General features: G+C 45.4%; 37 protein-coding genes (1 of these 37 only partly in view). 1 reads left to right on the top strand and 36 read right to left on the bottom strand.

What is annotated here, in order from left to right; genetic code table 11:
- Positions 1–294: 294 nt before the first annotated feature.
- From CSX02_RS10775 to CSX02_RS10735, 9 genes are all read right to left on the bottom strand, one after another.
- Positions 295–1167 (bottom strand): carbohydrate ABC transporter permease, encoded by an 873-nt coding sequence (locus CSX02_RS10775; RefSeq protein ID WP_081826674.1) that lies wholly within the window; start codon positions 1165–1167, stop codon positions 295–297.
- Positions 1168–1171: 4 nt separating this feature from the next.
- The gene (locus CSX02_RS10770) at positions 1172–2101 is read right to left on the bottom strand and encodes a carbohydrate ABC transporter permease (protein ID WP_031543441.1); all 930 of its coding nucleotides are present in this window, start codon (positions 2099–2101) and stop codon (positions 1172–1174) included.
- 71 nt (positions 2102–2172) lie between these two features.
- Positions 2173–3573 (bottom strand): ABC transporter substrate-binding protein, encoded by a 1401-nt coding sequence (locus CSX02_RS10765; RefSeq protein WP_099386678.1) that lies wholly within the window; start codon positions 3571–3573, stop codon positions 2173–2175.
- A 124-nt stretch (positions 3574–3697) separates the two neighbouring features.
- Positions 3698–6790: a hypothetical protein gene (locus CSX02_RS10760; RefSeq protein ID WP_099386677.1), complete on the bottom strand. Its 3093-nt coding sequence runs from the start codon at positions 6788–6790 to the stop codon at positions 3698–3700.
- 17 nt (positions 6791–6807) lie between these two features.
- A complete protein-coding gene (locus CSX02_RS10755; protein ID WP_099386676.1) occupies positions 6808–9498 on the bottom strand; it encodes a GH36-type glycosyl hydrolase domain-containing protein in 2691 nt (896 codons plus the stop codon).
- The gene (locus CSX02_RS10750) at positions 9495–11267 is read right to left on the bottom strand and encodes a coagulation factor 5/8 type domain-containing protein (protein WP_099386675.1); all 1773 of its coding nucleotides are present in this window, start codon (positions 11265–11267) and stop codon (positions 9495–9497) included. The genes CSX02_RS10755 and CSX02_RS10750 overlap by 4 nt, the downstream gene beginning before the upstream one ends.
- Before the next feature lie 84 nt (positions 11268–11351).
- Positions 11352–12758 carry a TIGR01212 family radical SAM protein gene (locus CSX02_RS10745; RefSeq protein WP_189281527.1) on the bottom strand — a complete coding sequence of 469 codons (1407 nt, stop codon included), beginning with the start codon at positions 12756–12758 and terminating at the stop codon, positions 11352–11354.
- Entirely contained in the window at positions 12724–13950 is a 1227-nt protein-coding gene (locus CSX02_RS10740) for a glycosyltransferase (protein WP_099386673.1), read from the bottom strand. The genes CSX02_RS10745 and CSX02_RS10740 overlap by 35 nt, the downstream gene beginning before the upstream one ends.
- Positions 13951–13963: 13 nt before the next feature.
- Complete coding sequence (locus CSX02_RS10735; protein WP_099386672.1) at positions 13964–14512, bottom strand: histidine phosphatase family protein; 549 nt, start codon at positions 14510–14512, stop codon at positions 13964–13966.
- Positions 14513–14592: 80 nt separating this feature from the next.
- Between CSX02_RS10735 and ybaK the strand changes: the two genes are divergently transcribed.
- A complete protein-coding gene (gene ybaK, locus CSX02_RS10730) occupies positions 14593–15084 on the top strand; it encodes a Cys-tRNA(Pro) deacylase (protein ID WP_099386671.1) in 492 nt (163 codons plus the stop codon).
- Here ybaK and CSX02_RS10725 read toward each other — a convergent pair.
- The 27 genes from CSX02_RS10725 to pepF all read right to left on the bottom strand — a co-directional run.
- On the bottom strand, positions 15068–15835 hold the full coding sequence (locus CSX02_RS10725) for a putative ABC transporter permease (protein WP_099386670.1): 768 nt from the start codon (positions 15833–15835) through the stop codon (positions 15068–15070). The genes ybaK and CSX02_RS10725 overlap by 17 nt on opposite strands.
- A 564-nt stretch (positions 15836–16399) precedes the next feature.
- Positions 16400–16561 carry a hypothetical protein gene (locus CSX02_RS13645; protein WP_189281525.1) on the bottom strand — a complete coding sequence of 54 codons (162 nt, stop codon included), beginning with the start codon at positions 16559–16561 and terminating at the stop codon, positions 16400–16402.
- Entirely contained in the window at positions 16545–17894 is a 1350-nt protein-coding gene (locus CSX02_RS10720; RefSeq protein WP_189281523.1) for a GGDEF domain-containing protein, read from the bottom strand. The genes CSX02_RS13645 and CSX02_RS10720 overlap by 17 nt, the downstream gene beginning before the upstream one ends.
- Positions 17895–17966: 72 nt before the next feature.
- Positions 17967–18446, bottom strand: a complete 480-nt coding sequence (locus tag CSX02_RS10715; protein ID WP_207653779.1) for a phosphate-starvation-inducible PsiE family protein — start codon at positions 18444–18446, stop codon at positions 17967–17969.
- 21 nt (positions 18447–18467) lie between these two features.
- On the bottom strand, positions 18468–19118 hold the full coding sequence (locus CSX02_RS10710; protein WP_099386667.1) for a thiamine diphosphokinase: 651 nt from the start codon (positions 19116–19118) through the stop codon (positions 18468–18470).
- Between the two features lie 21 nt (positions 19119–19139).
- Positions 19140–19793: a ribulose-phosphate 3-epimerase gene (gene rpe, locus CSX02_RS10705; protein ID WP_031543454.1), complete on the bottom strand. Its 654-nt coding sequence runs from the start codon at positions 19791–19793 to the stop codon at positions 19140–19142.
- A 14-nt stretch (positions 19794–19807) separates the two neighbouring features.
- A complete protein-coding gene (gene rsgA / locus CSX02_RS10700; protein ID WP_099386666.1) occupies positions 19808–20686 on the bottom strand; it encodes a ribosome small subunit-dependent GTPase A in 879 nt (292 codons plus the stop codon).
- Between the two features lie 3 nt (positions 20687–20689).
- Entirely contained in the window at positions 20690–22741 is a 2052-nt protein-coding gene (gene pknB / locus CSX02_RS10695) for a Stk1 family PASTA domain-containing Ser/Thr kinase (protein WP_099386665.1), read from the bottom strand.
- A 15-nt stretch (positions 22742–22756) separates the two neighbouring features.
- The gene (locus tag CSX02_RS10690; protein WP_031543457.1) at positions 22757–23476 is read right to left on the bottom strand and encodes a Stp1/IreP family PP2C-type Ser/Thr phosphatase; all 720 of its coding nucleotides are present in this window, start codon (positions 23474–23476) and stop codon (positions 22757–22759) included.
- 58 nt (positions 23477–23534) lie between these two features.
- Complete coding sequence (gene rlmN / locus CSX02_RS10685) at positions 23535–24575, bottom strand: 23S rRNA (adenine(2503)-C(2))-methyltransferase RlmN (RefSeq protein ID WP_031543458.1); 1041 nt, start codon at positions 24573–24575, stop codon at positions 23535–23537.
- A gap of 10 nt (positions 24576–24585) precedes the next feature.
- Positions 24586–25875 (bottom strand): 16S rRNA (cytosine(967)-C(5))-methyltransferase RsmB, encoded by a 1290-nt coding sequence (gene rsmB / locus CSX02_RS10680; protein WP_031543459.1) that lies wholly within the window; start codon positions 25873–25875, stop codon positions 24586–24588.
- Entirely contained in the window at positions 25872–26798 is a 927-nt protein-coding gene (fmt, locus tag CSX02_RS10675) for a methionyl-tRNA formyltransferase (protein WP_099386664.1), read from the bottom strand. Before fmt ends, rsmB begins: the two co-directional genes overlap by 4 nt.
- 3 nt (positions 26799–26801) lie before the next feature.
- Complete coding sequence (def, locus tag CSX02_RS10670) at positions 26802–27293, bottom strand: peptide deformylase (protein ID WP_099386663.1); 492 nt, start codon at positions 27291–27293, stop codon at positions 26802–26804.
- Between the two features lie 15 nt (positions 27294–27308).
- The gene (gene priA / locus CSX02_RS10665) at positions 27309–29525 is read right to left on the bottom strand and encodes a replication restart helicase PriA (protein ID WP_242970474.1); all 2217 of its coding nucleotides are present in this window, start codon (positions 29523–29525) and stop codon (positions 27309–27311) included.
- Positions 29526–29536: 11 nt separating this feature from the next.
- Positions 29537–30772: an L-lactate MFS transporter gene (locus CSX02_RS10660; protein ID WP_099386662.1), complete on the bottom strand. Its 1236-nt coding sequence runs from the start codon at positions 30770–30772 to the stop codon at positions 29537–29539.
- Positions 30773–30865: 93 nt separating this feature from the next.
- Positions 30866–31963, bottom strand: coding sequence for an acryloyl-CoA reductase electron transfer subunit beta (acrA, locus tag CSX02_RS10655; RefSeq protein ID WP_031543464.1), 1098 nt, complete (start codon positions 31961–31963; stop codon positions 30866–30868).
- A gap of 21 nt (positions 31964–31984) precedes the next feature.
- A complete protein-coding gene (gene acrB, locus CSX02_RS10650) occupies positions 31985–32785 on the bottom strand; it encodes an acryloyl-CoA reductase electron transfer subunit gamma (RefSeq protein ID WP_099386661.1) in 801 nt (266 codons plus the stop codon).
- A 14-nt stretch (positions 32786–32799) separates the two neighbouring features.
- Positions 32800–33942 (bottom strand): acyl-CoA dehydrogenase family protein, encoded by a 1143-nt coding sequence (locus CSX02_RS10645; RefSeq protein ID WP_031543466.1) that lies wholly within the window; start codon positions 33940–33942, stop codon positions 32800–32802.
- Complete coding sequence (locus CSX02_RS10640) at positions 33939–35609, bottom strand: class I adenylate-forming enzyme family protein (protein ID WP_099386660.1); 1671 nt, start codon at positions 35607–35609, stop codon at positions 33939–33941. The genes CSX02_RS10645 and CSX02_RS10640 overlap by 4 nt, the downstream gene beginning before the upstream one ends.
- A 121-nt stretch (positions 35610–35730) precedes the next feature.
- Positions 35731–37110 (bottom strand): MFS transporter, encoded by a 1380-nt coding sequence (locus tag CSX02_RS10635; protein ID WP_099386659.1) that lies wholly within the window; start codon positions 37108–37110, stop codon positions 35731–35733.
- Positions 37111–37363: 253 nt separating this feature from the next.
- Positions 37364–38137 carry an acyl-CoA dehydratase activase gene (locus CSX02_RS10630; RefSeq protein ID WP_099386658.1) on the bottom strand — a complete coding sequence of 258 codons (774 nt, stop codon included), beginning with the start codon at positions 38135–38137 and terminating at the stop codon, positions 37364–37366.
- Positions 38138–38145: 8 nt separating this feature from the next.
- On the bottom strand, positions 38146–39384 hold the full coding sequence (locus tag CSX02_RS10625; protein WP_031543470.1) for a CaiB/BaiF CoA transferase family protein: 1239 nt from the start codon (positions 39382–39384) through the stop codon (positions 38146–38148).
- A 23-nt stretch (positions 39385–39407) separates the two neighbouring features.
- Complete coding sequence (locus tag CSX02_RS10620; RefSeq protein ID WP_099386657.1) at positions 39408–40535, bottom strand: 2-hydroxyacyl-CoA dehydratase subunit D; 1128 nt, start codon at positions 40533–40535, stop codon at positions 39408–39410.
- Positions 40532–41773, bottom strand: a complete 1242-nt coding sequence (locus tag CSX02_RS10615) for a 2-hydroxyacyl-CoA dehydratase subunit D (protein ID WP_031543472.1) — start codon at positions 41771–41773, stop codon at positions 40532–40534. The genes CSX02_RS10620 and CSX02_RS10615 overlap by 4 nt, the downstream gene beginning before the upstream one ends.
- Before the next feature lie 167 nt (positions 41774–41940).
- Positions 41941–43695, bottom strand: coding sequence for a M3 family oligoendopeptidase (locus CSX02_RS10610; RefSeq protein ID WP_099386656.1), 1755 nt, complete (start codon positions 43693–43695; stop codon positions 41941–41943).
- 14 nt (positions 43696–43709) lie between these two features.
- Positions 43710–44117 carry a PaaI family thioesterase gene (locus CSX02_RS10605; RefSeq protein WP_099386655.1) on the bottom strand — a complete coding sequence of 136 codons (408 nt, stop codon included), beginning with the start codon at positions 44115–44117 and terminating at the stop codon, positions 43710–43712.
- Positions 44118–44651 carry the 3' end of an oligoendopeptidase F gene (gene pepF / locus CSX02_RS10600; RefSeq protein WP_099386654.1) on the bottom strand. 1275 nt of this gene lie beyond the right edge of the window, so the window shows 534 of its 1809 coding nt (coding positions 1276–1809); the start codon falls outside the window, past its right edge — the gene reads right to left on this strand; it ends in the stop codon at positions 44118–44120.

Here is a 44651-nt window from a genome sequence, read left to right as displayed (position 1 = left end):
GAAAAGACAGTTTGTCGAAGTGCAAAATCGGTGAAAGGACAACCTCTTAAAGCGGCGCGTGCGGCTTTGAAGAATCTAAGCTTTCACGCCTATCATGTCCTGACCGGCCGGCAGGGGGCGACAGACCGGAGGCCCGGGCATGAGGAAGGGGTACGAGGTGGGCGCTGGGGCTGGGGGCTTCGTGGGGCTTGACATGGGACGGCGGAAACATGGCATACAAAAAAATGGAGGGCTGCATGACACAGCCCCCCGGGGAACAAAAAAAGTATTTGAAAAAGAAAATTAGTAAACTTTTTATTCTTTGACAGCACCTGCAGATACACTGCTGATGATGTATTTTGAGAATGAGAAGAATACCAGCAGAATCGGAACAACCGAAATTGCGACACACAGATAGGTAGCTCCCTGATTTTTCGTAATATCGATGGACGCATTCAATGTCGTCATCATTACGGTAAGTGGCATTTTCTCATTGGTATTGATCAGGATCATTGGAAGCAGGTAAGAATTCCAGTTTCCGATGAATCCCATGATTCCCATGGTTGCAATTGCCGGAAGAACAATCGGGAATACAATACGGTGAAAGCTGAACAGCTCCGATGCACCGTCAATACGTGCGGCTTCCAGCAATGAAGGCGGCATGGAAGCCAGGATGTATTGTCTAAGGAAAAATACGGTTCCCGGTGAAGCGACGGCCGGAATAATTAAAGGGAGGTAACTGTCAATCAGGTGCAGTTTTGCACACAACTGATAGAATCCGATCAACGACAACTGTCCGGGAATCATCATAAAGATCAATATTGTCATGAAAATGACTTTGTTTCCTTTGAATTTATAGAAAGCAAGTGCAAATGCAGTCAATGTCGAAAAGTAAATCGACAATACGGTTGCAGGCACTGCAATCATAACGGAGTTTAACATACCGCGGAACAGGTTGAAGTGTCCGAATACGGTTTTCCAGTTATGTACAATCTGGTCACTTGGAATCAGTGTAAATCCTTTAATAATCTCATCACCGCTTCTGGTCGCATTTACAAGCATCATCAAAAACGGAATGACGCAGATAACGGCCAGTGCCACCAAAAGGAAATATATGATAGCGGACCATACATAAAAGCTTACAGGCTTACGTATCTTTTTTAATTTGAAAGATTGTGTTGCGTCCATCTGCCTAATTCTCCTTTCTCTTAAATAACTTCAGCTGAATCAATGATACCGACAGGATAATCAGGAACAGCATGTAAGCCACTGATGAGGCATACCCGGTCTGGATGGTTCCCTGATGGAATCCGAACCGATACAGATACATCATTGCGGTCTGAACAGAATCATAAGATGAGCTTGATGCCTGTACCATCAGATAAGGCAGATCGAACATCTGCAGACCACCAATCAATGAAGTAATTGCAACATACATCATAATCGGGCGAATCAACGGCAGTGTAATCTTGCCAAATACGGTCCATCTTCCGGCTCCGTCAATGGCAGCTGCCTCATAATAATCACGATTGATTCCCTGCACACCGGCCATCAGCATCAAAAATGAGTTACCAAACCATACCCAGGCCTGAATCACAGCAATGGTATGACCGGCGTAATTCGGGTCTCCAAGCCAGTTCACGTAGGTATAGTTCTGACCGAATAATTTGTAGATCAATGAAATCAATTGGTTAAAGGAACCGAATTTCCAATCCAGAAGTGTCTGGAACAAAAATGCGATTGATGTAGCTGCAATCAGGTTCGGAAGATAATAAACCAATCTGAAAACGCGCAATCCTTTGAATTTGTATTTCACATCGGAGAATACCATCATTAACAGGAAAGCGAGACCTAACTGCAATACAATATTTACAATCCAGATGCGAACCGTATTCCAGACAGCTCTCCAGAAAAATTTATCGGTTGCAACGCGGACATAATTTGCTAATCCAATGAATTTAGATGAGCCCATTACCTTCAAATCGGTAAAGCTCAGCCACAAGGTTCTAAGAACCGGATAAATACTGAAAATACAAAAAACTACAACAAATGGAATTACAAATACATATCCCCAGTTGTTATAAGCCGTTATTTTGGAATGTTTTTTTGTTGTCTTTGCCATAACAAATCCTCAATTTGAAAGTGATAAAAATATAGAAACACGGGCCCGCCCTCAGACGGGCCCATATTTAATTAGCGCTCTACCTGGATTTCTCCTGCGTAGGTTGATTCTACCTGATCGTAGAAGTCGTTGATTGCTTCTTCTTTTGTCATTGCTCCTGTCTTGATGTTTGAGATAGCCTTGCCCCAAAGATCACCGATTGTCTGATCGTAACGGGTAACCTTAGAGTAGTCAATCTTCTTAGCAAGCTCTAAGAACAATTCATACATATGCTGGTTTCCATAAGTTGGATTCTCATCAGATGCATGTGCTTCCAATACAGAGATCAAAGAAACTGCATCACCCTGAGACTTCTCAATCCACCAGTTAGCTGTATCTTCGTTCAATGTGCACCACTGAAGGAATTTCCAAGCAGCATCCTTCTTGTTTGAGGTATCAGCAATACCAATGTAAGTACCGCCACCGAATCCGGCTGCAGGTCCTGCACAGAAGCCCCATGAACCAGCGGTATCACCTACGTGATCTCTCATGGTAAGTACGCCCCATGAAGGAAGTCCGAATGCGAATACCTGAGTGGTGTCAAGATCTTTGGTTGCTTCAGCAAACTGATCAGCATCCCAAACGTTTACGGAATCGTCCTGATAGTTCTGGATATCAGCTGTCAGAATCGGAACCTCTCCTGCCATTGCCTGATACCAAGGTGTTGACCACTGGTTCGCATAAGCAGTTAAATCCTTCTGATAAAGATCTACTACAAGATCCATATATTCTGTACGGCAATCAGCTACGTTTAACTTTCCGTCTACAACCCATGCTTCGTTTCCTGAGAAGTAGCTTACTTCTGAGTCAGAAGCAAAGATACGATATCCCTTTGCCTTTAATTCTTCACCGGCCTTTACGATTTCATCGTAGTTGCTGAAGATCTTTCCGATTTCTGTAGGATCTTCTGTTCCAAATACTTCCTTTGCGATATCACGGCGATAGAAGAATCCTGCCGGAGTAATCTGATAAGAGATTGCTCTCTGAACACCTTCTGAATCTTTACCACGAGCCCAAACGTAATCTACGATCTTTCCGTCATAGTCCTTTGCTCCAAGATCATCAAGGTTTGCAAAGAATCCGTTATCAAAGAAATCATCCAACATCTGTGGCTCACCTACGATGATATCAGCATCGCAAGATCCACCGAGCATAGCAGTTGTAAGCTTTGTAGGATAATCAGCGGTTGGGATAATATTTACAACTACCTCAACACCGGTATCCTCTGTATACTTCTCAGCCATGGTCTTTAAGTCTTCGGTAAATGTCCAGATGGTAATTCCATCCTCGCCTGCACTTACCATTTCCTGCTCTGTGCTGCTGCTGTCTGTTTTTGCAGCACTTTCCGTTCCTTTTTCATTGCTGCCGCAGGCACCAAGTGTTGCTAACATTGTACCCACCAACAATACAGAAACTAACTTCTTTAACTTCATAAAGTCTTTCCTCCTTTTGTGTTTCAACAGCTTTATGTGTTTTGTTGATAATCTCATTATAGAGAGAATCAAGATTGAATAACATGTACCAAATTTTAGTTAGGTGTCATTTTTTTAGTCGACCCTATTTTATTTTTTGGCAAATTTGACAAACATCTCCATTTCTCAGAGCTTTCGCGCCTTTTTCAGGGATCTGTCCACCTGAAATTGTCTCGCTGGTACCGTCCTGATAGTTCAAAACAGTCTCAACAATTTCATATTTGCCCGGAATATAATCCTTTCGCTCCGCAAATTGATAAGTCACTTTGGTCTTTCCGAGGAATGTCGCCGAAACGGTATTGTCATCGCCGATCAAATATGCCGGAATTGCCGGAGTCAGCAAAGCGGTCAGCTGTCCATCCTTCAGCACAAACGGTTTCTCACCAAACATCATGCGCTTCCACATACTGATAAATTCGACCGTGGATCCGGAAAGACGAGCCACAAATCCTTTTCCGTGAATCCTTTGATTTGGATTTTTGCTGCTTGCAAGGAACGAACTGTTCTCCAAAGTGCTTCTTCCATACATATCCGGATCCAGGAACGGAATTGCCATGCGGTGGAAATCATCAAAGAATTCTTCGTACAGACCGCTCTTTAAGGTTTCCAGCAAATATTTGTATTCCATATGAAGGAATACGGATTCGTTTTCAAGCCATCCCGGAGTAAATGCGCGGGTTCGTCCGAGCTCATATGATGCAGATTCCAAAGATGCATTGACTTTATACATATGAAGTTTCCGATCAAAGACATCGGATGCTTTCACATTGCGATAAAGGATCTTCTTCGGGAGAATGGTTTCGTCTTCTTTTAATTTCAGGAAGCGAACCGGTCCCTCAAGGAAATAAGGCACTGTCTGTACCGCAAATCCCATTGGGAAGATGCCATCTTCATTCTGCTCATAATCTGTCACATCATATGTGAAATAAGTCGGGCAGATTCCGTCACCGTAGCCGATTGCTTTTCGGATACCATAGTCAACGGTATTTCTAAAGCCCTCGAGTGCATCGAGCACTTCTTTGGAATCCACCTGGCTGACATCTCCGGAAATGCCTTCATAGGTCTGATTGCGATAAGCTTCCTTCGCATCATTGATTTTATTCCAGAATGCGAGCAGCTCCTGCTTTGTCTCAATTTGCGGACGCTCCATATCATTGATAATATTCAGCTCCGATACAAAATCAGCCACTTCTTTTAACAGAGTGATTTTGCGCGGGAATTTTTTCAATGCCGAAATGGTATAATCCAGCATGCGCGCAAGTTCATAGGTTTCTGCCATCGATGAGCCAAGCATTCCCGGTGCACCGTTTAAGGCATCATACCAGCCCGGCTTGCCGCCTTCCATTTCGATTCCCATTCCGTAGGCATCCAGAGTTGCAAATTTGGTTGCACAAAGAAGTATGAGTTTTTCGAGCAGGGTGGTATAAATCAAATCTCCCTTGCCGAATGCGGCATGCAGTCGTTTGTCCTCAGTATTGCGCAGGCTCTTTTGATTTAAGCTGTAATATTGACGAATGCCCTTTGGTGTAACAGCATAACGCTTGCTGCGATCGTTGATATTCGCCTGTGAGAGGAAGAATGTATATGCCTTTTCAAATAACATTTCTTCTTCCTTTTCCGGGAAGAGATTCAGATACTCTTCTACCAAATCCAGATTATAGGTCCAGTGGTCACACCAATATCCTTCTCCGAATACCGCACGGCTCTTCTCTGTCGCAAAATCCATCAGCGCATAGAACAATTCTTCCACGCGATCCGGTGCCACATATTTCTGCAATGCGCGATACAGCTTACCCGGTGTAAATCCTTCCGTTACAAGTTTGATCAGTTCAGAAGCCTGATCCACAGACCCAAGCAGATTCTTTGCCTGTTCTTCATTTAATTCATAAATCAGCTTTTCGATGGAAAGCGGATTGTATCCGTCCAGCTGAATCAGGCTGTAAAACATCCGGATATTTTCGCGGCCGACATACGGCGCAAAGAAGGTATCACAGCGACGATTCTGATTGACATCGCGGAAATTACCGTTTCCCTGTGAGAAAAATTCCGGTGCCATCGAGAAATAGTTATAATCGCGCTCCAGATCCCCATGCTTACGGGAGTAAACATAAAAGATCTTGTTGTTGCCAAGTTTGATTGGATAGCCACCGCGCAATACATTGTCCATATAGGTATAAGAACAATATGCATCAAACCGCTCATTTCCTGTCTTTGTTTCAATTCCCGCACACAGTTCCTCGGCAAGTTCATTTGCACGTGCATACTTTTTCTCATAATAAGCACCATCATGTCGGGCAGCCAGGAACTGCTGCAGATAGCTCTTCTCTTCCACCTGTCCGATCAGTTCGTACAATACCATGCTCTCGTTGGTCTTCAGATGTTTTTTCTCCGCAAACATTGCCATCGGAAGCAGGTTGGAATGAATCTGTTCATAGGAAAGCACTGCTGCCAGTCCTTCTTTGACAAAGCGCACCGGCTTGCGAAGAGACTTATCATAATCAAATACCGCATCCGCATCCACAATCGGAGTCTTTAAGTTGCCGTCTTCATCCGTTGCAAATGCAAAATTGCCGCCCAATACTTCCGTCACTTCTGCAGAATCATTCATACTTGCGCGCACTCTGTAATATGGAATATTGGTTTCGGTATCCTCCACCTGCATCCATGCCTTTGTGGTCTGAAGCATATTTTTCATGGAATCATTTCCGACTCCGTAACAGATGACTGCAGGCATACCGTCAATCACTTCAAAATCCGCATCTTCTCCGAGGTTGGTGATCGTCAGTTTACGCACCAGCGCGCCCACATTTTCTTCCGGCAGAATGAAATAGGTTACATCTGTCTGAATACCATTGGCCTCATCTGTTTCACAGATAGACATGGTATTTTTCATGATTTCCATTACATGCTGCTTTTCTTCATCCGCAAACGGCTCGGTATAGACATCATTCTTTTTGATAAAAGTACGAAATCCATTGGTTTTTACCATTTCATATGCATTATGCGCAGGGAAGAATTCCATAATGGCATGATCTTTATTATCCACACCAAAACTGCAAACACCCTGTCCGCGATTGACATAGTAGCACCAGATCGGAATTCCCTTAATTCCTGCAATTCCCGGAAGAAAACTTGAAAATTCCGATTTTCTTCCATAATTTTCCATGCGTTCTTTCATAATTTCTTTTCTCCTTTTTACTCATTCAGATGAACCACAATTTTGTTGTTCACTCTTGCATCCATATTTAAGATATGATTCTTCGGAATCACAATGCATCCATCTGTCACAGTCAGTGCCTGATCATTGCAGGTTGCTTCCTGAATCCGATAACTTCCGTATTCCAGATGATTCGGATTCTCATAGCGCAGAGTCCACTCATGTCCGAGGAATTTCAGATTGATTTCCGCAATTCCGGATTCGTCGAACTGCGATGCAAGCAATTTCGGTTCTACCACCAGATCGCCCAACTGTCCTCTTACGCCAAACATCTGATTGACTACTGTCAGCAGATACCAGCTTGCGGCACCGGTCAGATATGCATACAGACCTCTTCCGCCCCGTCCGAAATATTCCGGAATGCCCGGATAGATATGACTCTTATCAAAATCCATCGACTGGCGGAACAGACTATCCATGGAACGATATCCCTCTTTGGCAAATCCTCTGCTGTATAATGCATTGGCATACATGACTGCCATATGAGAAAAGACAGCTCCGTTTTCCTTTTCACCAAAGGCAAATCCAAACATTCTTCCCATATTGGTACGGATTTCACCAAAGTCATTGTTCAGGCGATAGCCACCGCAGTTTGCATCATACAAATAGCGGTCCGCCGCTTCGCAAATCTGTTTTACCTGATCGTCTGTTGCTGTTTTTGACATAATTGCAAAAACCTGTCCTGTCAGCATCATATGGGCATTTTCACCCGCCGACTCAAGTGCATTTCCGTCATTGTCATAATAACTGTTGTACCAGCCGCCTCCGATCGGATCCTCAATCCATTCGGTTTTGCGCAAGTGTTCCTGCAACCAAATTCCTTTTGCACGAAGATTCTGTGCAATCGTCTCCGTGGCAAACGGAATTCGGATACCGGCCACAACATGGCGCACCTTTGAACCGTATTCTTTGATCAATGTCTGCTTATATTCCGGTGTATCAAACAAACCGTCTTCGTCCCGCAATAAGACTGCTGCCTCCTGCAAAAGCAGAATTTCCGGATTGGTCTTCGCATATTCATCCATCAGATCTGCCAATTCCAGAAGATTCTGCGAGTAAGCACAGGTAAATGCCACACTCTCTCCTCTGTCTCCGGCCATATCCAATGCATCATTCCAGTCGGCATCTCTCAGGCGAAGATGATTATGTTCTCCGACTTCCCAGAAGGCGGTAAGATTTTGCAAAATCAGATGTTCGAGAATGGTTCCGTGGTATTCTTTGCCACGTGTATCCTCCTGCCAATGCATCTGCTCTGTCCATTTATTGTCCACTTCCGTGCCGCGCATAACCTGTCGGTCTTTGAAATAAGACACTTCCTGATTCAGAATATCCAGATCTCCGGTCTGATCGATATAAAGTTTGGTCGTCTTAAACGGCCAAAGTCCATGATCCATCCATACGCGCGTGATGGAATTTCTGTCCGCTTTGAATTCTCCGAGATGTTCCCCGATAATGGTTGCATTTGTTCCGTCAATACGCACACCTGCGAAATTTGAAATCAGCATCTGGCGTACGCCGCTCGGATTCATAAGCAGCAAAGCCAGACAATCCTGCCACAGGTCTCGCCATCCTCTTCCGCCTTTTCCGTAATCATGATGCGGCAGGAACGAACAGCCGAACAGTCTGCGCAATTCCGGCTGGAAATTGACCCAGTCCATAAACCGGTCAAAATTCTCATCCGCTGTATGATATTTCAAATTCACTTTGTTCTGCCAATATTGTCTGGTCCGTGTCAGTTCATATTCCACTTCCTTCGGCTCAGACAAGTCCGCAAGCATTCCGTCGATTTCTTCTGCTGTATGGCATACACCAGCCATGCAGAGGAATTGTTTTTTCTCACCCGGCTGAAGAACTGTCTTTGCGAAACGGAAACCTGCCATTGCTTCCTGACCATTCTCGCAATATCCGTTTGCCACAGCTGCTGCATGGGTAAACAAAGCCTCCGGGCGCTCAAAGTCTCCGCATTCTCCGATAAAATCATTTTGATTGACATAAAAGGAATCCGGATTCTGTCCTTCGCTCTTTGCATTTGCAAAATAAATCGTGTCATTTAGCTGATGCCCGCGCTCATCAAAAGAGAGTGTCGGATTGACTGAGATGATGTTGTTTTCCACTGAAGTTCGATGCAACAATCCTGTTACGTGTCTGTGATCTCTGAGATTATCCGCGCTTCTTCCATAAAGCGGGATTGCGAAACAGGATTCAAATGCCAGCGGCGCATCTCCTGTATTTTCAATTTCCACACGAATCACTTCGAGGTTTCTGTCCACAGGAATAAACATTGTCGTGGTGGCAGTCAGTGGAAGGTATTTTCCCTCCGTCTTGATTTCCTGCCACATATATCCTGCGGTCACCGTGATTGTTTCTTCCTTCTTGGTATAGACAGCAGCACGCTGCATGGAGGAACATCCCATTGCTGACCATGGTTCGCATCCATCCGCCATCACCCAGAAATTACGGGAAAAGCGACGGTTTTGAATATCGCAGGAGCTGACCGGTTCATATAAAAAATGATTCTGATCCAGTTTGGCATCGCCGGCCATCTGAGGTGTTACCGCACTCTTCAGTCCGTATTCACCGGCAATCGGAAAATACAAATCGCGGTATCTCTGTGCGCCTGTCAGTCGAAAGGTTCCGTTTTCTCCTATAAATTCACATTTTTTCATCATTTCCAGTCTCCATTGCAATAATTTAATATGTAAGCCTCTGCGCCGGTTGTCATAACCGGATTGCCGGCATCATTGAGAACATGTTCCATTCCCGGATTTCCGTTCAGCATTACCGTAATGATATGCTCAACCGATACATCCTTTTTATCCGGCATAACCATTGCAGAATGCAGGTTCACGCTTCTGTCTCTGTTATATAAATAGATGCCGATTCCGATTCCCTCAAACCGTTCCACATCCGGATTCACATAAATCGATGCATATCCATCCGTTCCTTCCGGGGTCTTCCACACATCCTGTGAAGGCACATCATATGGAATCTCACTTTGATACATAATGATCTGACCGTCTTCTCCATTCCAGATCGTCTGATACTCCTGGAAATGTTCCACCATCAATCCGTACAGGCGAACCCTGTCACCGTTTACGGTAATCCCGTTTGCAGCGGTGTTGCCTTCCCAGTACACCTGATCACCATGATCGGCTCTCCATACCCAGAAATTCTGACCGGTCACATCATCCGCATCAATGGTAACCGCATTCTTTGCCTTACATGGCTGATCTGTGGCAATCCCTCCGATACGGAAATACAGATCATACAACTGCACAGCAGCGGCATCTTTGCCGTTTTCTCCGACCACAAGCAAATGTTCGGACTCTGTGGTACCTGCATCAAACAGCACGCCGGCCATAATCATTCCCGGGGCATCCTTGGTCTCCATAATCGTGACACCGTTCTGGCTGCGCAAAGTTGCCAGTCCAAGTCCCAGGATCATACGATTCTCGCCGCTGATTTTGATGGTCTCATCAATCTGATAGACACCCGGTGTCAGCAACAGATGCTTTTTGTTTTCCAGCCCCTTATTGATGTCTGCCGCCGTATCTGTCGGCTTTGCAACATAAAAATCATCCAGTGAAACAAAATCTGTTTCCGACCAGCTCCTTGGTGTGCGCTTCAATACTTTCGGGACGGCTACGCCATATCCTTTTTGTTCGTCATAGACGAGAAACGGTTTCTCTCCGACATTCTCCTGCGCCTGTACTTTTGTATAGGAGTACAATGGCCAGGTGCCTCTCGGCAGTCCGCTCTCCTCATCTCCAAGAAATACAATATTCCAGTTCTCACCCATCCAGATTTTGTATTGATTGTTCATGGACAGCCATTGCTGCTGTGATCCCGAATCAACCATCTTTTCTATCTGCGAATCACTCAGGAAGCCACCGCTTGCCCATCCGTATTCATCATGCAGATACAACGATCCGTCTATATGCATGCGTCTCATATCTGTTGCCTGTGATACTGCAAATGTCACATTGTCCGGCACATGCAGATTCTCCACACTGCGCCAGAAGTTGCATGTCGCATTGTGATTATCCGAAGATGGATCCAGCCATCTTGCCTGTGTATTCACACCTCCAATCAGTGTGTCGTCCGGACTTTGCATCCCCAGTCCCGCCAATTGTGTGTAGAATCCAACATTGACTTTGATATCCTGATATTTTCCCGGCATAAAACAAATCGCATAACGGTCATCTCCGAATTGATTGCTTTCCTGCTTCTGGTAAATCTCATCGACAATTCTCTGTACGTCTTCCGGATCATCTTCTTCCGAAAAAATATAAACCCTGTCCCCGAGCAGATTGGTATGATATCCGACCCGTTCATTTTGTTTGTCATTCTGTTTCAAAAACATAAATCCTGCAATTCCTCCCAAACATATCGCACCGACGGCGATGATACTGATTATGATTTTATTTCTCTTTTTCATATTGACCCTTCCGTTACATTTTTTCCCACAGTCAAGACTCGCTTCTTTATAAGCATAAAAAAAAGACCCTCATGTTTTAAGGGTCTATTTTTTAGTATGGTATCCATTTTTTAGTCGGCGCGACATTTCATTGATGACGCGCTTCTTATCCGCGCTCCAAAGCGGCGCAATCAAATGCTTTTTGTTTCCGTCACCGGTCAGTCTGTGAATCACGATATCCGGCGGAATCACGCGGATGCAATCCTCCACAATCTCCAGATATTCTTCCAGTGCAAGCACCTCAAATGCGCCGGCTTCGTAATCCGCAGCCAGATCAGTCTGTTCGAGTACATGCAATAATTGTAATTTCAATCCGGTTGTTCCGCAGTCACATGCGTATTGAATGCTATACAGCATGTCTTTTCGTGTCTCATTCGGCAATCCGAGAATAATATGTGTAATGATTTCACGGATTCCGATTGCCTGCAGGTTCCGCACGGCCTGCGCATATTCTTTGTTCGGATAACCACGCCGAATATATTCCGCCGTCCGCTCATTGGCAGTCTGCAATCCCAGCTCAATCCATACCGGAATCGTCCGGTTCATTTCTGCAAGCACTTCGAGCACCTCCGGCCCCAGACAATCCGGTCTCGTAGCAATCGACAAAACCGCAACCTGCGGATCTGCAACCGCTTCCGAATAAATCTTGCGCAATCTGTCTGCCGGTGCATATGTTCCGGTAAACGACTGAAAATAGGCGATGTATTTCACGCACTTATTTTTGGGAAGTTTTGCTGCAATCAACTGCTTCTGCAAATCGAGCTGTGCCGGAATTGCACGGCTTCCACCGCCGAAATCTCCTGCTCCGCCGCCGTCACAAAAGATACATCCGCGTGTATCAATCTTGCCGTCACGGTTCGGGCACGTAAATCCGCCGGACAATGACAGACGATATAATTTGCAGTCATAAAAATCCTGTGCAAAACAGTTGAGCGAATAATAGGGCAGTTCCCAGTTGTCGCGCTTTAGGATATGCATAATTCTTGCCCAGGCAGTGCAAAGCATCGGCAATTGACATGCCGCATTGGCCGGGCTGGTGGATGGCAGCTTTGTTACAGGATAGCTGCTGTATTTCTGCTGTAAATATTTTTGATACAACCGATAGGCGGTATTTCCATTGCAATAAATCATCCGGATTGATCCGGATGAAAGAATCCGATTGAGATTGTTTGGAATCACATCATGAATGGACGAATCGCTGCTCCCCTCGATTTCGCAGGAAGCAATCACATCCCAAAGTGCGATATGATGTTCCAGAAGCATTGCCTTTTTTTGTTCCACAGTCGCAGGACAGGGAACATCTAGTACACTTGAGAGAACTTTCCAGAAACGATTCTGCGGATGTGCATAATAAAATCCCATTTCCCGTGATTTGACAGACGGGAAAGATCCCAAAATCAGAATCTTTGACTCTTGATTATATAACGGTTCCAGTGGATGGCTGATTGCCATAAACTTCCTCCAATAATTGTACAGCCCTATGATCCCATGTATGCGCTTTGCGGTACTTTTCGTAACCGGCTTCCTGTATATCATAAATCAGCTGCGGATTCAACAGCATCTCTGTTGCAATATCCGGCAGGGCTTTGATATGTGCACCGTCATAGAACAGCAAATCCTTTTGATTCTCAAACTGTTCTTCGAGAAATGGAGTGCGCTCGGTCAGAACCGCACAGTGATTTGCCATCCCGCCAACCACACGGTCATGCATACCATCCGGAAACATCGGTGCATTGTTAAATAATATATGCTCTTTTGCAATCCGCTCATAGGAAAGCGAGAAATCACACGGGCGCTCTATTTGCAAAAGATATTCTTTGGAATGCTGGAAGTCATACCAGCCATCTCCGACCGCAACAACAGGAATTCCGGCAGAGAGCAATGCCCTGGTCGCTTTGTCACGAAAATAATTGCGCACATAGGTATCTGCCGGATAACAATAATTCAGCAACAAAGCAAATTGTCTGTCGTCAATTTCTTCCCGTTTCTGCACGCCGAACCCCTGCGTCTGCAATACGGTTTCAAGCGCAGCTTCATTGGTTACATACGGATTCTGCGTACGGATTTCGATGATTCCCTTTTGCAGTTTCATCAGCAATTCCGGTGCATTCTCCACTACCTCATAGGATTTTTGCGGAGAGACATAAGTACTCATCATCAGGATACGTTCCGGCCTGTCTGTAATCTTGCGCTGTTCAAGCGCCTCATTCGCGGAAAGAGGCATAAAGACCGTCGATTTTACATTTGGATAATACTCGTCCACATAACGCTTCTGTCCTCTGTCCACCACAATTGCATGCATATCGCTGACCGGCATATGAAGGCTGTTGTAATGAAAGAGCGGATGATCGACAATATAATCATAAAACGGTCCTCCAATCAGATCGAGTACCATTCCGTCATCATCCTCGAGATGACACATCTGTGAATTCACATCCACAATCAGGTCAAAATTCGCATAATGAAGCGGTTTTAAGATTGCATCAAGGTCATCCTCAACCGTAAATTCCAGCCGGGTCACATCACATCCGAGACGCTCGAACGCATCCGCCATTTGTGCCGCAAAAAAATTACCGCTAAAATAGCAAATCTCACGCGAGCAAACGACAAGAATCTGCTTGTTCGCATATTGGTTCCACTCCATAGCTCCTCCTTTTTTATTTTGCCAAAACCATTTCGCAATTTGCAGTCATATTATCCCAGAAATGTTCCAAAGGTGTGTTGCGCAGGATTCCAAGAATCTGGCAATTCAACGCCCCATGTGCGACAATCAGAATATTTTTGTCCTTCCCCAGCTGCGGCAGAATCACAGTATCCAAAAAGGACTGACATCTGTCATGTAATTGTGCAAAACTTTCTGCCCCTTCCACCGGAAGATAATGTTTTGGATCGCGAAACAGCCGATATAACGGATGATCCGGATGCTCCAGGATGCGGGTATCGCCTTCGCAAATGCCAAAGCTCATCTCACACAGCCGCTCATCTTTTATGATTGGACAATTCTGATTTTGCAAAACAATCTGTGCTGTGGTATAGGCACGCGAAAGCGGCGAAGCATAACAGCAGTCAAATGAGATGCGATCCACCTGTGCCTGTGCCTTTTGGGCCATCGCGATTCCCTCGTCGTTCAAAGGGATATCTGTCCTGCCCTGTATCTTATATGCGGCATTCCAGTCTGTCTTTCCATGACGCATGATATATAACATAATGGTGCTCCTATCTGTATTTCTGATTCTATTGTAACCGACTTTTGCGTTTTTTTCGAGATAATGATAAACTATTTGACATGGGAAAAGAAACAAAAACAAATGCGATGCGCATTCTCGAGAAAAATAAAATTACATATCGACTCATTCATTATGAATGCAATGAATTTACCGACGGCATCCATTCTATTGAATTATCCGGATGCCCGGTAGAAAAATCTTACAAGACTCTGGTGATGCAGGGCAAGAGCAAACAATATTATGTCTTTGTCATCCCTGTCGCCGCTGAAGTGGATCTCAAAGCTGCCGCACGGGCAGTTTCGGAGAAATCTGTGGAAATGATTCCGTTGAAAGAACTGACCGCCATCACCGGATATGTACGCGGTGGCTGCAGTCCGATCGGTATGAAAAAACAATTTCACACCGTTATCGATGAATCCGCTGCAAATCTCGATTTCATCTATATCAGCGGTGGTCGCATCGGTGATACCATTGAGCTGACACCGGATGATTTATCCAAAGTCGCACGGGCGAATTTTGCTCCTGTCATCCGTACTACTGTTTCATCTTAGGCAAATGATTCTTTAAGCTGGAAAAGAATTCATCCATATTATTCTTTTCCACTTTCGGATTACGATACCCGCGCATTCTCTTGAGTGCGCCTTTTTTGATGGAATCGAGTCCGGAAAGATAATTGGCAAACCACTCTCGCGTAAAAATTGCGCGTGACATGGCAGCCTTGCTGCCCTCGATCACCTTCTCCATCGTCTGATTAAACGATTCGTCTACCGATGCAACCTTTCGGTCAAAATCAGCAAGAATCGAAACCGTCAAAGCCAAATCCATCGCAAAAATTGCAACAAACAAAAAGGCCAGTCCTTCAAACAACAAATCCGGCATCCATGCGACCATATGCACGGTAAACGGTGCAATCACCTTTGCCACCAGGATTGCGGCACCTCCGAAACAAATGGTATACGGCAGGCAGACACGCCCCTGGATATTAAATGGCATATTGGAATAATCCCACCAATATGCATGGAACATTTTTTCAAGAAAAAGATGTGTTGAAAATTCCAGAATCACACTGCCAAATGCACCAATCAAAAAGAGCTGCCATACACTCGGTGTCAAATGATATACCTCACAGACACGAAGCAAAATCATAATGGAGACGCCGCCCACTCCATAAATCGGAATCACCGGCCCAAACATAAATCCTCTATTCTCCCACTCATGCTTGGTTGCAATTGCAAAAAAGCATTCGTAAATCCATCCCATAAAACTATAAATTGCAAAATATACTACATAATGACTAATCATACTAATACTCCATCCCTTTGGTCATACTTTTATATTATATAAATTCCGACCGCAAATATCAATTACTCCTATAAAAAACAGCTCCCGGTACTGTACCATTCACAGTTTGTGGTATTGCCAGACATCCTTGCCTTATGGACCCGGTAAGTCCTTCACTTTGCAAGAATATTTTGGTTTTCATATATGCAAACGCTCGCATCCTGATTGACATGTGTTTTTTGAATGCCTGTACAATTTTGAAAAAAGTTTTATGGTTGGCGGACACCCAAAGTAATCGTATATGTACTTCTCATCTAAAGGATACCCGGGTGAATTGGAGTGCGCCCTAGTGAAATAAAAATGAGTTTTGATGTTTATAGGCATGCGCCGCCACGGATGGCGGCGCAAATGCGATTGCAACACGACGTTGCGTAATGCATGGTGCCTATAAACACAAAACTCATTTTGTCATTTCACTTGGCAAACGGAGTCTGAACCCGGGTATCCCTTAGATTGAGGAGTACATAATATCAATAAATGAAGTGTCCGCCACTTCATAAACCTTTTTTCAAAATGGTTCATTCATCAAAAGACACATGTGTGATGCTCGCTTTTTGCATATTGAAAACCTAAAATATTCGCAAAATGTGAAGCACCTACCGGGTTCATGAGGGCAAGGATGTTTTTAATAAAACAGAGTGTGAATGGTACAGTACCGGGACCTGTTTCTTTATCTGTAACTGCCATGCTTTGCACGGAATTTAGTCTTTTCGACATACATGGCGGTATCGGCACGTTTGACAATCATTTCCGCATTGGTGTCGCCGGTCTCAAATTCTGCCATTCCGATGGAGCTTGAATAGCGCTCCCATGGATTTGCGGACTCATTGTCATGCGCATTTTGATACAGTTCGCGTGCCTTTTTCAGCAGCTCTTCCCGATTCTTGTAATCGCTGCCGCGAAGCAGGATGATAAATTCATCTCCACCGACACGATAGATATCCGAATTGGCATATACAGACTTTAAGAGATTACAGCATCCGACCAGATACGCATCACCATATTCATGGCCAAATGTGTCATTGACATATTTAAGATTGTTTACATCTGCAAGTACAATCGCAATCTCTGCACTCTCATAAAAAATATCGCCATCGATTTCTTTCAATACTTTCTTATATGCAGCCTTACTGCCCACTCCGGTCAACGCGTCTTTGTATGCAGTCGCACTGATTTCATCAATTCGCTCGTTTTTGGTGCGAATATCGATCTGTGCCCGGTTAAAGTTGGTCATATAATAAAGGCTTTCCTTCATGACCGAAGTAAATGTCTGATATAATTCTTCGATTTCATCGCCGGTTTTGATATTCAGATTCTCAAGTGTCTGCACATTTTTGAATCGATCGTTTTCTGTTTCATAATTAAAATTATGACTGCATTCCACCATACGATTAATCGGCGCGGATACGGTTCTGTGAATCAAAAGAATATTGAATGATACCAAAATCAAAATCAGGATTCCAACCATTCCCAATGTCGGCAATACAAAATCAAAATCTTTTTCATGCATGCGGTCCATCGAAAAATCGACGCAGGCGCTACATGCATAATTCCCTTTGCTGTCAAAAACCGGACGAATATAGCTCAAAAGATATTCGCCTTCATGAGAATGAACGGTGTATGCAGGAGTCTCCTCCCCTTTCATGATATTGGAAATCTGAGAATAAAAAGGTTCATCGATTGAGTAGACTGCTCCGGGTTCATCCGCATCTTCTTTGCCCTCGGAATCAATATCAAAAACGACATGACCGCCGTCTTCCTGAATACGATAGACATATACATAAAGCGTATCCGGATAATTCTCCTGAATAGAGGCAAGATAATCGGAAATCTTTCGATACTCTTCCGATGCAAAATTTTGCTCAATATATTCGTCGACTTTGTCGCCGTCAATGGCATCCGCCATCAGCTGTGTCGCGCCTTTTGCCATACGCGTATAATCTTCAAGCATGCGCTTTTCAAAGCGCTGAAAGACCACCGTAATCGTAAAAACCATCAATACAATATAACTCAATATCAAGATGAGCGGCAATCGAATAGACAAAGATTTTATTTTACGCATTTTTCGAACCCCACATACCTTATATGATCGTTATGACACTTCTGTATCAGTCTGTCCTTCATCCTGTTTTTTTCCGCGAAAAACAAACTGACGATTATCACGCACCAGAAAATGTTTGGTCAAAACCAGACATACGATTGCCATGACATACAAAAAATCCTCCCATGGTTTCGATTCAACCAAAATCATATGTCTTGCAACCAGGAATATAATTGTTTCAAGCACATTGGCAGAGCTTGGCTTGCATAACATTTTTAAGAACTCGATACCGACAACAACAGTAAATACACGTTCCAGAAAATCACTCAGCATATTCTTCTGTCCTGCCATTTTGTTCAATCCCGCAAACATATCTGCCAAATGCGGAAACAGTGCAATCAGACCACATATACAGGCGAGCAAAACCAAAACTGCGACAACCAGCTCCAGTGCTACACTGACATGTGTACCGACTTCCTGTATTTTTAATTCCAATTTGGAATATTTCTCCAAGTTATTCTTTTTTTCCAAGTCAATCACCCAATCTGCCCTTTATTCGTCTTTGGATTCAATCAACAACAGAATTCCGTCTTCAAAAGTAATCTGCGCCTGATCTTCAACCAGTTCGTTGCTGACACCCAGTGTCGTAAACGGAAGCAGATCTGTATTTTCCAGACAATATTTCATTCCTGTAATGGTCAGATTGTGAACCGTTCCGTTGATTGGCAATAAAGAAACATACTTTCCGTAAAGATCATTCTTCTTCAATACAAAATCGGAACAATGCATCGACACTCTGTTTTTGTCATCCATCAGTCGGATTTCGACACCGTATTCGAGTCCGATGCCAAGAAGCATCATATTGGCATATGAGTGATCGATTCGATTGCCGAAACATCCGAGAATCGTGATCTCATCACAGCCGAGGCGTACGCAATCCCGCAGAGCATGCTCGAGGTCGGTATCATCTTTCTCCGGATTTAATTCCGAAATTGCCACCTGATCCATGTCTCGATAAAATGATAATATTTCCGGATTTGCAGAATCAAAATCACCGACAATGATATCCGGTGTAATATGATTGCGATACATAAAATCAATTCCGGAGTCAGCAGCAAAAATCACTTCAAATGCGCCATTTTTGATGACATCGCATGCAAATTTGTCATTGATGTTTCCACCAGCTACAATTAATCCATTCATTTCATCTTCTCCTGTCTGACTCTATGAGTGCAAAATATTCAAAAATGCCTGTACATTTTCCTCAACATCGCCACGAAATACCGCACTTCCGGCGACAATGATATTTGCACCTGCCTCCATTACCTGTTCTACATTTCCCAGATGAATGCCACCATCCACTTCAATATCAACCTTCAGATTCCTGCGGTCAATCATAGCCTTTAAGTCTCTGACTTTTTGAATGGTATATGGGATTAGCTTCTGACCACCGAATCCGGGATTCACTGTCATCACCAAAACCATATCCAGCTTTGGCAAAACATATTCGATTGAAGAAATCGGAGTTGCAGGATTGAGGGCAACCGCCGCAAGCAATCCTTTTGCCTTGATGGCATCGATCGTACTGTCAAGATGTTTGCATGCTTCCGCATGAACTGTGATAATATCTGCTCCCGCCTCTGCAAATTCATCAATATAACGGGAAGGCTCCTCAATCATCAGATGGACATCAAACATGCGCTCTGTGAGCGGACGGATGGCCTGAATGATTGGAAATCCATAAGTAATGCTCGGTACAAAAGCACCGTCCATGACATCAATGTGCACATATTCTGCTCCTGCACTGTCGAGCAATTTAATTTGTTCTCCCAGCCGCGCAAAATCCGCGGACAGGATGGATGGTGATAAACAATTCATTTTCGCCTCTTCTTTTAGTATTTCCTGATTTGTCTTAGTTCCTCGAATAGCAATTTGTAATTGTCATACCGTTCCAACGGAATGTTTCCTTCTTCCACCGCAGTCTTGATGCCGCACTTCGGCTCATTGATATGACTGCATCCCTGAAAGCGACATTCCGGTTCATATGGTACAAATTCCGGATAATAACGCCACAAGTCTTCCTTTTCCATTCCTGGTACATCCAGTGAACTGAATCCCGGTGTATCGACGATAAAAGTCTCATCCGATACGGGAAGAATTTGTGAGTGGCGCGTGGTATGTTTGCCACGCTTTAATTTTTCGCTGATGCTTCCGGTCTCCATCACCTCTTTGCTCTGTAAGAGATTCACAAGCGATGATTTACCGACGCCGGACGGTCCTGCAACCGCCACTGTCTTATGCGAGATCAGCTCTTTTAATTCGTTGATTCCGCTCTGTTCTTTTGCACTGCAAAAAATAATCCGATAGCCTGCCGGTTCGTAGATTCTGCGAAAATATTCGCATGCCTCTTCATCTGCCAGATCTGCTTTGTTTAAGCAGATTGTAACAGGAAGATTCTGGAATTCCATCATGATCAGAAACCGGTCCAGCAAATTCAAATTCGGATCCGGCTTTGCCATTGCAAAAATAATCAAAGCCATGTCGATGTTGGAAACCGCCGGACGAATCAATTCGTTCTTCCTTGGCAAAATATCCTCGATATTTCCTGTCATCTCCTGCTCGTCAATCACTGCGATTTCTACCAGATCGCCGACGAGCGGCTTGATTCCCTTTTTGCGAAAAACGCCTTTTGCCTTGCATTCAAACAGGCCATAGCCGGATACATATACATAATAGAATCCGGCTATGCCTTTCATAATCTTACCAGTCATAGATTACTTTGCCACGAATGATACTTTATACGATTTGGTAGTAGGTTCTGTAGCTCCTTCCGGAATATAAGATACTACCCAGCTCAATTCACCTTCATTTGTCTCAAACTGTTCAGAAGAACTCATGGTCAAACTGGTTGTTCCATCTTCTGCAGTTCCTTCTGTAATAATATTTTCACCATCAAGCAGCTTCCATTCAATATTGGTTGCTCCTGCAGGTATCGTTACAGTTCTATCCTTTGGTACATAGACAACCACTTTCTTTGCAATATTGATGGTCAGGGTAATGGTGGTGCCTCTGTCTACCGATTTGCCTTCTGCTACCGACTGTTTACAGATTTCACCTTCGCCGTAATTCTCATCATGTTTCTTTGCATCTACAAATTTCACTTTCAGACCAAGCTGTTCCATGCGCTCCTGCGCCTTTTCGGAAGACAGTCCCAGTACATTCGGCACCTTCACGGATTCTGCACCGCGGGAAACAACCAGTCTTACTCTTGATCCTTTTTCCATGCTTCCGCCGGTCGGAACCTGAGAAATAACTTTGCCCTTCTCAACCGTGTCACTGTATTCATAGTCAACATCCGCTTTCAAGCCCTTGTCTTCAAGTGTCTTGACTGCATCTTCTTCGCTGCTTCCGGTCACATCCGGTACATTGATATATTCTGTTGTGTCTGCTTTTTCACGAACGACTTTGACCACAACAGTGTCACCCTTCTTGACCTTATCGCCAATCTTTGGTGTCTGATCTACAATATGTTTTGCAGCCATTTCGTCATCTTCGGTATATTCGATGGTCATATACAGACCGAGTTTTTCAAGCTCGAGTGTTGCCTCATCGACGGTCATGCCATACAAGTCAATCATCTCGAATTCTTCTGTGCTGTTAAGCGACTCGGATTGCGTTGTATGATTGGTCTGTGTGGTTGCCTCACTGTTGTCACGCGGTCCGAATTTGAACAAACCGAGGAATGCGCCAAAAATATAAATAATCAATACGATGATAATTGCGGCAAGTGCCACAAACATGATGGTAACTGCTTTCTTTACCTTTGGATTCAGTTCCTCTTCTTCTTCATCATATTCATCATCATCGAATTCGTCATCATAATCATCGTCATACTCGTCATTGGTATCATTGACAGACATTTCGCTGATTTCCTTTAATTCTTCCGGTGTGATAATCTTGGTCGGTCCGCTCTCCGGTCCCGGCGCAATAACAACAAAGTCCTCATTCGGATAATTCAATGCCTTGCGCAAATCATTCAGCAATTCTGCAATGGTCTGATATCTGCGATCCGGATTCTTCTGGCAGCATTTTAAGATAATCTTTTCCATGCTGATTGGAAGATTGGTTGCATAAGCAGCCGGAGATACCATCTCTTCCTGCAGATGCTGGATTGCAACAGCGACTGTTGTCTCACCGTCAAACGGTACACGTCCGGTCACCATCTCATACATGACAATACCAAGCGAATAGATATCGCTGCGACCGTCCACCTGTCCGTTTCTCGCATGCTCCGGAGACGTATAATGTACCGATCCCATCACATCTGAGCTGACGGTATTGGATGAAATTGCTTTTGCAATTCCAAAGTCCGTAACTTTTACTTTTCCTTCTGTGGAAATGATAATATTCTGTGGCTTGATATCTCTGTGAATAATATCTTTGTTGTGTGCCGCTTCGATTCCTCTTGCTACCTGAATGGCAATGCTGACCGACTCTTTAAATGAGAGTCTGCCCTTCTTTTCGATATATGTCTTTAAAGTGATTCCCTCGACATATTCCATGACGATATAATGGAATCCTTCTTCACTTCCGACATCATAGATGTTGACAATGTTCGGATGCTCCAGTCCTGCTGCCGATTGTGCTTCGGTACGGAATTTTACAACAAAATTGCGATCCTCCGAAAATTCCTGCTTTAATACTTTGATTGCAACATAACGTCCAAGAATATGATCCTTGGCTTTATAAACATCTGACATTCCGCCTGCGCCAATCTTGCTGACGATTTCGTAGCGGTCTGCAACATACATTCCTTCTGATAACATTGGTTTACCTCGATTCTATATTTCAATTAAAAGCGCCGTAATATTGTCACGGCCGCCATTCTTATTTGCTTCGGTTACAAGTGCTTTGGCTTCCTCTTCCAAAGACTTATGTGATTTGATGATATCTAAAATTTCATCATCATCCACCATGTTGGTCAATCCGTCCGAACAAAGCAGCAGCTGCTCTTTCTTTTTGACATCAATTTCAAAGAAATCCGGTTCCACGGTCTCGGACACTCCGATTGCCCTGGTGATAATATTCTTATTCATGTGGTCTTTTGCTTCTTCTTCATTCAGCTCTCCAACCCGGACCATTTCCTGTACGAGAGAGTGATCTTTTGTAACCTGTCTGATGGTATCCGAAATATGATACAGACGGCTGTCGCCCACATTTGCGACAAAAGCATGCCCATTGTCGATTGTGGCAATGACCAGTGTCGTTCCCATCCCGGCTTTTTCCTCATCCTGTTCGGATTCGCTTGCCAGAATCTGATTGGCACGGGTGATAGCTTCCTTTAATATTTCTACAGGTTCTGTCTGCTTGCATCGCACAACAGATGCGCAAATCCGCTCAACTGTATATCTCGATGCATACTCGCCGGCCTTATGGCCGCCCATTCCATCTGCTACAATATAAAGATTGGGTAAATTACCTACCGGATTGTCATATGCGAAACAATAATCCTGATTCATTTCGCGCGCCATACCGGTGTCCGTAACGGAATAAGAATACATACTCCCGATCGTCCTTTCTGTATGAACACATACTTAGTGATATTTTAGCATAGAAGCCTTATGTGTGCAAATGTTTACGACGCAACTGACCGCATGCGCCGTCGATATCGCGCCCCATTTCTCTGCGCACGGTTGCGGCAATTCCGGCCTTTTCAAGCTTTTTCTGAAATGCCTGAATCACCGACTTGTCGGATTGAACAAAATCACGCTCCTTGATTGGATTGACCGGAATCAGATTCACATGACAGTTCATGCCGCCAATCAGTTCCGACAATTCCTTTGCATCCTCCTGCGTGTCATTCACACCTCCCACGAGCGAATACTCAAATGTCACTCTTCGTCCCGTCTGTGCGAAATAATATTTGCAGGCATCGACCACTTCGTGAATCTCATAAGAATTTGCAACCGGCATCAGTGCTTTTCGCTTTTCCTGATTGGATGCATGCAATGACAATGCCAGTGTAATTTGCAGCTTTTCATCAGCCAGTGTGCGCATCTTCGGCACCAGTCCGCAGGTCGAAACCGTCAGATTGCGCTGTGAAATATGCAATCCGTTTTCATCGGTCAGCAGCGCGATGAAACGAAGCAGGTTATCATAATTGTCCAACGGTTCTCCGGTCCCCATCACCACAACATTGGAGATGCGTTCTCCGATATCAAGACCGATGGCATAAATTTGATCCAGCATCTCCGCCGGTGTCAGACCGCGCAGTAATCCGTCCAATGTCGATGCACAGAATTTGCAGCCCATGCGGCATCCGACCTGTGAAGAAATGCAGACCGAATTACCATGATGATAGCGCATCAGCACCGATTCCACCGCATTTCCGTCCTCAAGCAAAAAGAGATATTTGCGTGTTCCATCCAGCTTTGATATCTGGACGGTCTGCGGTTTTAAAGTGGTCAGCGTACATTCTGTCTTCAAGGTTGCGCGCAATGCTGCCGAAATGTTGGTCATCTCATCAAAGTCGCGCACGCGCTTGATATGTATCCATTCATAGATTTGTTTTGCGCGAAACTTCTTTTCTCCCTTTTCAAGCAGATAGGAAGTCAGCTCTTCCAGATTTTTGGATTTTAAATCAATCTTCTGTTGATCCATCTGATTCCTCTTATCCCTGATTTTTCTTCATCTTAGCAAAGAAAAATCCATCATTTCCAATTTCATGCGGCAGAATCTGTCTTTGCATTTCCAGTGTAAAATCCGGATTGTTTTTCAAAAACTGTTCTACCACCTGTTCATTTTCTTCTCTTGTGATTGTACAGGTCGAATACAGCAAAGTGCCGCCGTTTTTGACATAGCATTTTGCATTTTCGAGAATTTTCATCTGTAAATGACTCAATTCGGTGATATCCTCGCGTGTCACGCGATAGCGGATATCCTTTTTCTTACCCATCACGCCCAGACCGGAGCAGGGAGCATCACAGATTACAACATCCGCCCTGTTCACGACAGATTCATCCAGCACTGTCGCATCCCAGACTTTTGCTGTCATATTGCTCAGTCTGAGCCTGTTGATATTTTCCTCAATCAAAGAGACCTTATATTCCGTCAGGTCGCGTGAATCCACGCAGCCTGTTCCATTCAAAATCTGCGCCGCATGTGTACTTTTCCCACCCGGTGCGGCACATACATCAATGACATAATCACCTTCGCGGATGCCTGCATGCTCCGCAACCATCATGGAGCTTGCATCCTGCACATAAAATTTGCCCTGTACGAAGGCATCCAGATCCGTCAGACGGTCAATCTGCGACAAAGCAAGTCCGCAGGATGTCTCCGGTACGGGCACGGCGGTAATCCCGCATGTCTTAAGCTCTTTCTGCAGCTGTTCAACCGTATTCATCTGCAGATTCACACGCACAATCAGATCCTGCGGCAGATTCAGATGATGTAATATTTCTTCGACTTTTTCAGCCGGATATTGTTCCATGAAATACGAAACCATCCATTGTGGATACGAATAGACGGTTGCCAGATCCTTCGGAGGTGCAATTTGGTCTCTTTGTCTCGAGAGATTGCGCAATACCCCGTTCACAAATCCGGACAGAGATGCGAATCCGCGCTTTTTTGCCAGCTTGACGGCCTCGTTAATGGCAGCCGAATCCGGCACGGAATCCATATACAGGATTTGATACACACTCATGCGAAGCAGGGTGCGGATCAAAGGCTTTTGCTTTTTGACCGGAACCTTTGATACAGCATTGATATAATAATCCAGTGTCACAAGACGTTCCAGTGTACCTTCCACCAAGCGGGTATAAAATGCGCGGTCACGCTTTTCCAGATAAGCATATTTTGTCAGAACCTGATTTTCAATCAGATTCGCATATTGCTTTTTTTCAAGTATTTCAATCAAAGATTCCAGCGCAATTTGGCGCATGTTCTCCGTGTTTGTCATAATTGTTCGCCCTCTTGCACTTCAAATCCACGCAAAAAGCTTCCGATATCCATTCTCTTTTTGCCCTCGATTTGTACTTCCTGCAACGAAAGCGCATCTTTGCCGGTCTGTACCACCATCTCATTCTTGCCAACGCGAAGAACGGTTCCCGGTGCGCAGTCGGATTTGCCCGGCACCACACTTGCCTTCCAGATTTTAAATGTCTTGCCTTTCAGTTTGGTAAACGCACTTGGCCACGGATTCAGGCCACGGATCAGACATTCAATCTCTTTTGCAGGCTTTGTAAAATCAATGATACCGAATTCTTTTGAAATCATGCCGACATGTGTCGCCATGCTCTCATCCTGCGGTTCGTAGCTTGCAATCCCCGCTTCGATATCAGCCATGGTTTTTACGCACAATTGTGCACCGACATCAGCAAGCTTGTCAAACAGGCTGCCGCCCGTCTCATCCTCTGCAATCTCAACGACCGCTTTGCTGATAATATCGCCGGTATCAATGCCGAGTGCCATCTTTTGGATGGTCACACCGGTCTGTTCATCCCCGTTGATAATTGCCCACTGAATCGGCGCCGCGCCACGGTATTTAGGCAAGAGCGATGCATGCACATTGATACAGCAATATTTCGGATGCTCTAAAATTTCTTTTGGCAAAATCTGTCCGAAAGCTGCCACCACGATCATGTCGCATTCTGTTTTTAAGAATGTTTCCAGATTTTCCGGCTTGCGGATGCGATCCGGCTGAAAAACAGGCAGTCCGTATTGCAGTGCACATTCCTTAACAGGCGGAGGGGTCAATTCTCCTTTTCTGCCCTTTGGCTTATCCGGCTGTGTGACAACCAGCACCACTTCATGTCCTGCCTTGATGATTGCCTCAAGTGTCCCCACCGCAAAATCCGGTGTTCCCATAAAAACAACTCTCATAATTTATGCTTCTTCCTCATCGTTTTCTTCTTCACTGTATACAACTTCATGAATCGGACCCTCTGCCTTCTCGACATACAAATGTCCGTCAAGATGATCGAGTTCATGACAGATTGCGCGTGCAAGGAGTTCCTCTCCTTCCACTTCGCAGAGGTTCATTTCTTCATCATAAAAACGTGCCTTCACATAATTCGGGCGTGTCACGCAGGCAGCCTTTCCCGGAATGGACAGACAGCCCTCGTCTCCGGTCTGGGAACCGGATGCTTCGATAATTTCCGGATTAATCATTACAAGCGGGCCTTCTCCCACATCGATGACCACGATGCGTTTGAGGATTCCGACCTGTGGTGCGGCAAGGCCGACGCCGTTTGCCTCATACATGGTCTCAAGCATATCATCAATCAGCTCAAGTGTACGACCATTGACTGCTTTTACCGGTTTACAAATTTTATTAAGTACAGGATCTCCCTGCACACGAATGTTTCTAAGTGCCATAATTAATCTCCTTCTTTAAAATCCGCTCATGGGATCAAAATCATATTGAATGTTGCTGAGTGCCTGTTTCTTTTCCAGGCGGTCTTTCACCGCCACGAGTAAAGAATAATCTTTACTCTTAATATAAATGACTTTTCGATAAATGTCATTCATCTTTGCAATGCTTGCATCCGCAGGTCCAATCACCGCGCAGTCCCTTCGATGGTTCTGCAACAGCTTATCGATATAAATTGTAATATTTTCTGCCTCTTTTGCAAGTATCTGTTCATTCTCATTGGCCAGTCCGATGACAAGCATATGATTCACCGGCGGATAATTCATCATCCCGCGATAGGCGATTTCCTGCCGGTAAAAAGCATCATAATCCTGATTTTTTGCTGCCTGAATGGCATAATTGTCCGGATCGTAACTCTGGATAACCACATTGCCGGGCAAATCACCGCGCCCCGCGCGGCCGGCCGCCTGTGTGATCAAATCAAAGGTTCTCTCTGTGCCATGAAAATCCGGGACATGAAGCGACATGTCTGCCGCAAGAATTCCGACGAGCGTCACCCCTGCGAAATCATGCCCTTTTACAATCATCTGTGTTCCAATCAGAATATCCGCCTCATGGTTGGCAAATGCATTCAGAATGGATTCATAACTGTCCTTTGTGCGCGTACTGTCATAATCCATTCGCAGGATTTTGGCATCTGGAAAACGCTTCTGCACAAATTCTTCGACCTTTTGTGTCCCGGCCTTGAATCCCATAATATACTTGGATCCGCACTCCGGACAGGTCTTTGGCTGCGGGATTTCATATCCGCAATAATGACAGACAAGTCTGCCTCCGCGATGCTGACTCAGTGAGACATCGCAATGCGGACATTTGAGTACGGTTCCGCATGCCCGGCAGGATACAAACCCGGCAGTACCACGCCGGTTCAAAAACAACATCATCTGTTCATTCTTCTGCAGACATTCTTCCATCCGTTCCTGCAGGCGCGTACTCAGAATCGAGCGGTTTCCATGCCGCAATTCTTCGCGCATATCTATGACTTCGCATTGTGCAAGCGGACGGTCCTGCACACGCTGATTTAATTCCAATAATTCATATTCGCCTTCCATGGCCCGATAATAACTCTCCATAGATGGCGTTGCCGATCCCAGCACAACGCTGGCATGGCACATTTTAGCCCTTTGAATAGCGACCTCACGCGCATGATAGCGCGGCGCGGTCTCACTCTTGTAAGAAGTCTCATGTTCTTCATCAATGATGATCAGACCGAGATTTTCAAATGGGGCAAACAAAGCGGAACGGGGACCGATGATGATATCCACATCATGGTGCAATACGCGTAAATACTGGTCGTACCGTTCGCCATCCGAGAGCCGCGAATTCATAATCGACACGCGGTCTCCAAAACGGTTATAAAATCGCATAACCGTCTGATACGTCAGGGCAATTTCCGGAATCAATACGATTGCCTGCTGCCCTTTTTCAATTGCATGCGCAATCAGTTCCATATAGACTTCTGTTTTTCCGGAGCCTGTGACCCCTTTTAACAGATAAGTTTTTTGAATCCCCGCATCCACATTGGCAAGGACTGCGTCCACCACCCGTTTCTGGTTGGGATTCAATTGAAGATTTCTCTTGTTTTGTTCGAGATTGGCGATGGGATTTCGATATTGCTTTTCCGTCGAAACAGCAATCATCCCATCTTTTTCGAGACTTTTAATTGTCGCACCTGAGATATTCAGTTTGGCAGTCACCAGACTTTGCTCTATGCGCTTTTGTACAATCAGCTCCCGAAGTAATCTCGCCTTTGCTGTCGATCTGCCCGACTCATATATGGCGAGTTTCATGCGCGCATCATTCTCGTCGGCAACCAGCTCCAGCCATTTTCGCTCCATCGGCTTTGTCTTTTTACGGACCGGCAAAACTGTTTTGAGTGACTGATTCATTGTAGAACCGTAATTAGCTCTCATCCATGCAGCCAGCTCGATCAACTGCGATTCCATGGCCACACTACCCGAAAGCACTCCGGAAATCGGCTTGATTCGGTCAAGCGCAATCTCCGGAGTGTCCGTAATTTCTATCACATATCCCTTTATCGTGCGGTTCCCGAAAGGAGCCTCAATCTGCACGCCCGGATAAATCCGGTCTGCCAATGCATCGGGGATGATGTATTGAAAAGGTCTATCTAATTTTTCAATGGAAATATCCACGATTACATTGGCAAACAATGACATACTGATTTCCTTTACATGTTTTTCTTTTGCAATGCCCGGTAGATTACGGACATTAACAGACCAACCACTGCAATGATAATTGCAATCACAAAAGCTGTGGTATAGTTGCCTGTCGACTCATAAGTCTTTGTCAGAATACTTGGGCCGGCAAGTCCGGCGATGGAGAAACCGATCCACATAATTCCGTAATTCACGGTATTGTATTTAGTACCAAACTGATCTGTCGTAAATCCGGGAAATACACCCATGAATGTACCAAAGCAGATACCGATCAAAATCACACCGACTGCAAACAATGCGATGGATGTGGTTGCTGAAGCGCCAATCAACAGTCCAAGACCGCCCAGGGCAATCAGCAATGCAGTCGTCAAGGTATTGATGCGTCCGAGTTTGTCACTCAAAGTACCTGCAATCAGACGGCCTGCAGTATTAAACAGGCATAATACGGATACAAACAATGTCGCTGTCGCAGTCGGCGCCTGTACCATTTTTTCCGCAATCGTTTTGGCCGTTGAAATAATCATCAGACCAAAGGTGCCGCCAGCTGTCAGCATGATCAGCATCACATAAAAAATCGGTGTCTTTAGCATCTCTGTCGGTGTCTTGTCGACTTTCTGTTTGCCGGATTGTGCTGCCGGTACGACATAGCCTTCCGGCACAAATCCCTGCGGACAGGTCTTCATAATCAAAGCACCAAGGCAGATTACTACCAAAAAGATTGCGCCGAGAATCTTAAATGTGTTACGGGCACCGCAGGCACTTGCCATTGCGGTTCCGAGCGGTGCAAAAATAACGGAACTGATTCCATAAAAGGCGGTTGTCATTCCACCAACCAGCCCACGCTTGTCCGGGAAGAATTTAATGGTATTGGAAATGGTGCAGCCATAAACCAATGCCAATCCAAGTCCGAGACAAAGTCCGTAACTGAGAATCAAATGGGTGACAGACTGTGCATAGCCGCACAGGAACATACCAAGGCCAAACATCACACCTCCGGTAAACATAACCCATCGCGGTCCGAATTTGTCATTCAACAAACCTCCGATAATCATGGCAATGAATCCAACCGCATTTGAGATGGAAAAAACAATTGCCAGATTCTGTGGAGCTTCCCCCAAAGCATCTGCCATCGGTGCAGAGAGTGCGGACCATGCATACATGGATCCAATACATAAATTGATGAGACAGCTTGCAATCAAGACGCCCCATCTGCTCTTGGTTAAAGAGCGGATTTCTTCTTGTGTCATAAACACGTTCTCCTTTTCGTCTACGAATTCCTAATCTTGTGTAAAATACACTTAAAAGGCCGCTCCCCTAAAGAAGCGGCCTTTGCTATTATACTATAATTTGCTGATATCTTCAATCATAAGCGGGACGATTTCGAAAAGGTCTCCTACCAGTCCGTAATCTGCCACTTCAAAGATTGGAGCATCTTCATTTGTGTTGACCGCAATGATCATTTCTGAATCCTGCATTCCGGCTTTGTGCTGAATTGCACCGGAAATGCCAAGCGCAACATAGATTTTCGGACGAACCGTTTTACCGGTCTGGCCAACCTGATGATCCGCTGTCAGCCATCCCGCATCGGTCACTGCACGCGAAGCGCCTACGACACCGTTGCCGAGTGCTTTCGCGAGTTCCTCTGCAAGTGCAATTCCCTTTTTCGGATCCTTGCTGATTCCGTTTCCGACAGAGACAATCACCTCCGCGCCAATCAGATCTACCATCTTGCGGCTCTCCTTGACCACCTCAAGCACTTTTGTACGGATATCGGAATCATTTAATACTGCTGCGACACGCTCAACTTCAACGGCCTTTGCCTTTGTCTCGTCAAACGGTGCTTTCTTTAATACGCCCGGCCGAACGGTCGCCATGCACGGACGGAATCTCGGACAGATAATGGTTGCCATCAAATGTCCGCCGAATGCCGGACGTGTCATCTTCATATTTGTGTCAGACATATCAAATGTCACATGATCGACATCAATGGTCGATGCCTCGCGCAGAAAATCCGTATACGGCTCCATTGCAATATCCAGATGCGTACAGTCCGCACACAATCCCGTATGCAGTCTTGCAGCCACGCGCGGACCGAGATCACGTCCGATATTGGATGCGCCTACCAGAAACACTTCCGGTTTTTTGTCCATAATGATATCGCATATCACCTTGGTATATGCATCCGTATTATAGACCTCCAGTCGTTCGTCTTCCACCACGATGATTTTGTCGGCGCCATATCCGCCCAGCTCGTGTGCCTTTTCTCCGATGCCTTTTCCGCCAAGCAGCAGTCCGATCAATCTTGCGCCGCGCTCATCTGCAAGTTTTCGGCCTTCGCTAATCAATTCAATATCCGTCCCCATGATTGCGCCGTCGCGCTGTTCACAGAATACCCAGATATCGCTGAATTCTTCAATTTTTGAACTGTCAAATGCCATTGCTTTTCCTCCTGAATATTCCTAGATAATATGTTTCTTCGCCAAATTGGTCACAAGTTCGGAAACCATCTGTTCACCGCTGCCCGTAAGCATCCTGCCGGCGCCCTTTTGCGGCGGTGTGAATGAACGGAAAATATTCGTCGGAGAACCTTTTAATCCGATTGTAGACGGATCAATCAAAGGCTCGTCTTTCAAAGCATCATAATCCAGGACCTGATATGGCTTTTCATAGCAGTGTAAGATTCCGCTGACGGTCATATAACGCGGCTGGTTCAATTCTTTGACACAGGTAATCAGGCAAGGTGTCTGCACCTCGATGGTCATATAGCCGTCTTCGAGCAGTCGTCTGACTTTCAGCGTCTTTCCCTGTTTATGGATTTCAGCCGCATAAGTCACCTGCGGCAGATTGAGTTTTTCTGCAATCTGCGGTCCCACCTGCGCCGTATCTCCGTCGATTGCCTGACGTCCGCAAAAGATTACATCTTCTTCTCCGATTCCAAGATTGGATAATCCGCCGGCAATAATCTGGGATGTGGCAAAGGTATCCGATCCGCCGAATTCGCGTCCCGAGATCAGCACTGCCGAATCAGCCCCCATTGCAAGGCACTCACGGAGCATGGACTCTGCTGGTGGCGGTCCCATGGATACCACAATCACTTCACATCCGCACTCATCTTTTAATTTTAATGCAGCCTCCACTGCTGCCAGATCATCCGGATTGGTGATGGTTGCCATGGACGCACGATCGAGTGTTCCATTGTCATTGACTGCAACTTTTCCCGAAGTATCCGGAACCTGTTTTACACATACAAATGCTTTCATTTGAATTCTCCTTTTTATTTCAGCAGACTTCTTGAAATGACAATCTGCTGTACCTGACTGGTTCCCTCATATAATGTCATAATCCGTGCATCACGATAGAACCGCTCAACCTTGTATTCCTTAATATAGCCATATCCGCCATGAATCTGTACTGCCTTGGCGCATACGCGGTTTGCCATCTCTGAGCAGTAATATTTGGCCATAGAGCATAGCATGGATGCATTCGGATCTCCGGCATCCTTTGCCTGAGCAGTCGTATAAAGAAGTGTGCGTGCCGCCTCGATTTCTGTTGCCATATCTGCAAGCATAAAGCTGATGCCCTGGTTATAGCTGATTGGCTTGCCGAACTGCTTGCGCTCTTTTGCATAGGCGATGGATTCCTCTAATGCGCCCTGTGCACAGCCGAGTGATTGTGCAGCCACACCGATTCGTCCGCCGTCGAGTGTCTTCATTGCAACTGCGTATCCTTTGTGCAGCGGTCCAAGCAAATCCGACTGATGGACTCTGACATCTTCGAGAATAATATCCGAAGTCGGATATCCGTTGATTCCCATCTTATGCTCCGGCTTTCCACAGGATACGCCCGGAAGCTTCATGTCGACGATAAACATCGAAATCCCCTTCGGTCCTTTGGACTGCAAATCCGTGCGCGCATATACAATTGCATAATCTGCAAACGGTGCACCGGAAATAAAACATTTTCTTCCATTTAAGACAAAATATTCACCGTCCTGTACAGCCTTTGTGGTCATGCTTCCCGGATCAGATCCGGCGCCCGGTTCCGTCAGTGCAAATACAATATGTTTTTTCCCCTGCGCCGCAGGTGTCAGATATTTTTGCAATTGCTCTTCTGTTCCGCATGCAAGCAACGGTCCGCCACCCAGAGAGTTTGGTGTATTGGCATAAATAGCCAGAACCGGGCAGACACGCGCGAATTCTTCATTCATCAGAACATAGGAAAGGGTATCTCCCCCCTGTCCGCCATATTCTACAGGAATCTTGGTGCCGGCAAACCCATATTTTGCCATCTTGTTCCAGATTTCCCAATTGAACTCCCCTGTCTCATCAAGTTCATCCTGAATTTCCTTTGTAAATTCTGTTTCCGCAAAATTGCGAAAATTCTTCCGCATTAATTCATGCTCTTTTGAAAGAATCATTGAATACCTCCTTTTCCCTGACTGATTCCAAATCGTTCCATCATCATTTCACGCAAAAGCCCTGTAGATGTTTTTCCGCTCTCTGTCATCGGTATTTCATCCACAAAAGCGATATAAGCAGGAATCTTATATTTTGCAAGATGCGCACTTAAATATTGACGTATCGCATCTTCCGAAATCGTCTCCTGATCTTTTCGCACAATGGCAGCCGCGATTTCCTCCTGTAAAACAGGATGTGGCACGCCAACCACCTTGACCTGTTTCACCTGCGGGATCTGGCTGATGCAGCCCTCGATCTCGGCCGGTGAAATGTTCTCTCCACCGCGAATGATCACGTCTTTCAGTCGCCCCAGCACGTGCAAATGCCCGTTTGCATCAAAGAATCCACGGTCTCCCGTATGGAGCCATCCGTCTTGTTGCAATGTAGCAGTTGTCTCGGCCGGGCGGTTATAATACTCTCGCATCACCACGAATCCGCGGATTGCGATTTCTCCGGTCACGCCTCCGGCATGATTTAAAAAATGTCCCTGTTCCACGCAAAGATGCAGCTGTCCCTGTTCATCCCATATTCCTGCGTCGAGTTGCGGAATGACAAATCCCGCATTGTCAGCCTTTTCTCCGACTGTCTCGTCGTATTGCGAGAATGTCACGCCCGGAGATGTCTCTGTCTGTCCGTATGACATCAGCAAATGTTTCATCCCGAGTTTTTCACAGATCAGTTGATAATCCGTCTCTGCAATCGGCGATCCGGCAATGATTCCACTCACCAGATTCGACAAATCGAATTCCGGCAGCCGATGATTGTGTACCATCGCAAGAAACATGCTTGGAACTCCGTTTAAAATCGTGCATCCACACTTCTCGATTGCATATAACGCATCCAGCGTCCGATAATATTTCATCACATACAAGCCATATCCGGCCGTCAAAGCTCCGAGCAGACAGCTCGTCATACCAAAGCAGTGAAACAGCGGCACCATGACACAGGCCTTGTCCGTCGAATTCCAGTGCATCGCTTCCACCGTTGCCTTCGCGCAATTGACCAGATTATAATGCGTCAGCATCACGCCCTTTGGAACCGCCGTCGTCCCGGATGTAAATAACATGCAGGCAATGTCATGCGGTTTCGGAATGGCTTTTAATGCCTCAATGCGCACACAGTCCTCCGCCGTCAGGCTTCTTGCCCCATCAATCATAAACCGGATTGCATCGTCCAGTTCGATTGGGATTGTCTGTTTCAGATAGGGATGCTCATTCAAATCCAACTGATCGATGATATCTGTCATTTTCTGGTCTTTGAATGTCTCTCCGTAAAATAAAAATTCAATCTGTGCGTAGGAAAGCACACGATACAGTTCATCCGCCAGATATCCCGGGTTGACCAATACCGCTGTCGCGCCAATCTTTTGCAAACCAATATATACGATGATCCACTGCAGATGGTTGCCACACCAGATTGCACATCTTGTCCCGGAATGAATCCCAAAACTGTCAAAGCGTTTGACCAGCCAGTCCGATAGGAGATCCAACTCTGCCCATGTGGTCTGCTCTCCTTCAAATTCCACAGCCACGGCATCCGGTGTCTCCTGTACACGCTTTGCAAACAACTCCCCGATTGTCATCTCATTCAATATGAAATTGTCGAATAACAACCCCTCAGATGTCATATTTGTTTCCTCTCTTGTCAACTTGTCGACAAGTTACATCTCTATTTTAATTCTTTCTTTCAGTTTTGTAAAGGCAGAATTAAAAAAAGGTGTGTCAAATGACACACCTTTTTCATCATCACTATTTGCGTCCAACCAATGCATCATCGAGCGGCTTGCCTGCTGCTTCACGATACTTATCATCGGTTTCTTTGACATGTTTCGCACTGAACAGGCTCATCAGGATAAATGCTACCACACCGAGAATTCCAACGAATGCGAATACGGCCGGAATATTATTGCCTGTTGAATTGCTGTTGATAATAAATGTTACTACCACTGCTGCCAATGCGTTAAAGATATTGGAAAGCGGATTCAGGCAGGCAAATACGCTCTGGAAGTCTTCGCGTCTCCAATACTGTGCTGCAACTGATACGGTATAGTTTGATGAAGCACCCATTGACATTGCGATGCATACCATTGAAATGGTTGCAAGTACACCGATCTGGTTGAATGCGGCAATGGTTCCGAGAATACCTGCAAGGATCATCAGGCAGGTTGCAAGCAACATGGATTTCTTGGTTCCGACAGCGGTATCCAATACACCAAGCAGCCAGCTTCCGATTGCACCGAAGATTGCGACGATCAGCATAATGATCTTGTAATCAAGCTTCGGGAAGTATGCGATAATATCCTGTGAACGAACCATGGTTCCGATTGCTGCCATCAGGATTAAACCACAGGTGACAGATGCAAACCAGAAATCACGGCTGATGAATGTATGACCGGTATGCCATACGGAAGTCTTTTTGTTTTCGATTTCCTCTTCCATCATCTTCTTTGCAATTTCAGGAGTCAGATTCTTGTCATTGTCACGATAAGCGCCAACCTGCTCCGGATAATCCGAAATGCCTACAAGGAATAACACATATCCGATTGCGCAAACAATAATAAACGGTAAGAAAGCCATAAAGATTGCAGGTTCTTTTCCATTATCCAAAGGAGTCAGTGCAGTTGCTGCGAAGAATCCAATGACACCGTTACAGAACGGATAAGCAATGGTTGCGATACCCATAACAGTACCTTTTCTGGTTGGGAACCACTGACCTGCAAGAATGCTCAGGAAGAACAATGCATACATGGTTGAGCAAACATTTACCAAAAGATATGCTGCATACCATAACATCGGGATAGTAACCTGCGGTGCATGCTGATCATTGAATTTGACCGGCACTGCTGCTACCACAATTGCGGAAAGCAGAGCAATGCATCCTACAACTGCAGCCACGCGCTTGATGCTCTTAATGCGTCCTACGAAGCTTGAAATAATAATCTGCAATACGATACCGATAAATGTACCGATTGACATAATCGGTGCGATTGCCTTATCGCCGCCGTAAAAGTCTTTCAAAATGTTCAACGGGAAGTTGGTAAACACCTGGAACATCATGAAACTGGTGAACAAAACTACGATGAGGAGCCAGCCTCTTGCCCCAAATCCTTTTGCTTTTGAATTTTCCATAGTAACCCTCCATAACATGTAATAATTTGTAAAAAGTGACAACGGGCTGTCCAAAATCACTTTTACAAAAGTAATTTTACACTATATCAAACTTGTATACAAGTTTGATATGCCACTTTTCACAAACAACCGGCTGATTTGTATACTTTTATTAAACATTTTGCATAATATAGTACTTCTGTTCTAGTCTGATACCCGTTTTTGCAACAAAAAAATGGACATTTTGAGCAAAATGTCCATTTCAAGCCAGTTATTAAATTACTTTTTCGTAAGCTGCAATCGCAGCTCCCAAAGCGCCCATATACTGCGCATATTCCACTTCCACCACAGGTACATCCAACTCTCTTGAAAGAGCGCTCAGCACACCGTGATTTTGTGCAACTCCACCACTCATGCATACCGTCTCGCGAATTCCCGCCCGCTTGGCCAATGCCGCGGTTCTGCTCGCCACGGAATTGCAGATTCCGGCTACCAGATTCGCCATATCCACATTTTGCGACAATTGTGAAATCACTTCCGACTCTGCAAAGACGGTGCATGTACTCGAAATCCGCACCGGTTCCTTCGCAGCCAGTGCATATTTTTGTAAATCAGACACCGGCATCTGCAGCAGGCCAGCCATGACATCCAGAAATCTTCCTGTGCCGGCCGCACATTTGTCATTCATCACAAAATCAGCAATTCCTCCGTTTTCATTGAGCCGGATTACTTTTGCATCCTGCCCTCCGATATCAATGATGGTACGACATTTGGGATTTTGAAAATAAACACCTTTGGCATGACAGGTCAGCTCGCTCATCTGCGCATCCGCAGCCTCATATGTCTTTCGTCCGTAACCTGTTGCCACGACATAATCCAAATCTGCCTGTGTCAGTCCCGCGCTTTGCAATACCTGCTCATAGGCCTGCGCCGGTCCGTTTGTCCCCGTGCCGGCAGTGACAAGTGACATGGCACGAATCATTTTTCCATCCTCAAGGATCACACATTTTGAAGTTGTAGAACCGATATCTATTCCCAGTGTATACATTTGTACTCCTATCCGATTCGTGTTACATCCGTTGCCTCACCGGCTGCAATCATCGCATCAATCTGCGCCTGACTGTATCCCAGCTGTGCCAGCACCGCTCTTGTATCTTCTCCGAGGAAGTGTCCTCTTTCATATTCCGGCATTTCCGTATCTGTAAAGACAACAGGTGTGCGCACCATTGTGCGTTCCTTTCCGTTCGGGAATGTTACTTTGGTCAGACAGTCAGCGCCCCATGCCTGCGGATCCTCCAATACCTGATTCCAAGTCTGGCATACCGCATATGGCAGATCTGCCGCATCCATTCTGCTGCAGAATTCGTCCTTCGTATATTTTGCGACTTCCTGATGAATGATTTCATAAAATTCTTCGAGATGATCCTGCAATGCTGTCTGCGGATAAAACCGCGGATCTCCGATCAGATCTTCCCGTTCGATGACCGGCATGAAGCGGTCATACATTGCATCATATTGCGGCATGGACATCATGATCCACTGATCGTCTTTTGTCTTATGTGGTACCTGAAACTGATTTGCGATTTTTTTCTGGCTGATCGGCCACTGTGTGGATGAATCTCCATACTGATTGCACTGCAGATACAATCCGATATCCCAGATTGCACTGTGGAATAAAGATACCGTAACCTGGTCACCCTTGCCGGTTTCTCTTGCACGATAGAGTGCAGCAAGAATTCCCGCAGCCAGATACATGCCAACCTGATGGTCTCCGAAACCGGCCACCGGTGTCATCGGCTTTGCATCCACATCATACATGGTTCCCATCACTCCGCCTCTTGCAAAGAATGCCGTATAATCAAATCCCGGCAGATCCCTGGCAGGACCTTTTTCTCCGTATCCGGATACATAACCAAAGACAAGCTTTGGATACTTTTGTTTTAACGTCTCATAATCCAGTCCGGCTCTCTTCAGTCCGTTCGGGCGGATATTGGTGATAAACACATCCGCCGATGCAAGCAGTTTTTCCAGTGCTGCTTTTCCATTTTCGGTTTTGGTATTCAAGGTCACACAGCGCTTGCCTGTATTTTCCAGGGTAAAGGAAGTATCTTCCGCATCGCCGTACGGTCTGCCCTCATTCACCGCAGTATATCGCAGCGGATCACCCTTTGGTGATTCAATCTTAATTACATCAGCGCCCAGATCTGCCAGAAATCGTGCACAGCACGGTCCCGCGATAAATGTTGCCAGCTCCACAACCTTGACGCCTGCGAGTGGTTTTGTCATCTCTGCCATCCTGTATCTCCTCTCATTTTCTGCTATCCAATCATATCCGCGAAGGTTTCCATGATGGTACGCGCCTGCTCATAGTTTTGCATTTGACGATCCATCTCTATTACGACACAAGGCAGGCCCGCTTCGGCACATGCATCCTTGATCATCGGATTGTCAAATTCCTCCGGATCACAAAATTTGGTCAATGCCAGAATCACACCGTCCGCCTTCCGCTGTTTTGCTTCCTGCACAATAAATTCCACACGGGATTTTTTCTCATCATAGAGCAGTGAACAATGGTCTTTGTCGCAATAGAGACGTACCAGCGCATCCATTGCATCTTCTCCGTCCTCCGGCATCCTGCAGTCATCGCGATATAAGCGGCTGCATGCAAGAATGTCATCTCCGACAACCTGTAATCCGTAATCCTCCAAAATACGATTCCATTCCGGTGCATCTGCAAGGATTCCCGAAATATAAATACGCTTTCCGGACGATTTTTGGGCCACTTCCTGCTTCATGCAGGCAATCAGTTCACGCAGAAGCTGCGCATGTTCTTCCTTTTTCATAAAGCCTGCGCTCTTGTAGACATCACTTCGCTGTGTGGCTGTCACCTGTGGATATTCTGCACATAATGCACTGAATTCTCTCATAAGTGCATTGTGCTCGTTATATATGCGGATGGACTCCTTTAATCTGGTCTCATCCAGCTGCAATCCCGTTGCCGCTTCGAGTTCGCGAACCATACGCTCATAGCCGGCGCGTGTAAAAGCCGCACCGTAATCCGGCTTGCGATTCTGCGGATAGGTCAGCGGAATAAAAGGAATCGACGGAACCGCATACTTCCAGTTCTGTCCAATGCATTTCAGACTGTCGCAAAGACTTGGAATCACAATGGCACTGCAGCCCTCGAATGTGCCTCTCATGCCCAACTCAAGCATAGTCTGCATCACAGAACAGATAAAAGCCGGAAAATATTGCTTTGCCTCATTGACCGGAAGGTCTCCGCCATATGTATGAAACGGAATGGCACCCATGGCATGAATCAACTGCTCCGGCACATAATAGGTGACCAATACCACTTTTTCCCCATCTTTCAGATAGGCGTCCTTTTGCGCACGCGGATTCAATGCAATCTTATGAAATTGTTCAAATAATTCTGCTGTATTCATGCTCTGGCCTCCTTATTTGCTTCCATAATTTCCATCAATCCCTGCACACGCGTATCATATTGCGCCTCCGAGAAATTACGCGGATCAGCCTGATCCCCATCAAAACTCACCACAGGCACATCGACCTTTTCACCGATCTGACGACTCATCTCATACATGAAACCGGACCATAATTTGCATGATCGGTTTGTATGAACCAGGAGTCCTTCAATGTGATTGTCCGTTGCCAACTTGACACGCTTGTCGCGCGCATGTTCCAGGTTGATTGCATTCGGAACATTGCAGTAAGCGCGCACCATTCCGTCAAAATCATCATAGACAAAACCGAATGCATCCGCATAAATGGTCGTAACCATATTGATTCCACGGCTCTTTAACCCGGTTGCGGTCACGCGCAGCCACGGCCAGCAGGCAATTCCTTCAAACATAATGCGATATTTTTCTTCCGTGCGGAAAGTGGATTCCCCTTTTTGATGGTTTTCCTCGTATTCCTTTTCAAGCAGTTCCATCGCTTCGGCAGCTTCTTTCTTTCCTCTTGCCGTTACCATCACTGCCATATGATTGAGCAGATCGAATCCGTTAAACGGAGAAGGTTCGTATTGGGCCTTTGCCGTTGCGCGAAGCCATGCACGCGAACTTCTGCCGGAATATCCCATCACTTCTTTGTATTTCTCTTCGTTCCATTTTTTGCCTGTGAATGCTTCAAGCCTGTGAATCACATCCCAGAATTGCGCACGCACATAAGCCAGCTGCGCATCGGATACCTCATAATCCGGATTGAATGGAATATCAATCAAAAACATCGGAATCTGCAATTGTCTTGCGAGATCCTCATACCATTTGATCATGCAATTGCAGATATTATTGCAGCACAGCAAAAAGTCCGGCTGCGGCATCTCCTGTCCGCCATTGGAATCTTTGACCTTTGCATAAGCCAGCGAGATTCTGGCATAGGCACAGATATCATTCGAATATCCATCCGCCTCGCTGATATTACACATATGCTCTCCCTGTCCTCTGGCAGCGATTGCAGCTGCCTGATTCTCCGGATAAACTACATATAATCCCAGTGTCTCCGGGATTTCAACCGGGAAATTGCTCGAACACCATCCAACCATTTCACCGCGCGCCTTTGCTTCTGCCGCATCCGAATATGCCTTTGCCGCAATTTGGTTCAGTTTGTATTTTGCCGAATTCGGATCCAGAGGGCGACGCTCCTTTTTCGTCTCTTCTGCCATATATGTCTCCTTTTCATAATTCAAACACTCGTTAAAACCATTTTACACCCAACTCGTCAACTTGTCGACAAGTTTTTATCATATCCGTATTCTGCCATTGCCTGTGTCCATGAACGCAATCAAAAAACAGGCTTTGCATGCAAAGCCTGTTTCGTGATTCCATATGATTATAATGCACAGAATGCATCAATATTTGCTTCAATTGCCTCCAGTGAAGACTCCCAGAATTTCTGGTCGGTCAGATCGATGTTCATCAAAGCTCCTGCTTCCTCTACATTGCAGGTAGGTGTTGCTTTTAACATTGCCTTATATTTCGGCACAAAGCTCTCTGCACCTTCTTCGAGATAAAGATGATACAAACCAGCTGCAAATAATACGCCAAATGCATAAGGGAAATTGTAAAAGCTCAGACCGGTGCTGTAATAATGGCCCTTGCATACCCACATATACGGATGCAGGCAGTTCTCATCAAGTCCCTCTCCGTATGCCTGTCGCTGTGCATCCAGCATCAGCTCTTTCAAATCATCCGTCATCAGGAACTTGTTCTCGCACTGTTCAAATACAGCCGTCTCAAACAGGTAACGGGAATAAATATCAACGATACACTGTGTCTGCTCTTTTAATAGACCCTCAAGCAGTGCCAGCTTCTCCTCATCCGATTTTGCATTTGCCACATAGCTGCTGCAAAGGAATGTCTCGTTGAATGTGGAAGCGGTCTCTGCCACTTGCATCGGATAATCCTGATTCATCGGTCTGTTATCCTGCACCTGACGATCGTGGAAGGAATGTCCAAGTTCATGCGCAAGTGTATCAATTGCGGTAAATGTACCGTCAAAGTTGGTCAGCACACGGCTTTCCTTGATCATGGATACACCGCAGTCGAACGCGCCGCCGCTCTTGCCCTGATGCGGATAGAAATCAATCCATTCATTTTCAAATGCTTCCCGCATCAATCCGGACATTTCCGGCGTGAATTTTTCAAAGGTGCCTGTCAGGATTTCCTTTGTTTCGTCAATGGAATATTTGCGCTCATCCTTTCCAAGCGGTGCAAAGAGTTCATACCAAGGCAAACCGCCTTCGTATCCGAGTTTTTTTGCCTTATGCAGGAAATATCTGCGCACCTTTGGCAAATGTGCCTTGATGGCACCCATCATGGCATCGAGTGTTTCGCGCTTCATATTGGATTGCTGCAAAGTCATCGCAAGCGGAGATTCAAAACCGCGCTTCTCTGCAATCATATTCATCTGCAATTTGATATTGTTCAATGCATAGGCAACAGAATCCGCAATCTTGTCATAAGCGGCAATTTCTGCTTCATATGCATCTTTTCTGACCTTTTTGTCGGCATCATAAGCCAGATTACGCACATCAGTCAATGTGATCTGTTTGCCGTCATAATCTACCTTCACGGTTGAAGAAAGATAATTCTGCAAATTAGACCAAGCGGATCCGCCGGTCATATCCATCTGCGCATATAATTCTTCCTGCTCATCGGAAAGCATATGACTGTCATTTTCCTTGATTTTGGTCAGATAAAACTGATAATCCGCAATCACTTCCGACTGCTTGGCAGCCTCCTCAATGTTGTCGAGTTTTGCCAGAATCTTGCCGGCTCTGGTATCGCTTGCAACCTTTGTGGAGTCGAGACGTGTCAGATTGTTGGATTCTGCCATCAGATCACCGTTTTCAGTATCGGTTGCCTGACGCAATTCCACATAGAGGATCAGTTTCATAAATGTTTCCTGAATCTGCTCCTGCAGCAAAAGGATCTGCTCTGCTTCTTTGACTCCAGGCACATCCGGCATATCAGCAATCACCCGGTTATAATTCTCAATCAGTTCCTCACAGGTCTTGTAATCCTTTTTGTATTGCGGATCGTCAAGTCCATGATAAAGTTTGTCCAAATTCCATTCTGTTTTCATGGTATTCTCCTTTGTTATTCTAATTCTTCCTGTAATGCGTAATAATGAAAAGTGCCTGTGGCAAAAAGTGTTCCATCATCCCCGCAAATCGTATAGTCTATGACACCGATGGTTCTGCCCATCCGCACCACCTGCGCTTCACAAATCACTTCCCTGCAGTTCTTTGCCGCACGCAGATAATTGATATTGCCGTTCAATGTCGTCACATAATGTCCGTAAGTTGCAGCTGCAATACCACACAGAGAGTCCGCGAGTGTAAACAGGCATCCGCCGTGCATGCCTCCGTAAATATTCTCATAACGCGCGTCCATTTCCAGGCGTCCCTTTGCATATCCTTCTTTGATTTCAAGAATTTCTCCGCCCAGAGTTTGATTAAACGGATTCACCTCATATAGTTTGCGCAACTTTTCTTCATCCAACATTTATGCCTCCAACTCGTCGGTCAATTGTTCAATCTCATCAATGATTGATCCGATGTAATCAATGGTATCGCAAAGTGCGCGATCTGTTGTCACATCCACGCCTGCCATCTTTGCAAATTCAGCCGGTGTTACGGTACCGCCCGCCATCAAAGTCTTTTTCCAGTCATCAACTGCTTGACAGTCCTTGCGAATGCGCTGAGCCACTTCTGTTGCGATGGTCAGACTCGCACTGTAGCAATAGGAATACAAGCCCATATAATAATGCGGCTGACGCATCCATGTCAGTTCGCATCCATCTGTCAGTTCCACTGCATCTCCCCAGAATTTTTCAAGCACACCACGATAAATTTCATTTAAAGTCTCTGCCGGAACCGCTTCTCCCTGATCGATCAGTTTGTATACTTCACGCTGATAAGCCGCTTCGAGCAGATGCGTTACGAAATTATGATAATAGGTATTCGAAATCTGTGCGGAAAGCACCCATCTTCTAAAACGCTTATCGTCCGCGTTCTTTTCCTTCAGGTACTCTGCCAT

The organism is Agathobacter ruminis (assembly GCF_002735305.1).
GTDB classification, from domain to species: Bacteria; Bacillota; Clostridia; order Lachnospirales; family Lachnospiraceae; genus Roseburia; species Roseburia ruminis.
The sequence above is the reverse complement of the archived record's forward strand: the minus strand, read 5'-3'. Positions and strand labels throughout refer to the sequence as shown.

Coding starts and splice junctions, on each gene's coding strand:
- CSX02_RS10775 (WP_081826674.1), bottom strand. CDS start 1,167: ATGGACGCAACACAATCTTTCAAATTAAAAAAGATACGTAAGCCTGTA.
- CSX02_RS10770 (WP_031543441.1), bottom strand. CDS start 2,101: ATGGCAAAGACAACAAAAAAACATTCCAAAATAACGGCTTATAACAAC.
- CSX02_RS10765 (WP_099386678.1), bottom strand. CDS start 3,573: ATGAAGTTAAAGAAGTTAGTTTCTGTATTGTTGGTGGGTACAATGTTA.
- CSX02_RS10760 (WP_099386677.1), bottom strand. CDS start 6,790: ATGAAAGAACGCATGGAAAATTATGGAAGAAAATCGGAATTTTCAAGT.
- CSX02_RS10755 (WP_099386676.1), bottom strand. CDS start 9,498: ATGATGAAAAAATGTGAATTTATAGGAGAAAACGGAACCTTTCGACTG.
- CSX02_RS10750 (WP_099386675.1), bottom strand. CDS start 11,267: ATGAAAAAGAGAAATAAAATCATAATCAGTATCATCGCCGTCGGTGCG.
- CSX02_RS10745 (WP_189281527.1), bottom strand. CDS start 12,758: ATGGCAATCAGCCATCCACTGGAACCGTTATATAATCAAGAGTCAAAG.
- CSX02_RS10740 (WP_099386673.1), bottom strand. CDS start 13,950: ATGGAGTGGAACCAATATGCGAACAAGCAGATTCTTGTCGTTTGCTCG.
- CSX02_RS10735 (WP_099386672.1), bottom strand. CDS start 14,512: ATGTTATATATCATGCGTCATGGAAAGACAGACTGGAATGCCGCATAT.
- ybaK (WP_099386671.1), top strand. CDS start 14,593: ATGGGAAAAGAAACAAAAACAAATGCGATGCGCATTCTCGAGAAAAAT.
- CSX02_RS10725 (WP_099386670.1), bottom strand. CDS start 15,835: ATGATTAGTCATTATGTAGTATATTTTGCAATTTATAGTTTTATGGGA.
- CSX02_RS13645 (WP_189281525.1), bottom strand. CDS start 16,561: ATGGCAGTTACAGATAAAGAAACAGGTCCCGGTACTGTACCATTCACA.
- CSX02_RS10710 (WP_099386667.1), bottom strand. CDS start 19,118: ATGAATGGATTAATTGTAGCTGGTGGAAACATCAATGACAAATTTGCA.
- rpe (WP_031543454.1), bottom strand. CDS start 19,793: ATGAATTGTTTATCACCATCCATCCTGTCCGCGGATTTTGCGCGGCTG.
- rsgA (WP_099386666.1), bottom strand. CDS start 20,686: ATGACTGGTAAGATTATGAAAGGCATAGCCGGATTCTATTATGTATAT.
- pknB (WP_099386665.1), bottom strand. CDS start 22,741: ATGTTATCAGAAGGAATGTATGTTGCAGACCGCTACGAAATCGTCAGC.
- CSX02_RS10690 (WP_031543457.1), bottom strand. CDS start 23,476: ATGTATTCTTATTCCGTTACGGACACCGGTATGGCGCGCGAAATGAAT.
- rlmN (WP_031543458.1), bottom strand. CDS start 24,575: ATGGATCAACAGAAGATTGATTTAAAATCCAAAAATCTGGAAGAGCTG.
- rsmB (WP_031543459.1), bottom strand. CDS start 25,875: ATGACAAACACGGAGAACATGCGCCAAATTGCGCTGGAATCTTTGATT.
- fmt (WP_099386664.1), bottom strand. CDS start 26,798: ATGAGAGTTGTTTTTATGGGAACACCGGATTTTGCGGTGGGGACACTT.
- def (WP_099386663.1), bottom strand. CDS start 27,293: ATGGCACTTAGAAACATTCGTGTGCAGGGAGATCCTGTACTTAATAAA.
- priA (WP_242970474.1), bottom strand. CDS start 29,525: ATGTCATTGTTTGCCAATGTAATCGTGGATATTTCCATTGAAAAATTA.
- CSX02_RS10660 (WP_099386662.1), bottom strand. CDS start 30,772: ATGACACAAGAAGAAATCCGCTCTTTAACCAAGAGCAGATGGGGCGTC.
- acrA (WP_031543464.1), bottom strand. CDS start 31,963: ATGGCATTTGACAGTTCAAAAATTGAAGAATTCAGCGATATCTGGGTA.
- acrB (WP_099386661.1), bottom strand. CDS start 32,785: ATGAAAGCATTTGTATGTGTAAAACAGGTTCCGGATACTTCGGGAAAA.
- CSX02_RS10645 (WP_031543466.1), bottom strand. CDS start 33,942: ATGATTCTTTCAAAAGAGCATGAATTAATGCGGAAGAATTTTCGCAAT.
- CSX02_RS10640 (WP_099386660.1), bottom strand. CDS start 35,609: ATGACATCTGAGGGGTTGTTATTCGACAATTTCATATTGAATGAGATG.
- CSX02_RS10635 (WP_099386659.1), bottom strand. CDS start 37,110: ATGGAAAATTCAAAAGCAAAAGGATTTGGGGCAAGAGGCTGGCTCCTC.
- CSX02_RS10630 (WP_099386658.1), bottom strand. CDS start 38,137: ATGTATACACTGGGAATAGATATCGGTTCTACAACTTCAAAATGTGTG.
- CSX02_RS10625 (WP_031543470.1), bottom strand. CDS start 39,384: ATGGCAGAGATGACAAAACCACTCGCAGGCGTCAAGGTTGTGGAGCTG.
- CSX02_RS10620 (WP_099386657.1), bottom strand. CDS start 40,535: ATGAATACAGCAGAATTATTTGAACAATTTCATAAGATTGCATTGAAT.
- CSX02_RS10615 (WP_031543472.1), bottom strand. CDS start 41,773: ATGGCAGAAGAGACGAAAAAGGAGCGTCGCCCTCTGGATCCGAATTCG.
- CSX02_RS10610 (WP_099386656.1), bottom strand. CDS start 43,695: ATGAAAACAGAATGGAATTTGGACAAACTTTATCATGGACTTGACGAT.
- CSX02_RS10605 (WP_099386655.1), bottom strand. CDS start 44,117: ATGTTGGATGAAGAAAAGTTGCGCAAACTATATGAGGTGAATCCGTTT.